Source organism: Alteromonas sp. ISO5 (assembly GCF_058105165.1).
Map to the genome: position 1 here is coordinate 1,960,007 of NZ_CM176572.1, position 57,671 is coordinate 2,017,677.

At 48.4% G+C, this 57,671-nt stretch carries 53 protein-coding genes and 1 pseudogene (2 of these 54 running past the window's edge); 21 read left to right on the forward strand and 33 right to left on the reverse strand.

Features of this window, described 5'->3' with window-relative positions:
* Positions 1–1,501, reverse strand: the 5' portion of a protein-coding gene (locus tag AC2T0J_RS08970; RefSeq protein ID WP_489809792.1) for a TonB-dependent receptor. The gene continues 569 nt to the left of window position 1, outside the view; only the first 1,501 of its 2,070 coding nucleotides appear in the window; its start codon is at positions 1,499–1,501; its stop codon lies off the left edge, out of view.
* 260 nt (positions 1,502–1,761) lie between these two features.
* Here AC2T0J_RS08970 and AC2T0J_RS08975 point away from each other — a divergent pair, with 260 nt between their 5' ends.
* On the forward strand, positions 1,762–3,129 hold the full coding sequence (locus AC2T0J_RS08975) for an MATE family efflux transporter (protein ID WP_489809793.1): 1,368 nt from the start codon (positions 1,762–1,764) through the stop codon (positions 3,127–3,129).
* On the opposite strand, the gene AC2T0J_RS08980 is transcribed toward AC2T0J_RS08975, so the two are convergent.
* The 3 genes from AC2T0J_RS08980 to AC2T0J_RS08990 are packed head-to-tail and all read right to left on the reverse strand — an operon-like array spanning position 3,130 to position 6,187.
* Positions 3,130–3,843 carry a hypothetical protein gene (locus AC2T0J_RS08980; protein WP_489809794.1) on the reverse strand — a complete coding sequence of 238 codons (714 nt, stop codon included), beginning with the start codon at positions 3,841–3,843 and terminating at the stop codon, positions 3,130–3,132.
* Positions 3,844–3,860: 17 nt separating this feature from the next.
* Positions 3,861–4,520 (reverse strand): hypothetical protein, encoded by a 660-nt coding sequence (locus AC2T0J_RS08985; RefSeq protein ID WP_489809795.1) that lies wholly within the window; start codon positions 4,518–4,520, stop codon positions 3,861–3,863.
* Entirely contained in the window at positions 4,517–6,187 is a 1,671-nt protein-coding gene (locus tag AC2T0J_RS08990) for an alpha/beta fold hydrolase (protein WP_489809796.1), read from the reverse strand. The genes AC2T0J_RS08985 and AC2T0J_RS08990 overlap by 4 nt, the downstream gene beginning before the upstream one ends.
* 129 nt (positions 6,188–6,316) lie before the next feature.
* Between AC2T0J_RS08990 and AC2T0J_RS08995 the strand changes: the two genes are divergently transcribed.
* On the forward strand, positions 6,317–7,480 hold the full coding sequence (locus tag AC2T0J_RS08995; protein WP_489809797.1) for a CaiB/BaiF CoA transferase family protein: 1,164 nt from the start codon (positions 6,317–6,319) through the stop codon (positions 7,478–7,480).
* Positions 7,481–7,989: 509 nt separating this feature from the next.
* Here the strand turns inward: AC2T0J_RS08995 and AC2T0J_RS09000 are convergent.
* The 6 genes from AC2T0J_RS09000 to AC2T0J_RS09025 form a co-directional block, all read right to left on the reverse strand.
* Positions 7,990–9,399, reverse strand: coding sequence for an amidase (locus tag AC2T0J_RS09000; protein ID WP_489809798.1), 1,410 nt, complete (start codon positions 9,397–9,399; stop codon positions 7,990–7,992).
* Positions 9,400–9,404: 5 nt separating this feature from the next.
* Positions 9,405–10,802 (reverse strand): phenylacetate--CoA ligase family protein, encoded by a 1,398-nt coding sequence (locus tag AC2T0J_RS09005; protein WP_489809799.1) that lies wholly within the window; start codon positions 10,800–10,802, stop codon positions 9,405–9,407.
* Between the two features lie 5 nt (positions 10,803–10,807).
* Positions 10,808–12,196 (reverse strand): MmgE/PrpD family protein, encoded by a 1,389-nt coding sequence (locus AC2T0J_RS09010; protein WP_489809800.1) that lies wholly within the window; start codon positions 12,194–12,196, stop codon positions 10,808–10,810.
* The gene (locus AC2T0J_RS09015) at positions 12,193–13,554 is read right to left on the reverse strand and encodes an MmgE/PrpD family protein (protein ID WP_489809801.1); all 1,362 of its coding nucleotides are present in this window, start codon (positions 13,552–13,554) and stop codon (positions 12,193–12,195) included. Before AC2T0J_RS09015 ends, AC2T0J_RS09010 begins: the two co-directional genes overlap by 4 nt.
* Before the next feature lie 185 nt (positions 13,555–13,739).
* On the reverse strand, positions 13,740–14,099 hold the full coding sequence (locus tag AC2T0J_RS09020) for a hypothetical protein (protein ID WP_489809802.1): 360 nt from the start codon (positions 14,097–14,099) through the stop codon (positions 13,740–13,742).
* On the reverse strand, positions 14,096–15,325 hold the full coding sequence (locus AC2T0J_RS09025; protein ID WP_489809803.1) for a class I SAM-dependent methyltransferase: 1,230 nt from the start codon (positions 15,323–15,325) through the stop codon (positions 14,096–14,098). The genes AC2T0J_RS09020 and AC2T0J_RS09025 overlap by 4 nt, the downstream gene beginning before the upstream one ends.
* A gap of 312 nt (positions 15,326–15,637) precedes the next feature.
* On the opposite strand from AC2T0J_RS09025, the gene AC2T0J_RS09030 reads away from it, so the two are divergent.
* Complete coding sequence (locus AC2T0J_RS09030; RefSeq protein WP_489809804.1) at positions 15,638–15,904, forward strand: hypothetical protein; 267 nt, start codon at positions 15,638–15,640, stop codon at positions 15,902–15,904.
* 510 nt (positions 15,905–16,414) lie between these two features.
* Here AC2T0J_RS09030 and AC2T0J_RS09035 read toward each other — a convergent pair.
* The 7 genes from AC2T0J_RS09035 to AC2T0J_RS09065 form a co-directional block, all read right to left on the reverse strand.
* On the reverse strand, positions 16,415–17,611 hold the full coding sequence (locus tag AC2T0J_RS09035; protein ID WP_489809805.1) for a CaiB/BaiF CoA transferase family protein: 1,197 nt from the start codon (positions 17,609–17,611) through the stop codon (positions 16,415–16,417).
* A gap of 8 nt (positions 17,612–17,619) precedes the next feature.
* Positions 17,620–18,786 (reverse strand): acyl-CoA dehydrogenase family protein, encoded by a 1,167-nt coding sequence (locus AC2T0J_RS09040; protein ID WP_489809806.1) that lies wholly within the window; start codon positions 18,784–18,786, stop codon positions 17,620–17,622.
* A gap of 63 nt (positions 18,787–18,849) precedes the next feature.
* Positions 18,850–19,368, reverse strand: a complete 519-nt coding sequence (locus AC2T0J_RS09045; protein WP_489809807.1) for a MaoC family dehydratase — start codon at positions 19,366–19,368, stop codon at positions 18,850–18,852.
* Positions 19,369–19,417: 49 nt separating this feature from the next.
* On the reverse strand, positions 19,418–20,251 hold the full coding sequence (locus AC2T0J_RS09050; RefSeq protein WP_489809808.1) for an HpcH/HpaI aldolase/citrate lyase family protein: 834 nt from the start codon (positions 20,249–20,251) through the stop codon (positions 19,418–19,420).
* Between the two features lie 2 nt (positions 20,252–20,253).
* The gene (locus AC2T0J_RS09055; RefSeq protein WP_489809809.1) at positions 20,254–21,189 is read right to left on the reverse strand and encodes a polysaccharide deacetylase family protein; all 936 of its coding nucleotides are present in this window, start codon (positions 21,187–21,189) and stop codon (positions 20,254–20,256) included.
* Positions 21,190–21,216: 27 nt separating this feature from the next.
* Positions 21,217–22,047 carry an SDR family NAD(P)-dependent oxidoreductase gene (locus AC2T0J_RS09060; protein ID WP_489809810.1) on the reverse strand — a complete coding sequence of 277 codons (831 nt, stop codon included), beginning with the start codon at positions 22,045–22,047 and terminating at the stop codon, positions 21,217–21,219.
* A gap of 12 nt (positions 22,048–22,059) precedes the next feature.
* Entirely contained in the window at positions 22,060–22,365 is a 306-nt protein-coding gene (locus tag AC2T0J_RS09065; protein WP_489809811.1) for an REDY-like protein HapK, read from the reverse strand.
* Between the two features lie 175 nt (positions 22,366–22,540).
* Between AC2T0J_RS09065 and AC2T0J_RS09070 the strand changes: the two genes are divergently transcribed.
* Genes AC2T0J_RS09070 through leuD form a run of 5 tightly spaced genes read left to right on the forward strand, consistent with a single transcriptional unit; the run spans position 22,541 to position 27,167 of the window.
* Complete coding sequence (locus AC2T0J_RS09070) at positions 22,541–23,218, forward strand: isochorismatase family protein (protein WP_489809812.1); 678 nt, start codon at positions 22,541–22,543, stop codon at positions 23,216–23,218.
* A gap of 11 nt (positions 23,219–23,229) precedes the next feature.
* Positions 23,230–24,174, forward strand: a complete 945-nt coding sequence (locus AC2T0J_RS09075) for a polysaccharide deacetylase family protein (RefSeq protein WP_489809813.1) — start codon at positions 23,230–23,232, stop codon at positions 24,172–24,174.
* The gene (locus tag AC2T0J_RS09080) at positions 24,174–25,097 is read left to right on the forward strand and encodes a polysaccharide deacetylase family protein (protein ID WP_489809814.1); all 924 of its coding nucleotides are present in this window, start codon (positions 24,174–24,176) and stop codon (positions 25,095–25,097) included. The genes AC2T0J_RS09075 and AC2T0J_RS09080 overlap by 1 nt, the downstream gene beginning before the upstream one ends.
* A gap of 43 nt (positions 25,098–25,140) precedes the next feature.
* Positions 25,141–26,553, forward strand: a complete 1,413-nt coding sequence (gene leuC / locus AC2T0J_RS09085; RefSeq protein WP_489809815.1) for a 3-isopropylmalate dehydratase large subunit — start codon at positions 25,141–25,143, stop codon at positions 26,551–26,553.
* Positions 26,553–27,167 (forward strand): 3-isopropylmalate dehydratase small subunit, encoded by a 615-nt coding sequence (gene leuD, locus AC2T0J_RS09090; RefSeq protein ID WP_489809816.1) that lies wholly within the window; start codon positions 26,553–26,555, stop codon positions 27,165–27,167. The genes leuC and leuD overlap by 1 nt, the downstream gene beginning before the upstream one ends.
* Positions 27,168–27,599: 432 nt before the next feature.
* On the opposite strand, the gene AC2T0J_RS09095 is transcribed toward leuD, so the two are convergent.
* Positions 27,600–28,886 carry an MFS transporter gene (locus tag AC2T0J_RS09095; protein WP_489809817.1) on the reverse strand — a complete coding sequence of 429 codons (1,287 nt, stop codon included), beginning with the start codon at positions 28,884–28,886 and terminating at the stop codon, positions 27,600–27,602.
* Positions 28,887–28,899: 13 nt separating this feature from the next.
* Positions 28,900–29,820: a VOC family protein gene (locus AC2T0J_RS09100; RefSeq protein WP_489809818.1), complete on the reverse strand. Its 921-nt coding sequence runs from the start codon at positions 29,818–29,820 to the stop codon at positions 28,900–28,902.
* 207 nt (positions 29,821–30,027) lie between these two features.
* On the opposite strand from AC2T0J_RS09100, the gene AC2T0J_RS09105 reads away from it, so the two are divergent.
* Both AC2T0J_RS09105 and AC2T0J_RS09110 read left to right on the forward strand, forming a co-directional pair.
* Complete coding sequence (locus AC2T0J_RS09105; protein ID WP_489809819.1) at positions 30,028–30,981, forward strand: hydroxymethylglutaryl-CoA lyase; 954 nt, start codon at positions 30,028–30,030, stop codon at positions 30,979–30,981.
* A 646-nt stretch (positions 30,982–31,627) separates the two neighbouring features.
* On the forward strand, positions 31,628–32,053 hold the full coding sequence (locus AC2T0J_RS09110; RefSeq protein ID WP_489809820.1) for a hypothetical protein: 426 nt from the start codon (positions 31,628–31,630) through the stop codon (positions 32,051–32,053).
* A gap of 23 nt (positions 32,054–32,076) precedes the next feature.
* On the opposite strand, the gene AC2T0J_RS09115 is transcribed toward AC2T0J_RS09110, so the two are convergent.
* Together AC2T0J_RS09115 and AC2T0J_RS09120 are read right to left on the reverse strand one after the other, a co-directional pair.
* Positions 32,077–33,039 carry an IS110 family RNA-guided transposase gene (locus tag AC2T0J_RS09115; protein WP_489809821.1) on the reverse strand — a complete coding sequence of 321 codons (963 nt, stop codon included), beginning with the start codon at positions 33,037–33,039 and terminating at the stop codon, positions 32,077–32,079.
* Between the two features lie 631 nt (positions 33,040–33,670).
* Positions 33,671–34,825, reverse strand: coding sequence for an IS110 family RNA-guided transposase (locus AC2T0J_RS09120; protein WP_489809822.1), 1,155 nt, complete (start codon positions 34,823–34,825; stop codon positions 33,671–33,673).
* 176 nt (positions 34,826–35,001) lie between these two features.
* On the opposite strand from AC2T0J_RS09120, the gene AC2T0J_RS09125 reads away from it, so the two are divergent.
* Positions 35,002–35,238, forward strand: coding sequence for a hypothetical protein (locus tag AC2T0J_RS09125; protein WP_489809823.1), 237 nt, complete (start codon positions 35,002–35,004; stop codon positions 35,236–35,238).
* Between the two features lie 125 nt (positions 35,239–35,363).
* On the forward strand, positions 35,364–35,984 hold the full coding sequence (locus AC2T0J_RS09130) for a TrmH family RNA methyltransferase (protein WP_489809824.1): 621 nt from the start codon (positions 35,364–35,366) through the stop codon (positions 35,982–35,984).
* 422 nt (positions 35,985–36,406) lie between these two features.
* Here the strand turns inward: AC2T0J_RS09130 and AC2T0J_RS09135 are convergent, their stop codons facing one another.
* The 4 genes and pseudogenes from AC2T0J_RS09135 to AC2T0J_RS09150 form a co-directional block, all read right to left on the reverse strand.
* Positions 36,407–37,456, reverse strand: coding sequence for an IS110 family RNA-guided transposase (locus AC2T0J_RS09135; protein ID WP_489809825.1), 1,050 nt, complete (start codon positions 37,454–37,456; stop codon positions 36,407–36,409).
* Between the two features lie 191 nt (positions 37,457–37,647).
* Positions 37,648–37,938, reverse strand: coding sequence for a type II toxin-antitoxin system RelE/ParE family toxin (locus AC2T0J_RS09140; protein ID WP_489809826.1), 291 nt, complete (start codon positions 37,936–37,938; stop codon positions 37,648–37,650).
* The gene (locus AC2T0J_RS09145; protein ID WP_013784548.1) at positions 37,931–38,152 is read right to left on the reverse strand and encodes a TA system antitoxin ParD family protein; all 222 of its coding nucleotides are present in this window, start codon (positions 38,150–38,152) and stop codon (positions 37,931–37,933) included. Before AC2T0J_RS09145 ends, AC2T0J_RS09140 begins: the two co-directional genes overlap by 8 nt.
* A gap of 519 nt (positions 38,153–38,671) precedes the next feature.
* Positions 38,672–39,497 (reverse strand): annotated as a pseudogene (locus tag AC2T0J_RS09150) (transposase).
* Between the two features lie 140 nt (positions 39,498–39,637).
* Between AC2T0J_RS09150 and AC2T0J_RS09155 the strand changes: the two are divergent.
* A complete protein-coding gene (locus AC2T0J_RS09155) occupies positions 39,638–40,000 on the forward strand; it encodes a hypothetical protein (RefSeq protein ID WP_489809827.1) in 363 nt (120 codons plus the stop codon).
* Between the two features lie 579 nt (positions 40,001–40,579).
* Here the strand turns inward: AC2T0J_RS09155 and AC2T0J_RS09160 are convergent.
* On the reverse strand, positions 40,580–41,485 hold the full coding sequence (locus AC2T0J_RS09160; RefSeq protein WP_489809828.1) for a hypothetical protein: 906 nt from the start codon (positions 41,483–41,485) through the stop codon (positions 40,580–40,582).
* A gap of 121 nt (positions 41,486–41,606) precedes the next feature.
* On the opposite strand from AC2T0J_RS09160, the gene AC2T0J_RS09165 reads away from it, so the two are divergent.
* Positions 41,607–42,389, forward strand: coding sequence for an enoyl-CoA hydratase/isomerase family protein (locus tag AC2T0J_RS09165; protein WP_489809829.1), 783 nt, complete (start codon positions 41,607–41,609; stop codon positions 42,387–42,389).
* 40 nt (positions 42,390–42,429) lie between these two features.
* Here the strand turns inward: AC2T0J_RS09165 and AC2T0J_RS09170 are convergent, their stop codons facing one another.
* From AC2T0J_RS09170 to AC2T0J_RS09190, 5 genes are all read right to left on the reverse strand, one after another.
* On the reverse strand, positions 42,430–43,053 hold the full coding sequence (locus AC2T0J_RS09170; RefSeq protein WP_489809830.1) for an isochorismatase family protein: 624 nt from the start codon (positions 43,051–43,053) through the stop codon (positions 42,430–42,432).
* Positions 43,054–43,096: 43 nt separating this feature from the next.
* The gene (locus AC2T0J_RS09175; RefSeq protein ID WP_489809831.1) at positions 43,097–43,960 is read right to left on the reverse strand and encodes an isocitrate lyase/PEP mutase family protein; all 864 of its coding nucleotides are present in this window, start codon (positions 43,958–43,960) and stop codon (positions 43,097–43,099) included.
* Positions 43,961–43,992: 32 nt separating this feature from the next.
* Positions 43,993–45,156 carry an iron-containing alcohol dehydrogenase gene (locus AC2T0J_RS09180; protein ID WP_489809832.1) on the reverse strand — a complete coding sequence of 388 codons (1,164 nt, stop codon included), beginning with the start codon at positions 45,154–45,156 and terminating at the stop codon, positions 43,993–43,995.
* Between the two features lie 16 nt (positions 45,157–45,172).
* Entirely contained in the window at positions 45,173–46,576 is a 1,404-nt protein-coding gene (locus AC2T0J_RS09185; protein ID WP_489809833.1) for an MFS transporter, read from the reverse strand.
* 61 nt (positions 46,577–46,637) lie between these two features.
* Positions 46,638–47,801 (reverse strand): FAD-dependent monooxygenase, encoded by a 1,164-nt coding sequence (locus AC2T0J_RS09190; RefSeq protein ID WP_489809834.1) that lies wholly within the window; start codon positions 47,799–47,801, stop codon positions 46,638–46,640.
* A gap of 241 nt (positions 47,802–48,042) precedes the next feature.
* Between AC2T0J_RS09190 and AC2T0J_RS09195 the strand changes: the two genes are divergently transcribed.
* Together AC2T0J_RS09195 and AC2T0J_RS09200 are read left to right on the forward strand one after the other, a co-directional pair.
* Entirely contained in the window at positions 48,043–49,653 is a 1,611-nt protein-coding gene (locus AC2T0J_RS09195; RefSeq protein WP_489809835.1) for an FAD-binding oxidoreductase, read from the forward strand.
* Positions 49,640–51,238 carry an alpha/beta fold hydrolase gene (locus tag AC2T0J_RS09200; RefSeq protein ID WP_489809836.1) on the forward strand — a complete coding sequence of 533 codons (1,599 nt, stop codon included), beginning with the start codon at positions 49,640–49,642 and terminating at the stop codon, positions 51,236–51,238. Before AC2T0J_RS09195 ends, AC2T0J_RS09200 begins: the two co-directional genes overlap by 14 nt.
* Here AC2T0J_RS09200 and AC2T0J_RS09205 read toward each other — a convergent pair.
* A complete protein-coding gene (locus AC2T0J_RS09205) occupies positions 51,165–51,926 on the reverse strand; it encodes a hypothetical protein (RefSeq protein WP_489809837.1) in 762 nt (253 codons plus the stop codon). The two genes, AC2T0J_RS09200 and AC2T0J_RS09205, sit on opposite strands and share 74 nt — an antisense overlap.
* Positions 51,923–52,462, reverse strand: a complete 540-nt coding sequence (locus AC2T0J_RS09210; RefSeq protein WP_489809838.1) for a VOC family protein — start codon at positions 52,460–52,462, stop codon at positions 51,923–51,925. The genes AC2T0J_RS09205 and AC2T0J_RS09210 overlap by 4 nt, the downstream gene beginning before the upstream one ends.
* A 250-nt stretch (positions 52,463–52,712) precedes the next feature.
* Between AC2T0J_RS09210 and AC2T0J_RS09215 the strand changes: the two genes are divergently transcribed.
* From AC2T0J_RS09215 to AC2T0J_RS09235, 5 genes are all read left to right on the forward strand, one after another.
* The gene (locus tag AC2T0J_RS09215; RefSeq protein ID WP_489809839.1) at positions 52,713–54,236 is read left to right on the forward strand and encodes an aldehyde dehydrogenase family protein; all 1,524 of its coding nucleotides are present in this window, start codon (positions 52,713–52,715) and stop codon (positions 54,234–54,236) included.
* Between the two features lie 104 nt (positions 54,237–54,340).
* Positions 54,341–55,534, forward strand: a complete 1,194-nt coding sequence (locus AC2T0J_RS09220) for an FAD-dependent oxidoreductase (RefSeq protein ID WP_489809840.1) — start codon at positions 54,341–54,343, stop codon at positions 55,532–55,534.
* 12 nt (positions 55,535–55,546) lie between these two features.
* Positions 55,547–56,293 (forward strand): maleate cis-trans isomerase family protein, encoded by a 747-nt coding sequence (locus AC2T0J_RS09225; RefSeq protein ID WP_489809841.1) that lies wholly within the window; start codon positions 55,547–55,549, stop codon positions 56,291–56,293.
* Between the two features lies 1 nt (position 56,294).
* Positions 56,295–57,206: a polysaccharide deacetylase family protein gene (locus AC2T0J_RS09230; protein WP_489809842.1), complete on the forward strand. Its 912-nt coding sequence runs from the start codon at positions 56,295–56,297 to the stop codon at positions 57,204–57,206.
* Positions 57,207–57,234: 28 nt separating this feature from the next.
* A protein-coding gene (locus AC2T0J_RS09235; protein ID WP_489809843.1) for an aldehyde dehydrogenase family protein crosses the window boundary here: on the forward strand, positions 57,235–57,671 show its beginning. It continues 1,090 nt past the right edge of the window; the window shows 437 of its 1,527 coding nt (coding positions 1–437); it begins with the start codon at positions 57,235–57,237; the stop codon falls past the right edge of the window.

The window sequence follows — 57,671 nt, forward strand, 5'->3', positions numbered from 1 at the left end:
TTTTAGTCAGATCACTTTTCATACCCACTTCATAGGTCACCACCGTTTCATCTTCTACCGCCAGGAAACTATCTACCGACCAACCACCGGATTTAAAACCTGTGGTTATCGATGCGTAAGTCATTAGATCGTCACTCACATCGTAGGAGACTGCGGCTTTCCATGATAGATCATTCCAGTTATTCGATTGATCGCCGGCGTTGGCTTTACCCAGTGCACTCCAGTAATCGTCACTGGCAATACCAGTGAATTCTTTTTCTTCCCATGTGTAGCGAAGTCCGCCAGTGATGTGTAGATCGTCTGTGGCGTTGTAGGTGTACTGACCAAACAGAGCGGCAGAGTCGGTATTGATGTAAATTTGGGTGCTGCCCAGATAGAACTCCGCATACTGATCGATGCGTTCGTTATACAGATATAGTCCCGCTACCCATTCATAACGGTCGGTATATTCTGATAAGCGAAATTCCTGAGTGCGCTGATCCTGCTTTAATTCCTGATAATAGGGTAAACTGATAATGGCATTAAACTGATTGTCTAATTTACGGTAAGAGGTTAGAGAGTCAAACTGAAGGTCACCAAAGGCACGGTGCGCACTAAAACTGGTGCCACGCTGATAGGTTTTGTTGGCAAATTCGCCCAACTGTATGTCTCCACCGATTAATCCGCTTAGGGGAAAATCTGCCTGACTGATAGTGAATAAATCGCCGTCATCGTCCATGCCCTTAGAAGGATATCCGGGCTCAGAGTTATCGGCTGAAAAATCGCCCGACCACAGTAAATCCCAGACTTCGCCGTAATATTTAACGGCTAACTTAGCGCCTTCCTTGTTAACTTTGCCCAGCTTCTCACCATTATCTTTGTTGGTCATAAAGCCATCCCGATTCTGGGTGTACAACGATACCTGGGCCGCCATTTTATCGCTTAGCGCTTTGTTAACCATCAGGTAGCCTGAGGCAAGATCGTAATTCCCCGCGCTCAGTTTAAGCTTTACTTCGTCATCCAGTGATGGTTGTCTGGTCGTTACCTTGATGGCTCCACCATTTGAGTTACGGCCATACAAGGTACCCTGTGGACCGCGTAAAACCTCAATAGACTGAATGTCGGCCAGTTCAAGTAATGCACCGGTTTGGCGGCCAATATAAACGCCATCAACGTAGATACCGATGGCCGGGTCAGCACCTGCGCGTGATTCATCCTCACCAATTCCCCGCAGAAAGACTTTCATACCAGATGCAGCACCGGTGTTTTTAGCAATGTTGATATTGGGAACCGTTTCGTTGATATCCAGCGCATTAGTCATATTGCGAAGCTCTATGTCTTCTTCACTTAGCGCTGTTATCGCAATAGGAACAGACTGTAGATCTTCCTCTTTATATTGCGCAGTAACCGTAATTTTTTCGAGCTCCTGGGCCATTGAATTATGGCAAGCCGCAGATATTGCGGTGGCAAGTAAGAGTTGTTTGAAGCAGGTTGATGTTAAAACTGAAGCGTGTTTTTTCATGACTTGGTTCCCAATGTTGTCGGTTTTTGACGGCAAGTATTATTAGAATAATTATTAATCACTTTGTTATATCTATATGACATATCTAGTGCTATTGCAATAGTCGCTTTGACATTTTTTACATTTTTATAATTAAATTTAATCAGGGTTTTTATTGAGGTTTTTCGTATGGTGGTAGATTTCTTTAGTATCTCAATGTCGCATTGACATAATGTAATAACAATGTAGTCTTTTCATAAATAAAACCAACAGGCATTGATGTGTCTATTACTTCTGAGTGTCAGACAAGTTCCCGTGACGATACGTCGTTGGTCTCTTCCAAGGTGGATATCAGTCAATTGTTTTCGCTGGTGATTTCTGCTGGAGGAGTACAGGCTATGTCAGCGGTAGTCGGGATCTTCACTATTAAGATTATCGCCCCGCTGGGCAGCCATGTGCTGGCCGCTGTGACCGGAGGCCAACGTTTATATTTTATAGTGCAAGCCATTTTACTGGGTATCAATGTGGGAACTATGGCGATGGTGTCCCGTAGTATAGGGCGTCAGGACCCTTTATTGGCAGCCGAATGGTTGCGCGCATCTTTGCTGCTGTCGGTACTGATTTCTCTGTTTATGTCAGCATTGTTCTGGCTTGCGGCTAACCCTTTATTAAGCGGACTTGGTCTGGCCGGAGAGGCGCATACGGAAAGTATTGACTATATCCATCAGCTCTGTATTTTTCTTCCTGGTATCGCTGTTTACTTAATACTCGCCAGTGCGTTAAGGGCAATGAGTATCACTACAATTCCTCTCGTTTGCGGCATATTGCTAAATATCCTCACTGTGTATCTTACCTTTACTTTTGTGCATCACGCGCCGTTTATGAATATCACTGCTTCTGGTGGCGTCGCTATGGCTGCCGGGCTGGGAAATTTTATAGGTTTGCTGTTAATGCTTGGCTTATTGTGGTCTAAGGTATCGTCCCTATTCAGCGGCGTGTGGCCAGTGTCCAAAATACTGCCAATATGGCGCGTGAGTTACCCGGCGATACTCGAACAATTGATACGTCAGGGATCGGTACTCGCTTTTTTATGGGTAGTAGCGCATTTTGGCGATGACGCTTATGCTGCCTACGGAGCAGGCATCATGTTAATGGCGGTGTCCATTGTGATTGGTTTTGGTTTTTCTATTGCCACAGCCGTTATGGTGGGTCAGGCATTGGGGCAGAACAACCCGGCACTGGCCAGAAAGGTTATTCGTACATCTTTGCTGATATCGCTGGGCTTGATGTCCCTCCTGGGAATTTTACTGGGTATCTTTGCTGATGAGCTGGCACTTTGGTTGGTGATTGAAGGTGAGGTGGTCAGCTATACGGCAAGTTTTATACTGATATTTGCCCTGATTCAGCCTGTGATGGCGGCTGATTTTGTTTACGTGGGGGCGTTGCAGGGGTCTGGCGATACCCGCTGGCCAATGGTCAGTGTCATTGTTGGACCATTGTTGGTCAGATTCAGCGTAGCTTATGCGCTGCTGGCGATAGGCGCGGATATTGAATGGATTTTTGCGACCATCCTGCTCGACTATATCGTTAAAACCGGTATCGTTGCATGGCGCGCTGAATACCGGTTTAGATATATTCTGACCGGGTAATTACTCTATCGAATATTCTACAAGCTCATAGCGGGTTTGCATGTATCCGCCAGCCTCTGCCGCAACGGCAATAAAATGGTCTTTTGTGCACCATACTTCATACGTTGGATGTTCTTCTGGCAGTCCTTCTGCCGTATCCGTGTAGCCAAAGTGATAGCACTCAAATGTACCGGCAGGAACGGTAATGGTTTTCTCGCCAAGGTATTCAATGCCATAGCGTAAACGAAACAGCATAGGTCCGGTAGCACCGCGGTGATCCGGGCTGGTCAGTGCCATGTCATTAAACAACTGTTTACCTAAACCGGCACTGCGGTCGTACACCTTACACGCAAGACCATCAGCAACGATTGGGTGCGAACCTAACCATCTGATAGGAGAGGATAGGGGAATTTTCTGACTGATGCGGCCGTCGCGCTGATTGTAGGTTTCGCATTCGGCCATATTGTTGGTAAAGCGAAACCAGCCGGTACCTTCAAATTTATGACCCACGGTAATGCGGTTAAAGCAATCCTGTGGATAGTTATCTTTATCAAAGGCCAGGGTAATGTCTCTGATAACCGCTGGCTCGTCGTCAATTTCGCAGTGAGCGTGTAGTACGCGGGTTTCGTCCTGTTGTACGGTAAGAGAGAAATATTCCCGGCCCCGCTCCTGATTCATACGCTCGGGCTTTAAACTGGTATACAGAATTTTTCCCCGAATAGTTTGATAGCTCATTGCTAATACTCCACAGATTAAATGATGAGATGAAGGCCAATTGCCGAAATCAGGAAAAGTAATCCCCAGATAACAAAGACAAATGGGCGGGCACCGCCGATACTTGAGGCAATCACCTGATTGGTCTGCGCATCAACGGTATTATTAATAATGTTGGCAAATACCGCAAAAAAGGGCTTAAGCTTGATACGAATACAGAGTCCCATCAGTACAGTGATGCCAAATAATGTGAGTTTACAGGCGGCCCAATCGGGGCTGAGTGAGGTGTGCGACACGAGGCTGGCAACACCGTAACCTAAGGTTGTTACACAAACGGCAATTCGGATTACCCAGTCACTGACGGTGAGCCATGAAGGGCTGCTATGCTTAACATGTAAGGTGATCAGGATAGCCAGCCAACTGAGGGTAACTAACCAGATGAGAGCCATTACAATAGTCGGTACAGCAAGTACGCCAAGATTGAAAGCGAGTTGCAAGCCCGTTGGCAAAATGAGTGGCATGGCGAAGCGTGGTCCTTGATCGCAAGCAATCAGAATTTTAGTTGCGACCAGGCGGGACTCGGCACTCAGTGTAGTATTTAGTAAGTAGCGGCTGGCAATAAAGGTACCCAGATCACCACCTAACCAGTACACCAGACACATCAGGTGCAGGTATTTCATTACCAATATCTCTGTCATGAGATCATCCTTTTCAGGACTGATAGCCAGTCCATGTCCTGCGTACCAAGAGGTTGCACACTGATGCCTGCTTGCTCTAACAAGGCAGTATCACAGTGTTGAGAGAGTGGTACGATATAATAGTTAAAACGCGCACCAGGTAGTTTGCATTCTAACCAGGAATACGTAGTTTCAGCAGCAACCGCCGCAGGCCACGCAGCACCGGCTTTTAGCAGTGAGCAGGCACGTTGATGGATGGCTGCGGGTTCCAGTATGTCACCGGGACGTTTTCGTCCGGCTATGGTCCGGTTATACCAGGGACTGTAAATGCGCTCCCAGCGAGCAATGCGGAACGCGCGTAACAAATGCGCACCATCCCATGCCGGAGTAAGATCACTGGCATAGTGGGTCAGCCAGTTGTTTGTATCGGTATCAGGTTGGGTGTTGATATTAAGTGCTGCACCACTCTTGGCGTAATCTTGTTCAACCAGCCAGGCGGCAATACGCCCGCCAAGGCTATGCCCAACTGCGACATAGTCACTGATTGCTAATGTATGTAAAGCAGAGTGAATCCAATCACCCAGCGCGGCAACGGTAGCAGGTGGTTGAAGCAGACTTTCAGAGTCCCCCTGACCAGGTAAATCCAGTGCGATGACATTGTGCGTCGGTGCTAGTAATGAAATGATTCGCTCATAAATGGCCTTGGATTCCCCGGCACCTGGCAAAAGCACCAATATTGGGACATTACGGGAGTGACTTAAACAGCCACTAAAAGCTAATGCTTCCCCCGACTTTCCTACCCAGCCATGGGTAACGCCAGTGTTATCGGTCATCGTTTTTGGTGCGGCACGCCGGACAGTGCCGGTACGCTGTTTCAGACAACGTCCGATAGCGGCATACAGTGAATTCATATCGTCATGCAACTCAGTGTTAAACTCTTTAAAAACCGGCCGATTATAATGATTTGCTAGCGGATCATTTTGGTGACAAACAAATAATTGAGGACAACGGACCTGTGGTAACCAGTGTTCGGTTACAAACGTAAATGCGGCATGGTAAGCCAGCCGATAACCGTCCCCTGCCTGCAATACGTCCATGGCGTTAGCATGTAACCGCGATACCGGGCTCATGTCGTACTCCATCAGGTTGCGATGTTCTGCCACATGCCAGGGGAAAAAGGCGACCTGTTCCTCTATGCGGGCCCACAGCCACGTCATGTGGCTACCGTCCCAAACAGGCGTAAAAGGTGGTAGATAGCCTTGTAAAATGGTGTTGCGCTCGTCGTTTGTCCAGGCAGTAAGACCGTCGCAGGTCAGAGCAGTTACTTCGTCAGGAGCGATGGCAGCCAGGGTACAGGAGATCGCTGCGCCGGTATGAAATCCATACAAACCATACTGTTTTAAACCTAGCGAATTAGCAAAAGCTTGCAGTGCCCTGGCATAGTCCAGTGTGGTGGGTTGCTGAGATTCATTAAGGGCGGTTGATAAGCCGTATCCAGGCGTGTCCGGCGCAATCGCACAAAACCCCTGTTGGGCTAAATACTGCACCAACGGTAACACCGCCCGAGATGATTGTGGTGAACCGTGTATAACCAGTACCGCCGGGCCGGTGCCACTAATCTGATAACGCACTTTGCGTCCCTGCACGCTGCAAAAGGCCTGATACACGGGTTGCACTGATACCGACATCGCTGATCCTATGATAAAACATGATCGATAATAAGATATATTGACATAACAATATCGTTATGGCTATCCTGTTTGCAAATTTTATTGTCGCTTTTATGCGGCTATTCACCTACGAATACAGAGAATGTTATGAAGCTATCCGGTATTAAAGTTGTTGATTTGTCTCAGTTTCTGCCAGGTCCACATCTTTCAATGATGATGGCTGATCATGGTGCGGATGTGATCATGATTGAACCTCCCACTGGTGAGCCGACCCGTCAGGTAGGCTTAAAAGCCGACGGTGAGTCCATTTGGTTTCGTAATATCGGACGTGGTAAGAAAAGCCTGTCACTCAACTTAAAGCACCCTGAAGCCAAAACCGCACTGTTGAAATTAATGGACGGCGCCGATGTGGTGATTGAAGCGTTTCGTCCAGGTGTTGTCGAGCGCTTGGGAATTGGTTACGACGTCGTTGCACAACGTAACCCTGGTGTGGTGTATTGTTCTATATCTGCTTATGGTCAAACCGGACCAAAACGCTTGAAGGCCGCTCATGATTTGTCCATCCAGGCAGACTCCGGTTTAGTGGCCGTAAATGAAGGCGCTGATGGTCAACCGGCCAGTCCTGGCGTGCCCTGTGCCGATATGGCGGCCAGCTTAATGGCCTTTTCGGGTATTATGATGGCACTGTATGCCCGCCAGACAACAGGTCAGGGTGACTATCTGGATATTTCTATGCAGGATACTTTAGTGGCCTGGACGCCAAATGTCATGGGGCCGGTATTTGCCGAAGATAGATCGCCGGTAGTAAAAGATGAGCGTTCATGGGGGGGCTCAGCCATGTATCAGGTGTATCAAACCAAAGATGGCCGTCACCTGACATTAGGCGGTAGTGAAACGAAGTTTGCCTATAACCTGCTGGTTGCACTGCAACGAGAAGATCTATATCCATTATGCAAAGCAGCGCCGGGTGAGGCACAGCGCCCGGTGGTCGCGTTTTTTAAAGAGACTTTCCTCAGTAAAACCCTGGAGGAATGGGAAGCTTGGTTTGAAACAGTGGATGTATGCTGGGCCCCGGTGCGTAATTTACATGAAGCGATTCACCAGAACCACCTGGCTGAACGGGAAATGTTAATGAAAGATACTGAGGGTAAGTACCACTTAGGTGTACCCATTAAATTCAGCAAGCAACCGGCGAAGCCCGATTTTACACGCCCTCAACAGGGAGAACATGCAGCACAGTTACTAACTGAGCTGGGCTATGATGAGGTAACTATTGCCAGATTGATTGAAGAGGGCGGGGTGGTTGCTTAACCTCGCTGGTTTACCTGAAAGCTGCACAATCCTTAGGCTGAGTAGCTCAGCTTCCTAGGCTCATTGGTGTACAGGTTTATTACAGAAGTTTCTGAGCGGTATACAAGCCAAATGAAAGCGTTGTGCTGATAGTTTCTTAGTCTGTGGTGTGCCGCTGGCTACAGGTAATTGATCCCAGTGCACCAAATTTGTCGCGGGTGTTCGAAATAAGCTTTCTTTTTCAGCAGCAACGTTCAAAGGCCGGTATGCATTGGTTAAAGAGAGCTTGCTCAGACTTAACCAACCTTGCCTGGTAGCGAATGTCGCCCGGTGCAAGCCGGCCAGCATCACAGCAAAGTCGAATATTCATATTCTATCGCTATTCTTACCAAAGGGTTTCTGCAGCAACAGGCTGGATTAACCAATGTAACGGAAATGTCTCAGGCATCGAGGGCGTTAAGGCATAATTGCTCGGTCAGCTTACGTAAACGATGGTTTGCACAGTCACTCAACGCCTGAGCCCTGGCTAATTACATTCTGTTATGTTCGTTATCGCTCCCGGGCGTTTGTTCGCTTTTGTTCATTGAGATAAGTGGCTGCAATTGCTTGGCCGCGGCCAACAGGGAGGCATCGCGACCTGGCTGTGCCAGTAATTGCATTGCCATCGGGCGACCTTTTGAGTCAAGGCCTATGGGAAGTGAAATGGCAGGCATGCCAGCAGCGTTGGCCAGCGACGTTAAATCAGCGAAACCTGGTGGAGGCATATCAGTAAGGCGCGGGACGGCTTCAGCTATGGTAGGGAGCAGTAAAACATCACAATTGCCAAGCCATGTGCGCAGCAAATTACCGACGGTTCGCAGACTGTTATGTGCCTCGGACACGATATGAGGCGGCTGGTTGGTCAACCAGTTGAGCATGGACTGTACGCCCTTGGATACATCAGACAGCGGGTTAGCGTGATACGCGGCCAATGCAGACGTTATGTCTGCTTCCACGGTAATTAAACCGGCACGGCGCAGTTTACCCGGATTGAAATCAAGTCGCTTGTTGATAACCGTATAACCTGACAGTTGTAGCTGCTCTGTTGCGTGTTGGTAGGCACATGATACATCATTACTGACCGCGGCCAATTGCGTTAAATTAGACACCACGGTAACCGATAACGATGGTGTTGATAACGGCTTAGGCTGATAGGGAACAGGATGACTTTCACTGAGATGTTGCCAGTTCGTTGCCGAGTAAAGCACGGGAAGCCAGAGTTCGAGGTCACGAAGCGAGCGGCATAAAGGCCCGATATGATCCAGGGCCTGGCTACAGGGGACGCTACCCTCATTACTTATGGCAAGATATGTGGGTTTTAAGCCAACAATGTTGTTACACGCGGCGGGAATGCGCACACTGCCCATAGTGTCAGTACCCAGTGCCATGCTGCATAATCCTGCAGCCACCGCAGCACCTGAACCGCCGCTTGAACCACCCGGCACAAGCTCAGGATATCCGGGATTATAGCACTGGCCGTGGTGAGGGTAGTTGTGCCCTGTGCCCAGCGCCAGTTCGTCCATATTGAGCTTACCGAGAATAATGACGCCTGCGGCCCGCAGCGCAGCGACGACGGGCGCATCCGTATCGGCGTGTGCTAATACGGTATTGGTTGCAGCAGTCGTGGGCATACCGGCGACATCGATATTGTCCTTCACTGCGACAATCAAGCCATCAATAGCACTGAATGGCTTGCCAGCGGCATAACGGGCATCACTTTGCGCTGCAGCATCCAACGCCGCTGCACTGTCATAATGGATAAAACAGTTAAGGGCGCTGTTTGCTTCAATGGCATTTAGCGTCAGTGCGAGTAATTCGCTGGCGGTTATCTCACCATTGGCTATTGCTGCCGACTGTGCAGTGGCATCCTGCTGTAATATGGGCGCTTCATGAGAGTTCATAAACGTTACTTTTTAAAGCGATTGTCAATTAAACGAATTGGCTTTTGACGACTATCGATTCCGGTTAACGAGGCCAGCGATCCTGGTTCCGTTAATTCAACCTGCATTTCAATTCCTAATCGCTGTTTCAGTAACGCTTTGATTTCGCGATTAATAGCTTCGCCCATCAGTTTAGCCTCGGCTTTGACTATCATTTCATCCCGGCCATTAGCATCACGTTCTACCACGCAGATGTAATCGCCGGCAAAGGCCGTGTGTGAATCCAGGATCGGGCCTATCCCGGTCGGATAAATATTAATGCCGCGAAGCTTAACCATATTGTCTGAGCGGCCCATAAAGCCGCGGGTCCGGCGGAACGGCAGATCCAGACTATTGCGGTAAGGCATGATCTCCGTGACGTCATTACTGTTGTAGCGGATAATCGGATAGATATCATCCTTAAACAAACAGGTGACGACCTGATTACCAAATACTCCTTCGCCATCCAGTACTTCGTCGGTTTCGGTATCGAGGATTTCGACAAACTGAGCATCTTCCCAAATGTATAAGCCATCGTGGTCCGGGCCCTCAGCAGAAATAGCGCCGGTATCACCGATACCGTACCAGTCGAACAGTTCAGGGCCGCCCCAGGCGTCGGCAATGACTTCTCGGCCTTCCTGGCCGAAGTGGCCGGAAATCATATCTATTTTTATGTCTTTGCCCGGTTCAATACCGTGTTCTTTAGCGACATCCGCCAACCGTTTGAGGTAATCAGCAAAACCTACCAATACGTTAACATTGAAATCACGCATCAGATTAACCTGTTGAACCGAGCGGGTTTCTATGCCGGTACCGGCCGACAGAAAAATAGCATTGGTAAAATGAATAAGCGCTTCGCGAATGTAATGGCCACCGTTGATCATGCCGTGTCCGTAGCAAGACTGTACCGTTGCTCCACCTGGCAATCCCTGAAAACGATAGGTCCTGCCCAGCAACAGATTTTGTACTTCACGGGAATATGGGCCAAACATCAGTGGTTGTGGCGTACCGGTAGTACCAGACGTGGTGTGAAATACCATCGACGGGCGCGTTTCTGCAGTATAAGAATTGATACCGCTAAAATCCCCCAATGGCGGATATTCTTCCAGGCTTTTCATCAAATCTGATTTGGAATAGGTTGGTAGTTTGGCGATATCCTCGAGGCCGCGAATGTCGCCAGCCTGAATGCCTGCTGCGCCCCAGTGCCGCTGATAAAACGGTATTTGCCAGGCGCGGGCCATGACCTTTTTAAAGCGTTCGTTCTGAATCGAGAATAGTTCGTCACGGCTCATACCCGTAAATGTTTGCCACAGTGCATCACCTATGGGGTAGTCTGCGAGCATTTTCTTGATATCAAAGGTTTCAAAGTAAGTAGGATAGGTCATGATATTTACTCCTCGGGGACGTCACCCGGCACACTCAGATGGAGCAGCAGGTCAATATTGTTCAGGGTGTCCAACGTATCTGTGGTGTCGATTAATTGTTGGACTTGGCTGTTATTAAGTGGCCGTGGTGCTGCTTTACAGCAGCGTATAAATTTATTCAGATGTTGCTCGCGACTAAGCGGACGGGCAGGGCTACCCAGTGTATTAGGGATATCGTGATTCAACACGCGGCTATCCTTCAGTACTACTTCAATGCGCTGGGGGCTCATGGCATTAGGATCGGTATTGTCATCCAGCTTCACCACGAATTTCTCAGCCAACGCAAGACGTTCTGGATTGCACAGTTTGTCGTCGTCGTAACAATCCACGGCAACATCACCATCAATAAATAAGGTTGCGGCACTGTAAGCGAAGCATAATCTCGCATAGCTCACCGCCATCCCTGGTGTAGGACGCCGACCAATTAAACGGTTAATCAACGGCGGTGCATACAGTGTGACCTGGTTGATATCGCCGGCTTTAATACCGTAATGATCAATCAGAACCTGCAATGCGTCGAGCCCACCGTGGCAGGCCCGACCGGTTGGGAATGGTTTATGAGAGACCTGATTGATACGGTGCTCGTCGAGCAGAGCTTGCATCGCAGTTGGAAAATCAGACTCCCGTTCAATCAGCGAGAAAAAGCCAAAGGGCCCATCCAGAATATCAACCGGGCCGTCAAGGCCTGCCACCGCAAGATCATATGCGTTTACAGCGCTTCTGGCTGCGACACCTATCTGCATCGCCAGCATGGATGTCCCTTCTAAATGGGCCTGCATAGTGCCGCCCAGCATACTGTAGGTAATGCCAAGAGCCTGTATGGTTTGGTTTCTGTTAAGACCATCTATCCAGGCCATGGCGCATACCGCACCGAGGGCACCGCACCAGGCCGGACGAAAAAACGTTAAGGGCGAACGGGTGGCGCTGCCTAGTGTTGTAGCAACATCAACAGCAACGCTAACAGCGGTTAAAAACTGCTTACCACTTACGCCTCCCTTGCGCTGACAAAAAGCCAGTAATACTGCCTGAATGACTGCCATTGGATGTACAACGGCGGCTTCGTGAACACAATCAAACTCCTGATTATGAATTTGCCAGGCATTGACCATGGCAGCCGAAGGCGCGGGCAGCCATTCGCCCGTATTAAACACTTGTGCATCATGGCCAGCTCCCCAACTTTGACACAACTTTTTCAGCGATGTAGCAAAAGGTACTCTGGCGCCACAGATGCCTACTCCCATTGAATCCTGAATAAACGTTTTCAGCTTGCCAATGGTGCCTGCATCCAGGTCCTCAAAGCGTTGGTTAAGCGCATAGTCCACCAGTTGATGTAAAGACTCGGTTGACTGACTCATGGTGTCACCTGATAGGGAAAAGAGCATTCCGGCGTGGCATAAGCGAATGCTGCTATCCAGCGCTCATCACTGTTATCAGACAGTACACTCATTAAATCTTGCTGACGTTCTGCAGCCACATCGGCGGCGTGAAATAAATGACTGGCTTTACCGATAATCTGTTCAGTTGTCATGGGATTGCCTGGATCGCCCAACACGTCATCAATGTTAATGACCTTGCGTTCACCATTCTTCAGGGACACGGTGAGTGTTGCGCCGTAGGCATTCGGGTAGGCGATCTGACGCATCCGACTACTGCGTACCGATATTTTATCGCGCCATTCAGCCAGTTCAGGGTGGCTGCGGCTGTCAGTGTCGAAATCTCCCAGCGTCGGCTCGCCTCTGACTATCGTGACCGCAATGGCATGCTGTAAACTAAACTTGGCCTGTAGTTCGGTTTGCGGGTCGGGGTTATCACAAAAACGTAGCGCGTCGTCGTATGTTTCTAGCGTTAGTGATTCAATGTCATCAAGTGGCGTGTCAATCTGCAATGCGGCATCAATAGCCGGGTGGGTATGCCGACAAGCAGGCCAGGGTTTAAAACTGCAATGCCATAACAGCCAAGGCGCATCAGCGTCGCATAAAATAGCCTCTGGTATACCGCCTCCGGCGGTAGCGGCAAGTAACCCTTGCTTGCCTTCAAGTAAACTGGCCGGGCCTTCTATACCAACTTGTGCGGCAATAGCAGCTTGTACACCGGTAAGTGCCGCCCAGCCATTGTGCAATTGCTTACTCTGGGTGTTCTCATGGCGCATTTGCCAAAGCCCACCGGTGCGGGTGCCGGCGTTAGCCAGCGCATGTATCCATTGAATATCGTTCAGCTTTAGTAGTTCACAAGCAGCGGCAGCGGCGCCAAATGCTCCGGCGGTAGAGGTATTGTGCCAGTACTGATAATGCGCCGGACCAAAACTACGGCCAATTCTTATCATTGCTTCATAGCCAACGATAATGGCATTAAGCAGGGCTTCCTGGGTGGCTCCAATGTGCTGCGAAACGGCAATAGCGGCGGGGATCACCACCGGACCGGGATGCAAAATTGAGGTACGGTGTACATCGTCCATTTCCAGAATGTTGCCAAGTGCCCCGTTGAATAACAGTGCAGTTTGCAAGTCTGCTTTGCCATGGCCTGCTACGCTTATATTACCGGCACTGCGTAAATTGTTCTGCCAGCTACCGAGCTTTTTGCCGGTGTCAGTAGTGGTGCCAAGCAGGGCGCATCCCAGCCAGTCGAGTACATGTAATCGAGCACGTTGACGATCCGTATCGCTAACAGGGCGTTTTAATAACGGAATAAGTTCAGTTAGCAGGGTGGTTGCCATGAGCCTTTTGTTTGACTAAAAGTATAATGTAATAACAATAATACATACTATTCAGTAAACATCAATATGGACCACGGGGATTTCATAAGAAATGCCGTGTGATGACCGGAAAAAGAAATACAAATTTAAAAAGCAAATCGCCCTCTAAAAGAGGGCGATAAGGTAAACCTAATGAACCGTTGTGGTTACTGAGATACTTGCTCAACCACGGTTTCCATATCGGCCTGACCGTTGGTTTTTTCAGTGATCTCTTCGCGGTTCTGCTGAATGATTCGCAGGATGCGCGAAATAAACTCCTGGTGCCAGATTTGACGTTGTTCAGCGGCCTGGGGATCAGGTTTATAGTTCTCGATTGCCTCACGGGTAACGCCATTACCTGCTTCGAGCAAACGTTCTATGGTATCTACGCGCTCACGGGTGACGGCCAGTTCCTGGGCAATTGCCATGGTAATATTAAGTAACTGCTCAGTCTGTTCTGCTTCCATAAAGTAAGGGCGCTGACCTTTAGCTTTACGGCCAGCATCGGCAATATAATCTACACTCATGCGACAGACTCCTGTTTTGTGGCTTCGGCGGGTTTCCATGCGCCAAATACGTTCCAGGCGGCGGCGCGACCATAGTCCTCAGACTTATCGCCGGTTTCGGTTTTCGGAAAAATTGATTCATCTACCTTGGCGGTGACCGCAGCGGAAAACTGTAAGTCAGCGGGCAGGCCAGTACTGTCTATCATGTCAACCAGATTGACATCGTGCATAGCGCCCCAGAATGGTTCGTTGTTATTCCAGGTATCCCAGTCACGAATAAACTGTTCAAACACCGGACGGTCGGCATATTGGGGTTGTTCGAGGTGCAGTGACAGTCCTCCTGGTACAAGCAGACGGCTAATTTCGCTCAAAATCTTAGGCATGGACTGGGCCGACAGCTCGTGCAGAACCATGCTGGTGGTAATTAGGTCAAAGCTTTCATCATCAAACTGGGATAAATCTTCAGCATTTACCTGCATAAAAGTAATGTTGTTCACACCCAGTGCTTTTGCGCGAGCATGTCCATAGCGCAGCACAGGGGCTGATACATCAATAGCGATGATCTCGGCGTCCGGGAAAGCCTGAGCTATGGGGACAATGTTGTGACCGATTGTACAGCCTATGTCCAGAATACGCTTGGGTTCAACGTTTGGATGATCTTTTTTCAGCCAGTCTGAAATCGCTCTGCCACCCCCATCAGTCATGGAACCAAGCTGACCAACCGTTGTGACAAATAATCCGCTGTCGTAGTTTGCGCCAGCGCTTACATCGCCTTCAACCACAGATGTATGATAACTGCCTGGCATACAGTGGGTATCTACTACGGTGACGTATTCAGGAATTTGTGCCTCTGGATTTAATACCAGGGTGTCAGCGCCATCGTTGTAACTTGCTGCAGCGGCATTGATTGCATCAATCTGGCGTAATACCAGCGAGCGTCCTGCCTGTTGACGGCATTCCATGGTGCTGCGACGCAATGCACTCCACCACTGATAGAAGGGTTGCTTCTTCATCATGTCGCGGACTTCGTGACGCGTTTGAGGTTCTCTGCCATGCTCAGCCCTGAATGCCGGTAGGGCATTTTGTTCGTAGCTTTCCTTGACACCCGGTAAAACCGAAGCAGACAAGTGCATATTTAAATTGGCAAGAAAGTTAAAGCGCGCAATTTCGTCATGTTTAGCTTCAGGGAAAAGCGCATGTTTTCCCACTTTGTCCCATGTTGGCGGGACTTTACGGTTACTACTCATAAGCAACTCCTTGTGGTTAGCTGCGACTAAAAGACGGTATTAGCATACTATAAAAGAAATAAAGATATATTGATATAGGTTAGTGTCATTTGTAGCTTTTTTGTTCTTTTTGTATTGCATTTTCTCGTTTTTTTTGCGCACACGAGGTAGTCAAAGGACTGTCACTACTATAGCGAAGTCACTGACAATTGCATAAACAACTTATCGCCGAAAAGCGCAGAATCGAGCGTTTTTAACACACAGTTTGCATGCATTAAGCAAGTTTTTACTCTGGCAGACGACATCAGGTAGCGTTAATGCCTGGCATGGTGAGTGAGCTATTCCGTTGTTTTTTCCTTTCCTGCAATAAGCACGATGCCATCGTGGTACTGCACCGGTGCTGAAGCACCCGCCTCATCATTGGTCATTGCGCCGTGGCGCATTAGCTTTGGTTTTATTACGGGTAACACCCACACCGGTATCATAAACTGGCGCAAGCCAAATCATGGAACACACGCTGTTAAAGCGTTCAATACTGTCTTCAAAAATGGCGATGGCGGTATCGTGGTCGCCGACTTTCTCGGCGGCATAGCCGTATAAACATTTGATGGGTTTAGTACTGTAAACGCAGGCTGAGGTTGATCAGCCGCGGTTGTGAAAGCCGTCAAATTAATAGAAAAGAGTAATGCAACGTTAACTAATGTCATGGTAATAGCCGGTCTTGTTGTTATTACAATGATAATGGTAAGTAATGTGAAAGATCTTACTTGGGAGTAAGACTATGCCGTGTAGTGAGATATCTGATGGACGCGATGCTAACTACCGCAAACATGGCTCAGTCTGAGGAGCTTTCATTTTATATGACTTAAACTCATGCTGACCAGGGTCTGCCAACCGTTTGTGGCGAACGAATGGATAACCCATGTATAAGGTAACCCAAAGCATAGATATAAGTGGGTATTTATCAGCGCTGATCCGGCGAAAGACTAAGTTACTCACAGTGTGCTTAATCGGGAATTCGGCACCGTTAATTAAACAGAGAATAACTACCGGTATCGTGTTGTTGAAACGCTGCCGAATTGTTTCGGCAGCGTGGCAGAAAGCACCGGACTATATCGCATCCTCGGCTTTAAGGTTTGATACCTGCTCGGCAGAATAACCCAGCGACGACAAAATATCATCGGTATCAGCACCCAGTAGTGAACAGGCTTTACCATCCGGGCGCTGACCATCCAGTTTTACCGGGCTGGCGACGACTCGCATTGTCGGTTTGTTGACGTGAGGAAGGTTTTGCAACATACCAATTTGAGCCACATAGTTATTTTGCAGGGCCTGATCCAGTTCATACACGGGGGCAATCGGAATCTTACCGCCAAACAATTGTACCCAGTAGTCGGTAGTTTGCGCCGAAAAGGCTTCATCAAGTATGCTCTGCAATTCACCACGCTGGCCCTGACGGTCCTTGATGGTTGCAAAACGCGGGTCATCACCGAGTTCCGGCTTTCCAATACCGTCGATCATCAACTGCCAGAACTTCTCGGTCATACACATCACAAACACCCAGCCGTCTTTAGAGGTATAAAGCTGACATGGCACGGTTGAGGGATGCGCAGAACGGCCAATACGTTCAGTGGTATAGCCTTCGTTTAAGTACCAGGTCGCGGGGTAAGTAAGCTGTTGCAAGGCAACATCAAATAAGCTGACATCTACATCGCGGCCGGTACCGTGTTTTAGTACACCGACCAGTGCCGCTAACAGCGCACCGGAAATTGTGGCACCAGTCATAAAGTCCACCATGGATAACCCAAAGCGGGTAGGCGGCGTTTCCGGTGCGCCGGTAAGCGCCATAAAGCCTGCTTCGGCCTGCATCAGGTAATCGTAACCCGGCCAGCCTGCACGTTCGTTATCACGGCCATACGCGGATAGGTGTGCACAAACTATCTTTGGGTTGACCGATTGCAGCGAATCATAATCAAGGCCAAGTTTAGCGGGTTGATCGCCACGCAGGTTGTTCATTACCGCATCAGCTGAGGTCACCAGTTCATGAAAAATCTTGCGGCCGGCCTCGTGTTTGAGGTTAAGACTCAGGCTTTTCTTGTTCCGGTTGAAGGTTTGAAAGAATAAACTGTCATTGTCGCCCAGGTAGAACGGCCCGGATTGACGAGCGATGTCGCCACCACTGGCCGGATTTTCGATTTTGATGACTTCAGCACCGAGGTCAGCCAGAAACATCGACGCGAAGGGACCCGCGCCGTATTGCTCCACGGTAATAATGCGAATGCCCTTAAGCGGTGCCGGCTTATTCATTCCCGTACTCATATCTTATTACGCTCAATCAGTTGCTTGGCAATGATCATGCGTTGCACTTCGTTGGTTCCCTCTCCGATACACATCAGCATGGCATCACGGTAGTAACGCTGGATAGGATATTCCATTGAATAAGAATAACCACCAAAGATACGCATGGCTTCGTTAGCACAAAACACACCGGTTTCAGTTGCGAAGTACTTCGCCATACCTGCTTCCATGTCGCAGCGCTCATGGGCATCGAATTTGTTAGCTGCTTGTTCGATTAGCAGTTTAGAGGCTTCTACCTTAGAGGCCATTTCACCAAGTTTCAGCTGAATCGCCTGATGCTGACAAATAGGTTTACCCATAGACTCTCGTTCCTGGGCGTAACGAACCGCCAGTTTCAGGGCCCCTTCGGCAATACCCGCACCACGTGCCGCCACATTAATACGGCCGAGTTCCAGTCCGCCTACGGTAATAAAGAAGCCTTCTCCTTCGCCTTTTAACAGACTGGAAGCCGGTACGCGGAAGTCTTCAAAGGTCAACTCGCAGGTATCAATCGATTTGTAGCCGAGCTTTTTCATTTTATTAATGGTTAAACCAGGCAGCGGATCCCCGTTTTCATCTTTGGTTTTGATGATAAACATACTCATGCCTTTGTAACGAGGTTGAGCATCCGGGTCGGTTTTGGCCAGTAACAGTAAGCAGTTACCGTTTAATGAGTTAGTGATCCAGGTTTTAGCACCATTGATCACATATTCATCACCGTCGCGCACCGCGCGGGTGCGGATAGCTTGTAAATCAGTACCGGCATTAGGTTCGGTAAGCGCAATACCGCCGCGCAGTTCACCAGCAACCATTTGGGGTAACCAGTCTTGTTTTTGCGCTTCGCTACCAGAGCGTTCAATGGCGGAGGCCATGATCAGGTGCGAGTTAAAAATACCCGATGGCGCCATCCAGGCGCCGGCCACTTTTACCACGATTTTGGCGTACAGTGAGGCCGATAGTCCTAGGCCGCCGTACTCTTCACCTATGGTGGCACCAAACAGGCCCAGTTCAATCATTTGCTCGACCAGCGTGTGAGGGTACTCGTCGGCCTGGTCATGCTCATCAGCAATGGGTTTTACATCGTTTTCGATCCATTTGTCGATTGTATCTAAAATGGCAATTTCGTCTTCTGCAGTCCAGCTCATGGTATTCTCCGCCTGAAATTCGTAGTTATGTTGCGACCAGCGTCATTGTTGGTCGCTTAGCAATTAATAGTTTGCTTTGCCTTCAGCATCGTTGCCTTCGCGCATCACCAGTACTTTGCGAATAAAGGAGCTTACTTTTACGCCGTCCTGGTTAAAGCCGGTAGTGCGCACGGTGACAATGCCTTGGTTAGGACGTGACTTGGATTCTCGCTTATCGATGACTTCGGATTCGCAGTACAGCGTGTCACCAACAAACAGCGGATGGGTCATTTTAATGTCATCCCAGCCTAGGTTGGCAATGGCTTTTTGAGATACATCAGTGACACTCATACCGACCATCAACGCGACGGTGAATGGGCTTGCTACAATGCACTTACCAAATTCAGAATATTTCGCGTATTCTTTGTCAAAGTGCATAGGATGCGTATTCATGGTCAGTAGGGTGAACCAGGTATTGTCGGTTTCAGTAATAGTGCGCCCCGGACGGTGCTCGTAAATATCACCGACTTTAAAGTCTTCCAGGTAGCGTCCAAAAGTTTCGCGGTAGCGGTTTTCGCCGACTTGTTTCCAGCCTTGTGACATGGTTTTTTCTCCAATTCTCAATACGGTAATTCGGATGTGCGCTACAGCGTTACAGCCCGAGTTTTTCTGCGATAGTGACGATCCGTTCGGCCGCTAATACCAGTGGCAGATCAATCATTCTGCCGTCCACCAGTAAAGCGCCACCATTGCAATTCTTATAAGCAGCAACGATTTTTCGGGCTCGTTCGATATCACTGGGTGAAGGGGTAAAACAACTATTTATGGTATCTACCTGATTAGGATGAATGGCTGACTTACAGGTATAACCTAACGCTTTCACACGCTGGCTCTCTGCGGTCAGGCCCTCATTGTTATGAATATCAAGGTAGGGGACATCGATGAGTTCTAATTGCTGACTGGCCGCGGCAATGGCCAATTGGCAGCGGGAAAAATACATGGGTTCCCAGTCAAGGGTAGTGCCTAGCTCCGCCGATAAATCGCCGCCGCCAAACATCAGCGCGACAAGACGACTGGAGGCCCTGGCAATCGACATGGCATTACCAATGCCTTCAGCCGACTCGATTAATGCAATCAGTGCAACAGAGCGTTGTGCCAGTGCCTGATCAATAATGTGGACATCTTCTTCGGTCGCAACTTTGGGTAACATTAGCGTAATCGGAGGTAAGTCATCACGCTCGATTATGGCGGCAATATCTTGGAAACCATAAGGTGTACGTGGCGAGTTTACCCGCAGAATAAGAGACCCAGGGGCAGTGGAAGTTGCGATATAATCCAACGCTGCCTGACGCGCTCCGGCTTTTTCTTCCGGTAAGCAGGCATCTTCCAGGTCGATACAAATCACATCTGCGCCACTGGCGAGCGCTTTCGCAAAACGCTCCGGGCGGGTACCGGGTACAAATAACAGGGAACGGCGTGAGCTCATGGTTATGCCTCCTTCGCCTGTTCTTGTTTATCGCGAAGCGCTAATTCCTGAGTGTCACGCAGTGACAGGGTGATTTCTTTTTGCGGATGTTGCTCAGCAAAGGTTTCGGCAATCTGTAAACGGGTGGCAAACCACACGTCAGGCTTAGACGCGACATACTCGAGGAATTTCGCCAGCGCACCAATACGTCCCGGACGACCGATAATGCGCAGGTGCAACCCTAAGCTCATCATGCGGGTTTGCTCTGCGCCTTCTTCGTACAGTACATCAAAGCTGTCTTTAGCGTACTCCAACCACTCGCCAGGCGAGTGCGCCGGATCTGTCCAGAATTTCATATCATTGCTGTCGATAGCGTAAGGCACAATCACCATGGGCTCTGTACTGCCCGGCACGCGACCCCAGTAGGGTTCATCACGGGACACATCATCCATATGATAGGTAAAGCCTTCTTCTTGTAACAGGCGGCGGGTGTTTTCGGTATGCAGGTAGCGGGATAGCCAGCCTTGCGGGCGCATACCCGTGGTAAGTAACATGCTGTCGCTGGCTTTTTGAATTTGCTCGCGTTCTTTGGCTTCATCAAGCATAAACTGATGCTTCCAGCGATAGCCATGCGAACAGACTTCGTGGCCTTCTTCGCTGATGACTTTTGCGATTTGCGGAGCACGTTCCAATGCTACAGCAGCGGCAGTAAAGGTCGCCGGAATACTGTACTTTTTCAATAAGCGATGAATACGCGGCCAGCCTTCGTTAATGCCGTACTCATAGTTCGACTCGTTCATGTGCACGCGCATTGGCTTTTTAATCGCCAGACCCAACTCATCCACCAACTCCGGTCCTTTGTCGCCATCCAGAATATTGCTCTCTGAACCTTCTTCCACGTTAATCACAATGGAAAGTGCCAGACGGGCATTATCAGGCCATAGTGTCTTTTTGCTCATGGGTTTACTCCGGTACCGCGCATTTACTTAGTGATACTCTTCGCCACCGGATACATTCATGCATTCGCCGGTAACATAAACAGATTGCTCAGAACTTAAAAAAGCGCAGGCTTTGGCGGTGTCGTCCTGTAATCCAGGGCGACCCAGTGGAATGCGCGCGCGCATGTCCGCCATGTATTTATCCATATCTCCGCCAGCAAAACGCTGGTTCTGCCAGGCACCTAAACCGGTGGTAACGTGGTTAGGGCATACGGCATTTACATTAATACCATGCGGGCCGAGTTCTTTGGCGGCAACCCGGGTTAACCCCACTACGCCATGCTTCGAGGTAGTATAGGCACCAGCTTCGGCGAAGGCTGATTTGGACGCCTGCGAACCAATATTGATAATGCGGCCACTGCCCTGTGACTGCATAATGCGTCCGGCATGTTTAATGCCTAAGAACACGCCACGCAGGTTTACGCCTAACACGGTGTCCCATTCTTCGGCTTTGGTATCAACAAGCGCTGTCATTAAATAACCTACACCGGCATTATTTACCCAGATATCCAGGCTACCAAAAGTGTCTTTGGCGGTTTTAGCGAGGGCTTCAACGTCTGATTCTTCCAGCACGTTACAGACCGCGGTTGTTACTTCAATACCGGCTTCACGCATATCGCTGGCAATGGCTTCCATTTCTGCAGATGTGCCAATCGCGTTTTCCGGCAGGTATGCATTTTTGGCTGCGCCTATATCCGCCAGCACAATTTTGCAGCCTTCTTTCCCTAAACGCCATGCGATGGCTTCGCCTAAACCTTTTCGGCGTCCCGAACCAGTAATAACTGCTACCTTGCCGACTAAATCTGGATACATACTCATGATTTGCCCTGCCTAGATTGATTCAGTCAGAATGAACTGCGGGTTATCCGCAAAGGTCACAAACTCAGCGGTGACTTTTTGCATCGCTTCGCTGGCGGCATCTTTGCCAAGTTGTTCTAAGTCGTTAATTTCCAGTACTTCAATGTACTGATACGGAGCATCGCCGCCGCCTAACAGGCCGGTGGTGCGCAGTACGTCAAACTTATCGACGGAAGATAGTTTGCTGGCGGTAGGCAAATCAGTGGTTTTCGCCCAGTTTTCGTAGGCGTCTTTATCCGCTTCCTCGCGCAGATTAAACAACACAATTATTGTGGTCATTGTCACTCTCCCGTGTAAGCTACCATCACTGGCAATTTAAGTTACGTTGGCTTTATCTTAGATTCTGAACGAATGATATGTCAATATAACAATTGCTATTTGAGTGATATTTGTCTTATAGTTATGACGTTAGTTTTTATATGCGTTTGATATCTGTCCATACCGAGGAGTCACGATGGAACTTTCTAATAAAACCGCCCGCGAACTGTATGCTGAAGTAAAAGCCAATCCGGCACGAAAGCGCTTTGGCTTTGGTAATAAAGCGATTCTGGTCAACATTGACCTGCAAAAGGCGTATACCCGGACAGATTTGTTTAAGACCGCTTACGAAACCGACCCGCGCCAGCTGGAATATGTCAATACCCTGGCGGCGAAGTTTCGTGAACTGAATTGGCCGGTGGTGTGGACCCATGTGGCTTACATGGAATCAGGCGAGGATGCGGGTATCTGGGGCACCCGCACCGATACGCCGGACAGCCTGCAAAATATTAAATTTGGTAGCGAGCGTTCGGAATTGGACGACCGTTTAGTGCTGGATCGTGAGAAAGACGTGTTCTATTGCAAAAAAATGCCATCGCCATTTTTTGAAACTCAACTGCAAAGCCTGTGCGTATGGCATCAGGTTGATACGGTTATTTTAACCGGCGGTTCTACCTCGGGCTGTATCCGTGCCGCGGCGGTAGACAGCTTATCCCGTGGTTACCGTACCATTGTGCCGGAAGAGTGTGTGGCGGATAAACACGAAAGTTATCACTTTGCCAACCTGACCGACCTGTCGCTCAAATACGCCGACGTGCTCGATGTGCAAGAAGTGTTTAGCTATTTAGATAAGAAGTTCGACGGTCAAAAGTAAGGAGCCACACTATGAAAGCCGATCCTGGTTATTACGATTACTGGCCCTATCACGACCGGCCAAAAATTACCTGGCCCAATGGCGCTAAAGTAGCTTTTTGGGTTGCGCCGAATATCGAATTTTATGAACTGGATCCACCGGCCAATTCCTATCGTAAAGCCTGGCCGGGTCCGTATCCATCCATTGCCGGTTACGGCATCCGCGATTATGGTAACCGCGTGGGTCATATGCGCCAGATGAAGCTGCTGGAAAAATACGGTATTCGTGGTTCTATCTCACTGTCTACTGCGCTGTGTGATCATCACCCGGAAATCATCGAGCTATGTAAAGAACGCGATTGGGAGTTTTTTAGCCATGGTATTTATAACACGCGTTATACCTATGGCATGAGTGCAGAGCAGGAACGCGAGATGATCCGTGACTCTATCGAAACCATTTATAAGCATACCGGCCAAAAGTGTGCGGGCTACTTAGCACCGGCGCTATCACACAGCGACGATACCATCGATTTATTTGCCGAAGCAGGTACCGAGTTATTTGGCGATGAAGCAGGTTTTTATACCTGCGACTTGTTTCACGACGATCTGCCAACGCCGATTTCTACCCGTTCTGGTAAGAAGTTTGTGTCGATTCCATATTCACTGGAAATGAACGATACCATCGCCTACGTGGTGAACAAGGTAGAACCGCGTCAGTATGGCAAAATGATTAAAGCCAACTTCGACCGTCTGTTAGAAGAAGGCGCGGAAAGCGGTACCATTATGTGTATTCCTACGCACAACTATCAGGTGAGCTGTCCGCATCGTATGAAAGCTTTTGAAGAAGCGCTGGAATACATTACCGGCCATAGCGATGTGTGGGTAACCACCGGCCGGGAAATTGCCGGTCATTTTATTGAAAACCAATACGATACGGTACTGGCTGACATCGCCGCTAAACAAGGGGGGATGAAGTAATGAGTCTGGATAAATCACATCTAGAATATCCGCATCGTAGCTATGGCATGGACCACGATTTATACGACTGGTCGATGCTCACAGAGCGCCCCGCGGTAAGTTGGCCGAAGGGCAAAAAACTGGCGTTATGGCTTAACCTGAATATTGATTTCTTCCCCCTAAATCAGCGCAGTAACCCCACTGGTGTGCCCGGCGGCATGAAAATGCCTTACCCGGATTTACGCCACTTCAGCCTGCGTGACTACGGTAACCGCATTGGTATTTACCGCTTATTTAAAGCGCTGGATAAGTTTGGGGTTAAACCCACCATTGCCATTAACGGTGCGATGGTTGAACGTGCGCCGTATCTGATGGATATGATCAAAGAACGCGGCGATGAAGTGCTTGGTCACGGCTGGCAGATGGATATGATCCATCATGGTGAAGTCGCCATTAATGAAGAACGTCAATGGGTAGCGAATAGCTTAAACACCCTGCGCGAACGCTTCGAACAACCCGTGAGCGGCTGGTTAAGCCCGGGTCGATTGCAATCCGCCAATACCCCGGCACTACTCAAAGAACACGGTGTTGAGTATATGTGCGACTGGGTAAATGATGACATGCCTTATGCCTTTAACACCTCGGTTGGCGCGATTACCGCAATGCCGCTTTCTAATGAACTGGACGATTTCTTTATCCTGAATAATAACCTGCACAGCGAAGATAGCTACGCCGAACAGGTGATGGATGCCTGCGATTACCTGCTATGTGAAGCGAGCGAACAAGGCGGACGTTTACTGGCGCTTAATGTTCATCCGTGGATGCTTGGACAGCCTCACCGTATAGGTCAACTGGAACGAGTGCTCGCGCACATTACCAGTCTGGACGGGGTATGGAGCGCAACCGCTTCAGACATCCATAAGGTGTGGTCAGCACAGCAATAGCCGCATGGTGGACAGTATTGTTCGCCACTTAAGAGTACATTATATGTCTAAAACCCTTTTTGAAAAAATTTGGGATGCGCATCTGGTTAAAGCACTGCCGGATGGTACGTTCCTTATTTACATCGACCGAGTTTTCTTACACGAACGTACCGGTTCAATCGCGTTGCAAAGTCTCGCGGAAGCGGGGCGCAAAGTACGCCATCCTGACCGGGTATTTTGTACCATGGATCATATTGTGGATACCTTTCCCGGTCGTGGTGATGATACCGTAATGCCATCGGGGAAAAACTTTATTCAGGCAACGCGTAAGGAAGCGAAAGCCGCAGGCATTACCTTGTTTGATATTGGCGATGATAGACAGGGCATTGCCCACGTAATCAGCCCGGAAATGGGCATTGTGCAGCCTGGCATTACGCTTGTTTGCCCTGACAGTCACACCTGTACACAAGGCGCGATTGGCGCGGCCGCCTGGGGCATTGGCTCATCAGAGGCCGAGCATGCCATGGCCACCCAAACCTTGCGGATAAACAAACCCAAGCTTATGCGTGTGATGTTTGAAGGCGAACTGGGTGCAGGCGTGACCGCTAAAGATATGATTTTGCATTTGATAGGCCAGTATGGTGCTAATGGCGGTGCTGGCTTTGCCATCGAATTTGCCGGTAGTGCGGTTGAACGCCTATCTATTGAAGGGCGTTTAACCCTGTGTAATATGGCGGTAGAATTTGCGGCGTTTACCGGTTTGGTTGCGCCGGATCAGAAAACCTATGATTATCTGGAAGGGCGTACTTATTCGCCAACAGGCAAGGAATGGGACGCAGCGTTATGTTATTGGCGGTCACTGGTCACAGATGCCGATGCAACGTTTGATAAAGAAATCGTTATTAACGCTGCCGACATTGAACCTACTGTTACCTGGGGAACTAGCCCTCAGCATGCGGCAGGTATCAGCCAGTGTATTCCTGAGTTGGACAGTTTTGCGTCGGATGATGCGAGAACCGCTGCCCAACGCGCGTTGGATTACCAGGGGTTACAGAGTGGCGATGCACTGGCAGGGTTAAAAATCGACAATGCCTTTATTGGCTCTTGTACGAATGCGCGTATCGAAGATTTGCGCAGTGCTGGCAGTATTTTAAAGGGGCGTAAAGTCGCGGCAGGTATCAAAGCCATTTGCGTACCAGGCTCGCAGCAGGTTAAAGCCGCCGCTGAGCGTGAAGGGCTGGATAAGATTTTTAAAGCAGCCGGTTTTGAATGGCGGGAGAGCGGATGTTCTATGTGCTTCTTTGCCGGCGGCGAGCATTTTGGCGCGCAAGAACGCGTGTTGTCGACCAGTAACCGCAACTTTGAATCCCGTCAGGGGCCGGGTACGCGCACACATCTGGCGAGCCCCGCGACCGTTGCCGCCAGCGCCATTAATGGGGTTATAACTGATCCACGAACCTTTGCGGAGGCGAACTAATGGAGCCATTTATTTGTCATACAGGTGTTACCGCGCCATTACTGCGCATTAATATTGATACGGATGCAATTATCCCCAGTCGTGAAATGCGTTTGGTGTCTAAAAAAGGCCTGGGAGAAGGTTTATTTGCCAGCTGGCGTTATGTGCTGCCTGACTCGCGTGAGCCTGATCCCGATTTTGTGCTGAACAGACCGGAGTACGCCAATACCACGATAATTCTGGGTGGCAATAACTTTGGTTGCGGATCCTCACGGGAACACGCAGTATGGGCGCTCGCTGAATACGGCATTCGTGCGATTATTGCCCCGGGCTTTGGCGCAATTTTTTACCAGAACTGTATACGTAATGGCATATTGCCCGTGGTGCTGAACAATAAAACAATTCAGGTGCTTGCTGCCGAAGTCTCTGAAAACCCACAAGTACACCAACTCACTATCGATTTAGCGCAGCAAAATGTGACCAGTTTCTGTGGCACACAAGCCGGATTTGAAATAGAAGCCGGCCACAAGGAAATGCTGCTTAAAGGCCTCGACAGTATTGGGTTAACCCTCACTTTTGAAGAGGATATCAGACGATTCGAACAAATCGATGGTGAAAAGCGCCACTGGTTGTAATTGATAAAGGGCTGGCGCTAAACGTGGCGCCGAGCCTGCTTTTTAAACGACGCTTCCTCTACTTTTTAGTCCTGGTACCAGTCCCAACCTCAATCCCGACCAGGGATGTGACGTTACGTGAATCTGTTTGTACCGTCTGTGCAGGCTTTATTCAACAGTATGCGTTACATCGCGATTTTCGCCCCCTGGACGTTGGGGAATTATGCTTTTTTACAGGCTTTTTGCTTTTAGGATTAAACCTTTATTGAGAGCATGTTCACAACAAAAAGCTACTAAAGCGAGTGGCTGATATTGGCAACTAGTCTGCGTATCTGGGCGGGCATGCCAGTATTACTCAGCTTCATTGCAGATTATTATCACCTCATTGTTTATATTCGCTAAGCTAAACAAAAAGCCCCGTCGGGCTAACCGCCGGGGCTTTTTTGACGGTGATTATTTCACGTTGTCTGGCTTGTTAGGGGCAAAGCCTAAAGATTCCTCAACATGAGCCGGATCGTCGCGGGTAAACACCCTGTACTGGCCAAGTGTAAGTAATAAAGAGGCTCCCACCAGTAGGATCACCAGAGAGAACAGCAAAATGCTGTTATAGCTCTGGGTTTTATCGTAAATGATGCCGAATACCATTGGACCCACACCGGCACCAAGCGCAAAGGTGGCGTAGATAAACCCGTAGATAGTTGAGTAGGATTTCATGCCAAAATAACGAGCAATCAGGAAGGCCAGTAAATCGTATTCAACACCCGAGGCAAAGCCAATAAGGAATATGGCAAACAGGGCGGTGAGTGTACTTAATTCATCGGCAGTGAGCATCCAGCATGCCATTGCGGGTAATGACAGCAGGATAAAAGCAATACCTGGTGCCCAAAAGTGGTCGATTAACCAGCCGCCTAAGGCACGACCAGTTAGTACTGATATACCGATCATTGGCACGATACCGGCCACTGCTGCTTTATCGAACCCTTTGCTTAACAGCAGGTTTTCCATATTGGGAACCGGGCCACCAAGAGCAAAGGATATTGGTATAATTGCCAGGCAGATAGTCCAGAACCGACGATCACGAAATACTTGTGCCATAGTCATACCGGCTTCATTACTCGCTTGTTTAACCACGACCGTTTGTTGTTTGTGATCCGGTGACTCGTAAAAGAAGAAGTAGGCGATGGGGAATGCAATAACCAGTGGTAATGCCGCTATCACGGCATAGGCGCCACGCCAGCCAAGTTCCGCGATTAAATAAGCGGTAAGCGGTTTAATCAGTGAGCCGAATATACCGGTTCCAATCAATGCCAGGCCCAGCGCCAGACCTTTTTTCTTCTCGAACCAGAGATTTACCCCACGGGTCCAGGTAATTGGCAGTGTTCCGGCCCCAACAGCAGCGATCAACCCCCAGCTAAAATAAAACAACAGTAATGAGCCATTACCCAGTGCAAAGGTACCAAAGCCTAAGGAAAAAAGCACAATTGACGTCAGGATAACCGGACGCACACCGAAGCGGTCTGCCAGGCCGCCAATCATTGGGCTGGACAACAATACGGTTAGTGTCATCACGGTAATGCCGATCATGATGTCCCCAAAGCCCCAGCCAAATTCAGCAGCGAGCTCTGGTGCAAACATGCCTATTGTATAGAACGGTACCGGCGACAAGCCCAGCCCAATACCAATGGAGGAGGCAAACACAATTTGCCAGCCTCGTTTAAATTCTTGTTTACCTGTTTGCATGATACGTAACCTTTTATTCTTTGCAGAGTATCACTGTTGCGCCGGCAGGAGTTTGCAGGCGTGCCATCTGCTGTGTAGTATTCCAAACTGTGACCGTTTTAAATTCAGCGTCACAATCTGTTGGATGCGCGGGCGTTAAAGCTCCACTGGCAATATGTGCGAATAACGCGCCGGTATGTGGAAGGCGGGCGCGCGCATAATGCGATGTCATGGGGACACCATAGCTCACTAACTCAATCCGCGAATGGGTTGTCCCCGGACCAAATAATTGCATATGTAGACTGCCACCAGGAGGCAGTCCAACGAGTTTTTCGATAGCCTGGCCGGAAAAGTGCTCATCCAGCACCTTCTCGCCACCAAGCTTAAGGTAGAAGTCAGCCTCTGCAACCATATTTTTAACAGTGCTGGTGAACGATGCGGGTTCGCCAATCCCCAGTTCATTTACCGGGTAGTCTTCGTCCAGGACTTCCAATAATCCTATGCCGGTACTATCCGGACCAACAATATGTGCATCCCGGTATCGTTTGCCGTGCTGTTGGTATTCTACCCAGTCCGTTTTCATGACAACGCCTGCGTTAGCGAGGTGCTGCCAAACTCTGGGTAAATCTCTCACCAGTAGGTTCAGGGTTTTCGGCAGCGCATCAAGATTACTGACGTTTTGCTTCAACGGAGTGGCGGGGCGCAATACTTCAACAAGGTGGATTGTGGTATGAGCGTTGGGTACGCCTAGTTTGGCCCGGCATCCGATATCCTGTTCTGATACCTGCCAGAGGTCTAGCAGACTGCGGTCAGTAGTACTGACCTGTTGTTGTATTTGGTACCCCAATTGATCACACCAGAATGCTTTTGCCGCTGGAAAATCTGCAGTTGCTAAAACGACCTCTTGTACATAAAGAGTGTCGTTTAGTGCAGCCTCAGAGTGTGGATTTGTCATCTGTATCAATCACCGGTTCACCTGCTCATTAATATAAGCAATGATGTCTTTCTGTAAAGATATATAGTTATAACAATAAATGCAACAGTGTAAGCTGAAATAGCCATGATGAGGAGTAGAGGAGGATGAATTTAATATCTTTATCGTTTTCTTTGATATAATAAAAAATATAATGTTATGACAATAAATCAATTAGGAGTATGCCCTATGAAAGCGACGAATAGTATTGATATCGAAATCAGCGAAGTTGGCCCTCGTGATGGCCTGCAAAGCATCACACCAATTATGGCCACCGAGGATAAAAAACGTTGGATTAAGGCGCTCGCGGAAGCCGGGATGCCAGAAATTGAAGTGGGTTCGTTTGTGCCAGCCAAAATATTACCGCAGTTAGCCGATACCGCAGAGTTGGTTACATTTGCCAGAACGATCCCAAATCTCACGGTAGCCGTGTTGGTACCAAACTACCGTGGCGCCGAAGGTGCAGTAACCGCAGGCGCACATAAAATTACTATTCCTCTGTCGGTGTCTGAAACTCACAGCCTCAAAAATGTGCGCCGTACCCACGAGCAAATGTTTGATGAAGTGCGCAAGATACGCGAATTGATTAACACCCTACCGGTTAATGAACGCCCGGTTTTTGAAGGCGGATTATCAACGGCATTTGGATGCACCCTGGAGGGTAACGTTCCAGAGTCGAAAGTGATTAGTATAGCCGAGCAGCTTATCGAAGCGGGTTGTGACGAAGTCGGAATATCTGATACTACCGGGTTTGGAACGCCTAATCAGGTTACGTCAATGACCAAAGGAATCTGGGCAGCGGTAGGGCGGGAGAAACTTACCGGTATTCATTTGCACAACACCCGTGGCCAGGGACTGGCGAATGTAATGGCAGCACTGGATGTGGGCTTAACTACCATTGATGCGTCGATGGCGGGTATCGGCGGGTGTCCTTTTGCCCCCGGGGCGTCGGGTAACATAGTCACGGAAGACTTGATTTTTCTGTTGGAAGGTATGGGACTTAAAACCGGTATTCAGTTCGAAAAACTGATGGCTGCACGGCAAATACTTCGTGATAGTTTACCCGCTGAAGTCGAACTTTACGGTTTCACACCGGATGCTGGCTTACCCAAAGGATTTAATATGGCTACGCCGCAGGTGTAAACACTCAGTTATAAGAGCTTACAGGGGTATTGCTTGTTTACAGCGTAACGAGCTTTGCTCCTGATAATACTATTTCTGTCATTGCCAAATAATCGACCGACGCTACTTTTTAGATTGTCGCTTTGCGCGATATATCGGCTTGTTTCAGGCAATAAACCCACGGCCATTTTTTGCTAACCACATTTGTGATGTCAGCTTCCGGACCATTTGTAGCCTTGCAAGCGATTGGTTATGTCTCAAATAAGAATAACAGTTTTCAATAATAGTCTTTATTAACGAGGCTGTACTCGCAGGAGGGGCGTTTATCTCAAAGCTGAGAGATGCGCATAAACTCCTTTTTTCTGAAATTTACCATGCCGTAAAACTCTACCTAACTGAACCTATGACAGGTTCTGTACTTTAAAAGCTTACCATCTAAACAATATTTCACTGACAGGGGCTATTTTTGGACACAAAATATTATTGCCCATTGTGGTGTAGTTGCTCATATTTAGTAAGAACTGCACTAGGATTGAGCAAATTAAAGAATTATATTAGAAGGAGTTATAGCTTTAGTATGATTGAGTTATATACACCAAAATGGTGTAATTTTTTACACCACTTTGTAATCTATTAAATTGTTAGGTGCCAAAGGAAATTTGAACTCATGGATATGAAATTAGCTGTAGGGTTACTTGCGTTTTCTGGCGTAATTATCGGTGCCATACTTCAATACTTTTTTACTCGCCATATTGAAAATCAGCGTCATTCCCGAGAATTAAAATCAAAAGCTTACATGGACTATTTAAAGTGTGTTTGTGATCAGGCGCAACTTAGACCCAAAATGGGAAGTCAGGAGCAAAAGGATATTTTTGCCCGCACTGGAGATGCAAAAGCCAGAATTTGTCTTTATGGTTCTAATGAAGCAATCGAGGCCTTCTCTGCTTTTGAAGTACTTGGTGCCGCTATGGCTACTAGCGAGCAAAGGAAGGCATTTACAAAAATGGTTTCAATCATGCGTACCGATTCTGGTAGTACTTTGGTCAGTAATATTAATGACATTCAAAATGTACTTCTAGGGGCTCGGGAGTAGGCACCTAACAAACGACTATGGCGTCAACCCTGAATTTTAGTTGTTTTTTCTTCCCACATGACGCCATCTCTTACCATCGAATTGAGGATGACAACCATCTTCCTGACGCGGGCAATAATGGCGACTTTCTTGGGTTTACCTGCCCCGACTAATCGGTTGTAAGTGCGCTTGAAAACCGAATTACATTGCATCGCCGACATCATCGCCATGAACAATACAGTACGAACCTGGTGACGTCCGCCCTGAATAACCTGCTTACCTTTATATCGGCCACTTTCTTTGCTCATAGGAGCTACACCAACCAATGCAGCGACTTCTTTATTGTTCATTAACCCAAGTTCTGGTAGGTAACTAATAAGTGCAGCGGCGGAGACTTTGCCTATTCCTGGCATACTTTGAACGAGGTCACTTTTCGCTTTAAATTCCGGACAGCTTTCAATGAGTTGAGCCAGTTCATCGTCCATTTTTTGAATTTGCTTCTTCAACACTACGAGCAGGGCTTTGATGCTGGGATGAACGTTTGTAGGCATAATTTGAAGCCGGTTTTTCTCACGAGTCTGCATCTCAAGAAGCTGACTCCTGCGTGCCACTACATCAGCCATTTGCTGCATATTCTCTGGCTTCAGCGCAGATAGGGGAGGTTGTATTACTTCACTAAAATGAGCAATCAATGCTGCATCTAATCTGTCTGTTTTGGCTTTCCGGCCAATGGCACCTGCAAAGCGTTTTATATGTACGGGGTTTACCACGCTAAAAGGTATACCTGCTTTTGCACAAGCGGTAATAAATGCGACTTCGTAACGACCTGTTGCCTCAATAACCAGACGTTCAAGAGCCAATTTTTTCAATCGCTTGATAGCAGCTGAAATACCTTTTTTATCGTTGGTAACTTTAAAGTATTCATCGCACGGGCGAATATGGATATCAAGGAAATCTTTACCGGTATCAACGCCGGCGTTAATGTTTTGCGCTTCGGTTTTATTCATAATAAGCTAACTCTGGTTTGCTAAATGCGAGCTCGGGGCCCAGTCGACTATTCGAGTATGTTGCTTGGAGCACTGCGTGGCGTTCATGTTTGTTATCGGTCTCTCAATTGAGGAGCCTGCAAGTCATCGAACTACCACACAGCCAACTTTGGTTGCAGCCAAAGTCTGGGCCTCACTTTACCCATCTTTGAAAAAGTTGTGGGGAATTTAGGGATTAATTATCCATACAAACCAAGTCAGTGGGACAATAACACGTAGGCTCCCGTCACTTCGTTCCTATTTTAGCCTACGTGTTATTGCCCCTGCTTGGGGCGTTGGTATGACTCCCTTTGTCAACCCTGAACGAGTGCTTCCCTGACACTCTTTCAGTCCATAATTAGTTATCTTTTTCACTCAAATAAATGAGCTAACGCACCGGATGAGGCAGTAATGTCGTCGGTTGTTATGCTGGTATTCGTAGGTTACTTATTCGATGAATAAGCAGAGCTGACCTTACTCAATCCGCCGTGGCACCTTCTCATCAGTCTATGCTCGTGGGTCAATCACGGTTAAGTGATTGCCATCATAACGCCCTCGTAGGTTGTGCCACCTTCAGCGGCCTGATCCGAATGCGTTAGCTCAAACTCGTTTATCATGCAGGTACTCGACTTAACCGTAGCTTTGGATTAACCGGTGTGAGTACCACTTCTTTCGCGATTGCCCAGATGTAGGCTGCCATTTCCTTGGCATTGGCGGTAATGATGAGGTTGTAGTGTTTTCCTCTCTTGCTCATCCGCTGATAGCGTTTGCACAGGCGAAGCTGTGCTTTCCAGGCAATATCGACGATGTCTTTGGGTAAGCCTTCCTGCCTTAATTGTAATTCGGTAGAGACATTTGCCGGATAACGATAGCTGTGTGCGCCTTCAATCAGTAGACGCCTGGCCCTTCCATTACCTGCTTTGGTAATAGCCCCTAAGTGCCGTTTGCCTCCGGAGGATTGTTCACTTGGGACTAAGCCCAAGTACGCCATCAACTTTCTGGGGTGGTCGAAGCGGTGTAAATCGCCAAGTTCTGCCACGACACCAACAGCCACTAGCAAGCGAACGCCCCGCATAGCCTGAATCGCTTTCACCACAGGATAATAACGCCATTGATGAACATGATGAGTGAGTTCATTATCCAACCGTTCTAATCGCCGGATACGTTCGTCAATGGTCTGAAGTTGTTCCTGCAAAACAATTTGCTGCGCCGGATGGGGCAATATCAATTCAGTGAGCCAGCGCAGATGTTTCTTCGACCAGTTGGCTGTGCCTTCATAACGAATATTGTTTCGAAGCAGTAAGGCCTTAAGCTGATACTTCGCTTCTTTTAAATCCTTCATGGCCGCTTCACGAGCGCGGGATAAATCGCGAACCGCTTCATCTTCGGGCTCCGGGACATAGATTGGCGTGAGGTCTTCTGACTTCAATGACCTCACCAATTTAAGCGCATCCCGACGGTCGGTTTTAATTCGCTCCCCAGGCTTTTTCGGAATAAGAGAAGGGGCGACCACATAACAGCAATGACCTAAACTTGTTATCAGTCGATAAATCCAGTAGCCACAAGGTCCAGCTTCATAAACCACGTGCAGAGTCGCGCCAGGATATTTAGATTCAAACTGGCGAAGTAACTTTTTAACGCTGACTTTGGAAGAAGGGATGCGCCCGTAATGAACAGGTACAGCACCACGCTGTTCTTCACAATACGCCACTTCATGAAATTCTTTGTGCGTATCCAATCCGATAAAAATCATGCTATGTTTGTTCATGCTAGCCTCCAAATTGATTTAGTATTGAACAAACTAATTATGGCAATGGCTTTCAGCTAACCCACGAAAATGCGGAGGCTAGCACTTTCACCGGGAGTCATTGTGTCTATACGACTAATTGGAAAAATTTCAAATCGCTGGTAATCTCAGCTAATCAAATGAAATAAGGAAATTTTATGAAAAATCAAACGAAATTGACCTTCTCAATAATCGCTTTCGCAGCAATTGTCAGCCTTCAGTCATTCATATTGTATCAACAAAATAAGACTAATCTTGCTCTCCATGGAAAGATTGATCAGTTGCAAATCCAGTTGAATGAAACGAGTAAAACAAATAGCGCACTTTTATCCAAAATTAAAAGTATAGAAAGTAATCTAGCGCTAGAACCTCGCCAGTTACTTTCAATGAACTAATCGACAATTCGTATAACAATCAAATGTTGGGGACACAAACATGCGGGCTCTGCTTCGCAGTATAGCCCACGCGTTTGTGCCGCCAAATTAGGGCGTTATGCTCTCAAAGGAATATTTAAATATCTATGGATGAAATGAAATCTGAAATCAGGCAAAGAGCTGATACGATAAAACCTTATCGTTGTAAAAATCTAATAGCAGTTATGGAGTATCCCACTGACATTAAAAATATCGGTACAGTAATTCGTAACGTAAATGCTCTAGGTGTCGAGAAAACATATATTGTCGATCCCAAAGGGACGCTTCCAGATGACTGGCAAGACATGAGAGAAAGGAAGTCGCTCTCAAAGCCATCGGTTTCAGCCATTAAATGGAGTTTTGTTAAACGGTTCAATAGCACCGAAGAATGCTTTGATCATTTAGAGTCAAACCGTTATACATCAATAGTTACTTCTCCTCATGTAAAAGGAAAAGACAATTTCATACTTCACGAAGCGGATTACACACAACCTAGACTTGCAGTGTGGTTCGGCAATGAGTCTCGGGGCATAAGTGATTTAGCAGTAGAAAGAAGTAATTTCTGTGTTTCTATACCAATGTTCGGAATGATCGAAAGCTTAAACCTCGGTACGACATCAGGTATCGTGTTGTATGAAATCACAAAACAGCGTCGTGCATATCAAGAGAAATATAAAAGGGCTAATCGAGGCGGGCATAACACATATGAGCCTCCGGGCTGTCAATGAAAAAAGATAGCCCCTTGACCACTATTTCAAGATCAATACATAGCCCCTGATAGAATCCGTTTACTTCGTCTGTCATGGTCGATGTTAGGCGTATTGCCTACGTCAAACACATATAGAGGCTCTTAAAGTTGCACTTATCAATTCCATCTGACTGGCAACGGCACTAGACATTCATCGGTTAACCTTCCTCTGTCCTATTCAAAGCTAAGTGGCTGCTTTACGCCAGTTAGTAGCGGGCTCAGTGAAGGTGTAAGCAAATTCTGAAAAAGGGAATAATGCGCAACAGTGGCATGTCTAATCAAACGCAACGGGTTATGAGCTGTTGGTATACTTATCGAAGCTGCTGAGTGCAGAGTATTGTGCGATAAGACGATACTCGTCGTTTAACCAGTTATACGCTAAAGCTCATGCCACTGTGCGACTTACCCGTTTAAAAAACGTTCTTCATCAAACACCTGTTGGTTTTTCAGCATAAAGTATATACATCGCCCGATTTTATGAGCTAAAGCCGATAAGGCTTTAGCTTTGCTCATGCGCTTTTGCAGATTAGCCAGGTAGCGCTTGGCGTTGTCATTGCCTTTCAGGTACAACACAGCCGCTTCACTGAAGGCCCATTTCAAATGTGCATTGCCGATTTTATTCCCCTGGGTACCGTATGATTTTCCTGCGGACTCTGCTTTGCATTTTACTAACCGCGAATAGGATGCGAATTTCTGAACAGAAGGGAAGCGTTGAATATTGCCGACCTCATATAAAATAGTCAGAGCAAGGATTTTACCAATGCCTGGAAACGACTTAAGAATATGCAGGTCACGAGCGTTATGCGTTTGCGCCTGAATTTTTACATAATGTTCAATTTTATACAGCTCATGCACCATGGTGCTAATGATATTGAGATTTAAATCCATACTTTTCTGCACAGCTTCGTCAGGGAAAAAGTGATGCATTTTCTGGCGGTCGGGTGAGTTTTGCAGGTTTAACCGGGCTTCGAGAGCGGGTAGGTTATATTGGCTAATCGTACTGGCTACATGAGCTTTCAGTTGTGCACTCATTCTCATAATATGCGTTCGACGGCGCAACGCATCACGGATAGAGCGGTGCTCTTTTGAATAGGCGTGAGCTAACGGAAAGTTGCCACCGCGGATAAGCTTAGCAATCTTCAGTGCATCAATTTTATCATTCTTGGTTTTACCTGCATGAATAGCCTTCATGTAAAGAGCGTGGCCGAGAATAAAATCAATATTGTACTCTTCACAGAAGTCGGAGACCCAATACCAGCAGTGCATACATTCCACTCCTACCACGATATTGCCCAAATAGGGGGTTAGCAGTTCGAGTAACTTCTCTGGTGAATCGTCGATTTTTTCGTGGACTAAGATATTGTTTTCATTATCGATGATACAGACATACAGTAATCGTGTATGAAGATCGATTCCACAATAGTAAAGATGTGTATTAGTATAAAAGTTCATTGAGTTTTCTCCCTCGGTTTGGTCGCCTATTAGGATAAACTCTGTTTATGCTGATAGGGAGGAGGCTCAATGAGTATCAAACGCAAGCAGGCGGACACCAAAAGCTGTGCGCCTTTGTGCATTTGCTGCGCAAATTATTGCACAAAGCCACCCATTTTTTGGCGCCGCTGTTGCGGGCGATACGCAAATGGTCAGAATAACTTTTTAACATCGCGGTAAAAGTTTTCATGAGAGCAAAGTGCTATCAATTCAAGTATTACAGTGCCATCCTCGTAGCTGTAACCGAGTAAAGTTAACTGCTTAACCATCTTGAACTTGTACACATGAAGAAAGGCTAGGTCGCCCTTTTTCTGCTCTCCTAGAAGAGGATCGTCCATCAGTTCTTTTACAGCTTTATCCAAGTCTTTTTTCTGATTCTGATGTAACTTCTTTACTGCTCTCTTAAAATTAGTTGTCTGTAAAACACTGGTAATCTTAGCCAAAATCGTAAGGTTCCAACTTTCCTGCCTCTTTCTCAGCTTTGGAAATAATTGCCTGTTTCACGAATTCGTATGGTAAATCAGGATTATCTTCCATCATTTCGCCTATCTTTGCCCAATGCTCAATCTGTTTTGGCATAGTTCGGTTTAGTGCTTTGCCCATAATGGTCGCCTTCTCAACTAAATTCTGGTCTAGTCTTACGCTCGCTGTTGCCATAACATGTCTCCTAATAGTTCATTATTACATTGTAGCAATGCGCTACAATTGTGGCAATCTGCGTGTAGCAAACGCATTAACACTCGCTGCGCTCGCTAGGGACAAAACCACGTAGGCTCCCTGCGCTTCGCTTGGTATTTTAGCCTACGTGTTATTGCCCCTTCTTGGGGTGTTGGTATGACTCCCTTTGTCAACCCTGAACGAGTGCTTCCCTGACACTCTTTCAGTCCATAATTAGTTATCTTTTTCACTCAAATAAATGAGCTAACGCACCGGATGAGGCAGTAATGTCGTCGGTTGTTATGGCGAGTGTCGCCCCAGTGGTACTCGTAGGTTACTTATTCGATGAATAAGCAGAGCTGACCTTACTTAATCCGCTGTGCCCCGGTGACCGCTCAGCCATTCTCATCAGTCTATGCTCGTGGGTCAATCACGGTTAAGTGATTGCCATCATAACGCCCTCGTAGGTTGTGTCACCTTTCGTGGCCTGATCCGAATGCGTTAGCTCAAGCTCGTTTATCATGCAGGTACTCGACTTAACCTTAGTTTTGGATTAACAGGCGTGAGTACCACTTCTTTAACGATAGCCCAGATGTAAGCGGCCATTTCTCTGGCAATCGCCGTAATGATGAGGTTGTAATGTTTGCCATTTTAACTCATACGCTGATAGCGTTTGCACAGGCGAAGCTGTGCTTTCCAGGCTATATCGACAATGTCTTTGGGTAAGCCTTCTTGCCCTAATTGTAATTCGGTAGAGACATTTGCCGGATAACGATAGCTGTGTGCCCCTTCAATGAGTAAACGCCTTGCTCGGCCGTTACCGGATTTGGTAATTGCTCCCAAATGCCGTTTACCACAAGAGGATTGTTCACTGGGCACTAAACCCAGATAAGCCATGAGTTTTCTGGGATGGTCGAAACGATGTAAGTCGTCCAATTCCGCTACCACGCCGACAGCCACCAACAACCTGACACCCCGCATGGCCTGAATGGCTTTCACTACCGGATAATATCGCCATTGGTGAACATGATGAGTGAGTTATCCAGCCTCTCTAGTCGACGGATACGTTCTTCAATGGTTTGCAATTGTTCCTGACAGCAATGACCTAAACTTGTTATCAGTCGATAAATCAATAGCCACACGGGCCCGCTTCATAGACAACGTGCAGAGTCGCGCCAGGATATTTTGATTCAAACTGGCGAAGCAGCTTTTTAACACTGACTTTTGAAGAGGGAATGCGGGCATAGTGAACAGGACTCGCCCCGAGTTGTTCTTCACAATACGCCACTTCATGAAATTCTTTGTGCGTATCCAATCCGATAAAAATCATGCTATGTTTATTCATGCTAGCCTCCAAATGATTTAGTCTTAAGCAAACTAATTATGGTTCCGGCCGACGCTCCGGTGGCTTTCAGCTAACCCACGAAAATGCGGAGGCTAGCATTTCACAGGGAGTCATTGTGTCTATGTACTAAAAGGATTTACATGAAAAATTGGGAAGATTTAACATTCACTCAAAAGGCCGTAATAGGCATTTGTATTTTAGCTATTGCGGTATTCGCACCTGAAATTGCACTGCTTTTACAGTTCGGTGGTATCGAGGTAGCATTTGCTTTTCTTTTACTGACCTTTCAGCCTTTAGGGGCTTGGTTTCAGCGATCCTACACTCAAATAAAAAACATCACCAATCTAGCCATAATTTCCCTAAGGCATAGCAACTCTGCCAGTCCCAGAGTATTCGCATTGCAGGCCACATTTTGCTGTTTGGCATTTGCACTGACCGGTTCCGGTGTTTTTGCATTTAGCTTTTTCATGCCAGGCATGTTACTAAACGGGGCAATGGCGTGAACGCACATAATAATGCGCTATTGTCACTCACTTCGTTCGCTGGGACAAAAACACAGCGCCGCTTCGCGATTATAGCGCTGTGTTTTGCCCTTTGAGTAAAAGTTAGGCGATAAGGGAACATCATGACATCTGTCAAAAGGATCGTGGCAGGTCAATATTCTGTTTCAAATGGTCGTTTCATTGTTAAAGACGGCTATAGCTGGTACGTACTTAAATCGGATGGCACATCAGAATTTGGTCGATTACCGACACTAGCCAGGGCAAAATAGTATGTAACTGAAGGTACTACATCATTAGGCAATCATAACCTTGCGTCCAGACATGGGCGCAGGCAGAGTAAAAAAGAACTTAATACTTACTTAGCGTCTGAGGCCAAAAATGGTAATTCAGGCCCTCTCATTATTTACGTTCTACTAATGGTCGCTATCTGCATTTTCTTTTTAGTTGTAAGGGGTTACTAATGCGGTCTAATTGGGCAAATCGCCTAACAACAACTATGGCGTCAGACTAAGGAGGTCAATTGAGAATTAGCGTCATTGATATCCGCTTCATATCCAAGAACGACTCAGTCCTGGCTGGTCAACTTTGTACCTGCTGTTCTATACATTCTACCCATTCACCCTCCGGACCCTTTAATAAAACAGCGCGCCTGCCTTGGTAGAAGTCATCTTCAATACGGTATATTTGCTGATAGTTGAGGTCAGCAATCAGATTCAGATCGCATACATTACATGTCAGCATGCCAACCCCGGATGGCAATGCCTTTGTGGATAGCGGCCTGGGGGAGAGTGCTTTGAGTTCATTGATTTCCAGAATGCTGCAGTTCCCAAAAGGAATGCTTGCTACCGGGTACGTGCTGTCAATAGACTTGTTTAATGCTCGGCTCACAACGGTTAAACGACTATTACGATAGCGTGGGGCCGTCGATGACAGAAGCGCGTAGAAATCGGCACTGTGTTGTCGGTTTGACGTGGCTAGCACTGGCATTACTAAATTGTTATGCCGATACACACTGCTGCTCAATACCTCACATAGTTGCTGGTTATCTCCCAGATATAACACTTCTCCTGCCGGTCCTATGCACTGATAAATGGAGAGCTGTTGGCCGAGATCCTGAAATACAGGTTCACCAATAACGTGGAAATCATATCTGGCCAGTTCAGTCAAAACAGAGGGCAGATTATTGATCCCTAATTGAAGTGCCATCCAGCCAAAGTAGTTAACCGGAATAGGCGTAGTACAATCAGGTACTTCGATAATTCTTAACCAAGGGTTACCGGCGGGGTTTCTGAGTACCGTATAACGTTTATTGGCGAGTGCAGGTTTGTTCCACGCTTCGGTAATGCGTGTGGAAAGGGTGTTTATAGCGTCTGGTTTGAGCTGAAACACACGTTGATAGGCGGTTAGTACCGGCTCAAGTTGTTGGCAGATAAGCGTAGCGGTAAAACCGCAACGTTGTTGGAGTTTTGCTGATTTGTGAGGCATGGAAGGTAGCATTTAAAATTATAATGATATATAAACATATCATATCTCGCGGCACGTACTAACTTTTTCTAAAGGCAAGTCGACGTCGTTATATGTATTCAGTTAAAGGGCAAACGAGGCTATGACAGATTCTGCCATTACACTTACCAAACAAGGTAACATTGCTACACTTTATATTAATCGCCCAGAGCGTAAAAACGCTATGAGCCAGGCTATGTGGCTGCATCTGTATCAGTTGCTGTGTGAAGTGGAGCTCGATCCCGATGTTAGAGTCGTCGTACTTACCGGTCGTGGCGGAAGCTTTAGCGCCGGGGCAGATATCAAAGAGTTTGCAGGATTTGCTAATGATACTGAGGCACTTAAAGCCAACAACGCACAAATAATGCAAACCCAGTTAAAACTTGAAATGCTCGACCGACCGACGATTGCAATGGTAGAGGGGGCCTGTGTTGGCGGCGGCTGCGGACTGGCCCTTGCGTGTGATATGAGGGTTGCGGCAGAGACGGCGTTTTTTGCGATTACACCGGCCAAACTTGGGTTACTTTACAGCCATCGGGATACCCGCAGACTGCTGGCACTGGTGGGTCCCTCGAAGACGAAAGAGCTGCTTTTTACTGGTCAGCGTTTAACCGCACATGAAGCACTGGCATGCGGCTTTATCAATAAGCTGACTGCAGCTAATGATGTAGAGGCTGTTACTGCAGCACTGGCCGCTACCATTGCGGCTAACTCGCAGTCGGCAATACGGGGCATAAAAGCAATGCTGGCAGGTCTAGAAGGGATAACGCAATTAAATGAGAATGCGTATGCATCAATGTTTGATAACGCCTTTAGCAGTGAAGATTGCCAGGAAGGGCTGGCGGCGTTTGTAGCGAAACGCCCGGCTAAATTTACCTGGGGCTAGGTGGTCACAACGGTAACCCGACCCCAGGTGGATAAACCGGTTAGAGCGCTCTTAAATAGTCTGAAACTTCTTGCTCAGAAACAACATCCGCGTATTTAGCGTTCATATCGAACAGGTTGGCATTGTGCGGCGCTTCATGACGGTCGCCGCAGGCATCGGACACGACAATCGGAATAAACCCGTATGAACAGGCATCCACGCAGCTGGCGCGTACACAACCGCTGGTCGTCAGACCAGTCAGGATCACGCTATCGATACCAGCAGCTGTCAGGGTCGACGACAGTGACGTGCCAAAAAAGGCACTGGGATACTGTTTGGAAATCACTAGTTCGTTTTCCAGCGGTAGTAACCCTTTTGCCCACGCGCCAAGTGGTGAGCCTTCCACCATATGACGCAAGGGTTTGGCTTTTTGGAAAAAGCGGCCACCGTTAAAGCCGGACTTGTTGTAGACTACATTGGTATAAATCACCGGGATACCTTTGGTCCGGGCGATATCAACCAGTCGAATGGCACAAGCCAGTTCATTTTCTACGTCGGCGTAGAGATCACATTCGGGATCAAAATAGGCTTCCACGAAGTCAATCAGAACAAGAGCCGGGTTTTTGCCATAGCCGATACGGTTGTTATACACCTCAGCATAGTTTGCATCTAAATTTTCACTCATAACACGTTTGCCCGCTGGTTGCAGTTCACGTTAAGCGTTTCGCTTAACGTGCCCATTTTTTGTCGAAAGCCCATACATCTTCAAAACCGATCAGAGAACAGAATTCTTTGAAGTTGTTAATAGGTACGCCGTCTGGCTCCGGGCTACCTTGTTCTTTCATAGCAATCAGGGCCTTTTCCACCGCGTTGGCTGCAGCCAACGCAGGTAAGGAGGGTGCAATCGCAACACTAAAACCTATATCCTGCATCTTTTCGGCGCTAAACATGGGCGTTAAACCACCGTTAGACATATTGGCCATCATAGGAGCGTCTATGGCTTCACAAGCCCGGCGCATTTCTTCCTCGTTGGTCATTGCCTCAAGGAAGATAATGTCGGCACCTGCCGCGCGATACGCTTTACAACGGGCGATTGATGCTTCCAGCCCCTCGGCCTGCAGGGCGTCGGTACGGGCAATAATCATCATGTCTTCGTCAGTACGTGCATCTATTGCCACTTTAATTTTTTCTACCATTTCGGCGGTTGGTACAACGCGGCGCCCCGGGGTGTGGCCACACTTTTTAGGAAATTCCTGATCCTCAATCTGGATCGCAGCTACCCCCGCTTCCTGATATCCTTTTACCGTGTGATGTACATTTAATAAACCACCAAAACCGGTATCCGCATCTGCCATCACGGCCGCATTACTGGTTTTCACCAGGGTCGCCATGCGGTCAAGCATCTGGGTGTAGCTCACCAGGCCAGCATCGGGCAGACCATAAGCAGATGCTGTCAGCCAGTAACCGGTGCCATACACAACATCGAAACCAACCTTGTTGGCCATCACCGCCGTGATCATATCCTGAATACCCGGGGCGAATACAAATTCACCCTTCTCAATTTTCTCGCGTAAAATGCTTCTGGACATCATGTAATTCCTAACTTAAAGTTTGGCGGCGCTAATTAGCTGTAGGCCGCTTGATAAATGGCTAAAGCGTCGGTTTCGGTTACCGGGCGCGGGTTGTTGATCAGTAATCGTTGCTGTAGCATGGCTTCTTTGGCCAGCTTAGCCAGATCGTCTTCGTCAATGTTCATCGCTGCCAGATTGCGCGGTAGTTCCGTGTCACGCAGCAGTGCTTCGAGAGTTTCAATAAACGTCAGGCAATCGATCTGGTTGTCGCCACTAGTGGCGTTGTCACAGATGCATGGTAATAGTTCGCCGTAGAGTGCGGCGGCTGCAGGTTCTTCGGCGTTAAATCGTAAAACTGCGGGCAATACCAACGCGTTACTTAAACCATGCGGGATGTGGTAGTTGCCGCCAAGCGGATAAGCCAGTGCGTGCACGGCGGCTACCGGTGCATTAGCAAATGCCTGCCCGGCAAGCATGGCACCCAGCAATACTTTGCTGCGAGCTGCCAGGTTATTACCCTCTTTAACACAGGTCAGCAGGTTTTGGCTAAGTAACCGCAACGCCTCCTTGGCCAGCATGTCAGAATACGGATTCTTCTTCACTTTACTGGTAAAGGCTTCAATGGCATGCACCATCGCATCAATACCTGTTGCAGCGGTAATGTGGCCGGGTAGCCCCAGAGTGAGAGTGGCATCCAGAATGGCAATGTCGGGTAATAATTGAGCCGAAACCACACCGGATTTTGTGGTTTCTCCGGTAGTGATAATGGAAATCGGTGTCACTTCTGAACCCGTACCGGCAGTAGTGGGGACAAGCACTAGCGGTAAGCGACTCCCGCTCACCTTGTCAATGCCGTACATATCGGTTATGGGTTGATCACCAGTACATAAGATTGCAATAAGCTTGGCCACATCCATACTGCTGCCACCGCCTAACCCAATCACGCCATCCACTGCCAGTGATTTAGCGTTGTCCACGGCTGTTTCCACCAGAGACTGCGGTGGATCGGCTACAATGTCGCTGTAGATTACGGGTTCAAAACCACTGGCTTTAAGACCCGTCAGTACGGGTTCAATAATACCTGCCTGAATCAATCCCTTATCGGTTACCAACAGTGGTTTTTTAATGTTCAGCGCTGCACAGTGTTCTGCTAGTTTTGATGCTGCGCCATTTTCGCAAACAATTTTATGTGCTGAAGTATAAACAAAGCTTTGCATAATCAGATTCCCTGGCTTAATTCATATTGCGCATGGCGCGGGTATAGCGGGTGAATATCACCAAACTGATGGCCATTATGATGGCCGGAATAACCGAGTACACCAAGATCATTCCGCGCACAGCAGACGCATCCTGCGCTACGGCGCCACCGGTTGATGACTCAAAGCCTGTCATACTTAAAATGAATCCGGCCAGCACCGGGCCCAGTGCGAAGGCAAGTTTTTCGGTGGCCGAGAAGAAGCCGGAAAACAAGCCTTCATCAACGGTGCCTTTTAAGCGACGTTGTTTGTCGATGGTGTCGGTGAGTAACGAGAAAACCAGCACCGCAAAACCCGCATTTGTACAGCCAATTAAAATTGCACGACACATCACTAAAAAGTGCTGCGTAGCCATATCACCCCAAAACGGGAGTGTAAACAGCACATCGCTGCTCGGTTCGACCCACAACCAGGTAATAGTGACAAGCGCCCAGCCAATACAAGCAACCCAGAAAGCTTTTTCCTTGCCCCATTTACTCGATAGTTTAACCCACATTGGTTGGCTTAAAATTGAGCCTGTACACATCACAATAACGAAAGGCAGCAGAATACTGATATCACCGACAGCATATAGAAATATGAATCCCACCACCGTATAACCGCAGGCTTGTGCAATGGTTTGTACAAAGTAGGTTGAAGTCAGTACAACAAATGGCTTGTTATCTAATACTGAGGAAAAACGACTGAATAGTTTGCGTGGATCGTCAGCCTGGGCCTGACCAAAACTACGCGGTACACCATACGCTGTTGCCAGCATAGCTACTATGCAAATTACGCCGAAAATAATTGCCATGGTTTGCCATGCGGCAGCATCTCCCCCCAACTTGAAAACCAATGGCTGCGCTAATCCCACGCCCATAATGACACCAACCACGACAAATATCATGCGTACCGAGAGTACCTTGGTTCGCTCATGCGCATTGGTTGAAAGCTCAGACGCCACGGCGAGGTAGGGCACCGAAAACGCGCTAAAAGCCGTCGAAGCGATTAAAAATATAATACCGATAGTCACAGCTGCCATGGTGGGAGAGCTAAACTCACTGAAACTGAACAGTGCTATAAAGCCAATTCCGGTTAACAACCCTCCAACTGCCAGAAAAGGACGACGGGCATACCGCGGTTTGAGTTTATCCGACCAAACACCCATCATCGGGTCGCATACAATTACCCATAACTTAGGGATCAGTACAACGATACCCGCCACCCAGGCAGATACACCGAGCATTGTTGTCATAAACAGTGGCAGTAACGCGGCCGGTGCGTCGCGAAATAGCTGAGCGCCAATCTGGCCCGAACCAAATAGTAGTTTGATACTAATCGGCACCCGATCGTTGTCGGTCTCCTGTACAGGTGTTGCAGGTACATCGGTAACTTGTGTCATAGCGCTTTTTCTCCGCGGAGCTGTTGACCTTTGCTGCGCACTGTTGCAGCGGTCTGTCTGGTTATACTTCTTCGGTCACACAGTCATAGCTGAATAATCCCAGCGTTTCTTCGTTACGAAGATTGCCAAGACCATACATTTCAGATTCTTCACCCTGTAAACGATCGGCGTTTTCGTTAGATTCTTGCTGAATAAAACTGGTGCGCTCGAAGCGGGCAGCTTCATACCTTTCCAGCGCTTCTTTTAGTGAGTCAGCGTCAGTAATAACGCGGCTCAGCATCACAGCATCTTCGATTCCGGTTGCGGCCCCCTGGCCTAAAAACGGGGTCATGGCGTGTGCCGCATCACCAATCAGTGTCACGTTGGCGTCTTTCGACCAGCCGCCTTGCAGTGGTTTGTGGGCGTTAATAGCCCATTTGAATACCGAGCCGGGTTTCACTTCATTTAGCAGCGTCTTAATGGCCGGGCACCAGCCTTCAAAATGACCTTTCAGTTCTTCAATGTCAGCCGTGATGGCCCAGCCATCTTCTTCCCAGCCATCCTGACGAGTGAAGAAGACAAGGTTTAAAATATCCCCTTTGCGCAGTGGGTAACGCACTACCATTTTGCCAGGGCCGATATGCATACCCGGTTGTTCGATAAGCGCCTGAATTGCCGGGCTGGCCGGTGCCAGCGCACGATAAGCGATATGGCCGGTAAAGTGTGGTGGCTGGGTTTTAAACAACTTACGTGTATTAGACTTCAGTCCGTCAGCACCAATTACCAGATCCGCGGAGAATGATTCACCATTGGCAAACTGGATAGAGGCTTGTTCACCCTCAGTTGTTACCGTTTCAAGCTGTTTATTAAGATGAATGGTAACCCCGTTTTGCTCCGCCGCATTAACCAGAATTTTGTGCAGGTCGGCACGGTGTATGTATACATATGCTGAGCCGTATTGTTCTCTCGTATTGCTGCGAACAACCTTTAAAAGGGTTTCACCACTTTGCCAGTGGCTGATGTGCTGGCTGGTGGGCTCAACGCCGGTCTGAGCGACCTCAGCACCAACGCCAATATAGTCAAGTCCGCGCATCGCATTGGGCGCCAGGGTGATACCCGCGCCCACATCACCCCATGCTGGGGCTGCTTCGAACAAGTGTACATTATGCCCGGCTTTGGCCAGTGCATTCACCGCCGTTAAGCCAGCTATACCGGCACCTACCACAGCAATTGTTAAATTTTGCATCGTAACTGTCCTTTTTGATCCGCGACGACGTGCCACAGGGAAAACATGTTATTACTAAGTCTCCATATCCAAGGCCCGGCAGCCATGACAATTGTCAAAGACTTTGCGGGATGCAAAGTAGTATGTTTGCTGACATCGCGGAGTCGGTGCGACGGAATGTGTTCTGCATCAGATTGACTGACTACCACACAGCAAGCGCGCAGAGAGTCGTGCAAAAACACAAATGAAGATAGGTTAAGCTATGACGAAGAACGTGGCCGTTTCGCAAGCAGTCGATACTGATAACAGTAGCGATCACCATGCCGCCCTACAGGCGTTGCTAGGCAAAGATCGAGTCCTATTATCCGGTGAATCGCAACATTTACACACCGATGTTTATCGCCAGCTCAGTGTGCCGGTTGTAGTTATTCAACCCATTAGCGTGGAACAGGTTCAGGCAGCCGTAAAGTATTGTCATGACTCGGGTCTGGCTATATCAGTACGTGGCGGCGGAGCGTCATATACAGATGGTTATCTGCCACTGACAGGTAATCACGTGTTGCTGGATATGAGCCACATGAATCGAATCACCGAAATCAATGAAGAAGACGCTTATGTAACCGTTGAAGCAGGTGTCACCTGGGCACAACTGAAAGAAAAATTGGATGCCAAGGGGTGGCGCACCCCATTCTGGGGACCTTTCTCCGGTTTACATGCCACCGTAGGTGGATCGGTTTCACAAAATACTATTTCGCACGGCTCCGGAGCTCACGGTATCTCGGCACAAAGTGTGCAGTCAGTGACCGTGGTGCTGGGTAACGGCGAGGTGTTAAGTACGGGATCAGCAGCGGCCGGCAGTTCCCCCTTTTGTCGTTTCTTCGGGCCGGATTTAACCGGATTGTTTACCGGTGATTGCAGCGTAATGGGTGTTAAAGTATCGATTACCCTGCCGCTTATCCGGCAGCGCCCGAGTCATCAGACTATCTCATTTGCCTTTAATGATTTTAATGCGATGCATGAGTCAATGCGTCTTATTTCTCAGGAACGCCTGGAAGATACGCATTTGGCACTGGATGGAGCGCTATCACAGGGCCAGATAGCCCGTCAGGATAAAGCGGGTCAAACGATAAAAATGGCACTTTCGATTCTTAAAAGCTCGCCGTCATTCCTGTCGGGTATAAAGCAGTTACTCACCTCAGCAGTCTCGGCACGTCGTGTGATCAGCGAATCTCCCTATATGACACATTACATCGTGGAAGGGGTAACGGATACCGAAGCAAAAGGCCGTTTACAACGTATTCGCGAAATAAACCAGCCACTAGGACAGGAAATTCCGGCAACGGTGCCTTCGGTGGTGCGTGGAATGCCGTTTGCGCCATTTTATAATACTCTGGGGCCTTCTGGCGAACGCTGGGTGCCAATGCATGGGATTCTGGCTCACTCACAGGTGAAAGCATTTCACGCCGCACTCGAACGGTTCTATGCCGAGCGAAAAGCAGATTTAGACAAGTATGGTGTGTGGTATGGCGGTATGTTTGCTACGGTGGGGTCTTCTGGTTTCCTCTATGAGATTGCCATTTACTGGCCGGATGAAATCACTGCTTACCACAAAAAAGTAGTCCCGGCTGATTACCTGGCCAAGTTGCCGCGTTACGAAGCAAATCAGGCGGCCCGTCATTATGTTCACCAACTCAAGGACGACATGGCTGCCCTGTTCGAAAAATTCGGGGCAATAAACTTCCAGTTAGGTAAAGCGTACCCCTATTTGTCAAGACTCAATGATACAGGTACAGCGGTGTTGCAGCATATTAAGCAAGCCACTGATACCGAAGGGTTAATTGCGCCGGGTAATCTAGGCTTTGACACCAAATAGTCCTCAATGTAACGCTGTACCCAATAAACTCACGGTGCAGCGTCGTTTTGTGCAGGTCGGTTGCCGTTTGGTGCATTATCGCACTGCAGGCAGCGGACCGCCCATTGTTCTGATTCATCAGTCGCCCAAAAGTTCGGCCGAGTTGATAGGTATGATAGGTCAACTGGCCAGCGATTTTACGGTTATTGCCCCGGACACACCTGGCTATGGCTACTCTGATCCACTACCCGATAACCACGCAACAATAGATGACTTTACCGACGCGTTGGACGGGTTATTGGATGCCCTCGGTATGATTAAGCCTGCCATATTTGGCAGTCATTCCGGGGCGATATTTGGCGTGCGCTTTGCGGCGCGTTATCCCGAAAAACTATCGGCGTTAATTGCCAATGGTATTTTAATTAATGACCAGCTTACCCGCGATCAGTTGGTAGCCAATTATTTTCCTGATTTTGAACCGGACTGGGAAGGTTCGCACCTGCCCAGGGTATGGTCGCGGATTCGCGACCAGCATTGCTTCTACCCTTGGTATCATCGTGTCCCTGAAACGCGAATTCACTGGCCTGCCAGTACTGATGACATGCATGAAAGCGCAATGGAAATACTGCGTGCCGGAGAGCACTATAAAACCGGTTATCGAGCCGTACTTGATTATGATATTACGCCGGATCTCACCCGATTAACCGTGCCGACATTGCTTGTGGTTGCCGAATGCGATGCGTTGGTTCAATACGTACCGGATTACCCGCCATTAACTAATACCACCCAAGTGCAGGTAGTCGCTCAATTTTCTGATGTTACGCCGGCCACTGCAGCTTTTGCATTGGAGTTTGTGGCAGCCAGCACTATTGATATACCGCCAGAATGTACATCGTGTGACAGCCGTAAACGACAACTTCTGAATTACGGGAGCTTTGCCATGCATTATGTGCAGAGCGGCTGTAAATCATCGCCAACGATATTGTTTCTCCATGATTTAGGGCAGAGCATTGTCCGCTATGCCGAATTGATTGACCTGCTGGCTGAGCGTCATTGTGTTCTTGCGCCTGATCTATCCGGGCATGGGCAGTCTGATTATATTGGTGCTGACTGCGAACTTATCGTCAGGATTCTGGGTGGCCTACTGGCAACTCATGATGTAACGCAATGCACTATTATTGCCATGGGTTTAAGTAAAAACTATGCGGCGTTGCTGGCAGCGCATTCGGATATTAACGTCACTAAAATTGTCTGCTGCGAAGCAGCCCAAGCGCCTAATGATGCTGGTTTTACTCCGGATCTCACGCCAGATTTTGCCGGTAGTCAGTTGCTTAAAGCCTGGTATGCAGAGCGTGACAGTGCTTTGCTCGCACCCTGGAATTTAGGCAATGAACAGCCCCAACAACGAGACGCCATTGTGTCTATCCCGGCCAGGTTGCAACAGCGTATGCTGGACAGATTAATCAGTGCGCCGGTGATAGCTGAACTGCTTGCTGAGTTAAAGCCAGCTACAGTAGACTTGCCGGCTCATACTAGCCTGCAAGTTGTTGAGGAAGATGAGTCGGTAAGTAACTGGCATTGGCTGCTTGAGGCTGTGCAGGCTTAGCCTTCTCAAATTCAAGTAGTTCGTACCAATAGGGAACCTGAGACCAAATCATTTTTAGGAACACAGGTTCATCTACCATGGTCCAGAGGTAAGCAGGGGGCCACTTGGGGTGCCAGCATAATTTATAACGACGGGCCATGAACTGTCCCGCCGATACGTTAACCGGCTCAATCCCGCTATACGCGACAGCAATGTTAAGTATGCTGGCCTGCTTATCATCTACTCCATTTTCCGACACCGAGTTGGTTACCGCTGGTATTGAATAGAATTTGTTGGCCCGCAGGACTTTCGGTAGTTGCCTGGTAATTAACGCATCGCCCTGCAGCGGGTGCAGGCCCAGGTGTTTGATCCCGAGCGTGTTAGGTAAAGCCTGAACAATACACTGTTCACCGGCACGTTGGTTATGGACGTTAATCTTCTCGCTGCTTACATCAAATTCACTGTTAAGCAGGAACTTACGATGATGTTTAAGATTTAAGTCACCAAGGATTGGCTGCCAGCGCTCGTTCATGACGATGTTAACGTGGCGCTGTAAGAACAATTCCTGTAAGTCACATTGAGCGTCCAGCGTGATGCCTGTATCACGGTAACTGATGGCGAACTGCTCTGTGCCTACCAGTATGTCGCGGTGATTTCGGTAGCCAATAGTGCCGCGGGTTACGCGATCTGAACGGTGTGCTGTTGTCATGGTGATATCAATCCGTCAAGGGGAGTAAAGGGTATCTCGGGGCCGCTTAAGCGTTGAGCCAGTGGATTACGCTCAATTAAATTCACTAAAAAACCATCCGGATCGCGCAGACATATTTCACGATGTTGTAAATGCCCCAGTTCAAACATTACCGGCTCCGGAAGCCAACTGGCACCTGCCGCTGCCAGTTTTGGTATTACGCTATCTAAATCAGCAACATAATAAATCTGAGCTGACTCACCAATACACGCCGCACCGGTGCCTATTGCCACTTGTTCTGCGCTTGTGGGTAGTTCAAACAAGCCCAGCATGCCCATGTTTGGTCCCGGTACTTTAAGAATCGAAATGGGATAGGGTGTGATTTCATCAAAACCTAACACCTGGCTGGCAGAGGGATGCTCAAGCACGCCTTCAAAATAGATTTCGTTAAATCCTAATGCAGCGTAAAAGGCTTTTGCTTGTTGTCTGTTACGGACAAACAACGTCGTGCGAATGAGAGCTGATAAACCAGTTTGCATGGTGGGTCGTTGTGTCATCGGGGGCTCGACGTTAGTTGACTGTTGGGTGATATTTATGCGGAAAGACGAATCATCGGGCCATGATAATTATCAACTGATGTAAGGTTTTATCTGGTTAATTTGCCGCAAAGCACAGGATGCTATACATCCGCGATGTGATTGACTTTTGTCATAGAGGCATAACTTTATTGCTTATATGGTTCTCCAATGAACGTGTGTCTGCGCAGATGTTGTATCGCTAGCGCAGATCAGATTACCGGAGAGTCGAATGCAAGTTAATCCCATTGAATCAGGTTGGTCGTCACTGGCACATGTCAGTGAGGCGACCCGTGATTACCTGGCTAAGGAACACCTGCTGTTAATAAATGGAGAGTGGGTAGCCGGGGAAAAAGGCGATTCTATTGACTCCTTCGATCCGGCTACCGGCGAGAAAATTGCCACAGTCGCCATCGGTCATCAGGCCGATATTGACAAAGCCGTTGCGGCTGCCAATGCGGCGTTTAGTGGCCCCTGGTCAAAGCTTTCCCATTTTGAGCGCGCAAAATACTTATCTAAACTGGCACGGTTGATTGAAGACCACGTAGATACCTTTACCGAGCTGGAAATTCTTGATAACGGAATGCCGCGGTTTATCTCGGCACTGACTATTCAGAATATTTCAGAAATGTTCGATTATTACGCGGGCGCAGCCCAGCGTATTGAAGGTACAACAACCAACCCGCCACGCCACATTACCGAAGTAGCTGAAGCCTTAACTTATACAGTCAAAGAGCCGGTAGGAGTCGCCGGGCAAATCGTCCCCTGGAATGTACCCATTTCTACCGCCGTGCTTAAGTTAGCGCCAGCGCTGGCCGCCGGTTGTACGGTCGTGGTTAAGCCGTCAGAAGAAACGCCACTGTCTATTTTATTGCTCGGCGAACTGATTATCGAAGCCGGCTTTCCGCCGGGCGTAGTGAACATCGTTAATGGCTACGGTTACGACGCCGGACAGCATTTAGCTGAGCATCCACAGGTCGACAAAATCTCCTTTACCGGCTCTACCGCAACGGGTCGTAAAGTCATTGCTGCGGCCATGGGCAACCTGAAAAAAGTCTCACTGGAATTGGGTGGTAAATCGCCGGTGGTGATCATGCCCGATGCTGACCTGTCGCTGGTGGTGCCCGGTGTGGCCATGGCAACGTTCTTCCTGCAAGGCCAGAACTGCATGGCCGGTACCCGTATTTTTATTCATGACAGCATTCACGATGAATGCATTGAGCAGATAGCTGCTTTTGCGCGCCAGTTTGTCATTGGTCATGGCCTTAAGCCAGAGACCTTTATCGGCCCGCTGATTTCCAAAGCCCATCGCGACAAGGTGTACGGCTATATCCAAAAAGGCATTGAAGAGGGTGCAACGTTGGTGTGCGGCGGCGAAATGCTAGAGGGCGAGGGTAACTTTATCGAGCCGACCATCTTTACTCACTGCACGCCGGATATGGCGATTGTTAAAGAAGAAATCTTTGGTCCGGTGATGGCCGTTCAGCGCTTTAGCACCACCGATTTAGATGAGATTGCCGCTATGGCCAATAACACCGAGTACGGGTTATCGGGCAGTGTGTGGACCACTAACTTATCCACCGCACATTCCCTGGTTGCACGCATTCGTGCGGGACAGGTGTCGATTAATTGCCATGGTGCCATTGGTACCAACATTCCGTTTGGTGGCTACGGTCAGTCCGGATGGGGACGAGAATTTGGTCAGGAAGGCCTCGATGCCTACCTGGAAACCAAAGCCGTTACAGCACGCCTGTAACGGTGTAGGTGAGATAACAAAAAGCCAGCGCGTATTGCATACGCAGACAGGCGGGTGAAAACGCAAGGGATACCATGCGTACTACAAACAAAGGTGAAAATACTATGAAATCAACACAGGTCATCGTTGCCGGCGCAGGGCCGGTAGGAACGGTAGCTGCTTACCGTCTGGCCACTATGGGGTTTGATGTAATGCTTTGTGAAGCAGGCCCTAACTGTGCAATCGATCTTCGCGCCTCGACGTTCCATCCGCCAACGCTGGAAATGCTCGATGAGTTGGGCATTGCTGAAACGCTTATTGCGCGCGGGTTAAAAGCGCCAAAATATCACTTTCGCGAGCGTTCATCGGGCGAAGTAGTGGAGTTTGATTTATCGGAGCTGGAAGGCGAAGAAAAATTCCCCTACCGACTGCAGTGTGAGCAACACGTGCTGGCCAACATGTTGGCAGAAAAACTCGAAGCACACCCTAAAGCCGAAGTGAAATTCAGCCACCGGGTGGTGCATTTCGAACAAACCGACGATGGCGTTGAAGTTGCGCTTGAAGGCCCGTTTGAAATTGAAAAAGTAAGAGCAAAATACCTGGTTGCAGCCGATGGCGGTAACTCGATTATTCGTAAATGGCTGGGTGTTGAATTTGAAGGTTTCACATACCCTGAAAAATTCCTCACGCTATCGACCAAAACCGAGCTGAAAGACTACATCCCGGATCTGGAATATGTGAACTACGTGTCAGATCCGAAAGAGTGGATGGTACTGCTTCGCGTACCCAGCGTATGGCGTATTCTGGTGCCAGCACCCGCTGATCAGCCGGATGAATACATTTTGTCTGATGAGAAGAAAAATCAGGTCTTCCGTGACCTGATTGGCCGCGAAGACATCGAAACCGAACACCGCACTATTTACCGCGTACACCAGCGTGTAGCGAAGCAATTTAACCATGGCCGCGTTTGTCTGGTAGGCGATGCCTGCCACATGAACAACCCGCTGGGTGGTTTTGGTATGAACAGTGGTATCCACGATGCCTGGAACCTGTGCGACAAGATTTACAAAAACCTGACTGAAGGTCACGACGACGAAAACTTTGCGTTGTACGACCGTCAGCGTCGCCCGGTTACCCATAGCTTTATCCAGGCACAAACCATTCAGAACAAGAAGTTACTTGAACACAGTCCAGAAGAAAATCACGACATGCGTCTGCAGGAAATGCGCGACACCCGTGATGATCCGGTTAAGCGCAAAGCATTCCTGCGCCGTCAGGCCATGTACGCCAGCTTAGATCAAGAACGTTCAATTAAGTAAGGAGATACTGTAATGACTGATGTACTTGGATATCGCGCAAAATTTGGTGTGTTAGGACCGTCTACAAACACCACAGTACAACCTGAAATGGAAGCCATGCGTCCGGCCGGGGTGACCAACCACTACAGCCGTATTATTGTTGACAATGCCAAAGCGTTGTCCGATGAAACCTTTTTAAAGGGAACTCAACTTATCGATCAAGGCACTGTAGATGCTGTGAAGGGCGTCATGACGTGCGCGCCGGATTACCTGGTAATGGGGATGTCGGCTATAACCTTCTACGGCGGTGCTAAAGGCGCCGAAACCTGGCAGAAAAACATCAATGAAGTCTCTGGCGTGCAATCTTCGATTGGTTCCGTGTCAGTGGTTGAAGCCATGAAAGCCATTGGCGGTATAAAGAAAGTTGCGTTTCTGTCGCCGTACTATCCGGTGGCGAATAACGAAGTTCGCAACTTTTTAAGCGACTACGGTATTGAAACGGTTGCCGACCATCCTTTTCGAGCCCCGACCTGGACTGCCATTGCTGAAATCAGCAACCACCGCGTACGGGAAGTAGTGAAGCAAATGGACAACGACAGCGTGGATGCCATTTTGCAGGTAGGTACTAACCTGTCAATGGCCAAACTGGCCTCTACGCTGGAACTTGAATTGGGTAAACCGGTAATTGCGATCAATACCGCAACTTACTGGCACGCTCTGCGTAGTTTCGGCATTACCGACAAAATTAACGGCTATGGCCGACTGCTGGAGGAGTATTAATATGCAATACGATTATGTACCCATTAGTCAGCGTGGTCAGCTTAAATGGCCTGACGATAAGCGTGTTGCGCTGATTCTGACCTTCAATCTGGAAACCTGGGATCTGATTAAAGATACCGATGCTCCCTATTACGCAGGTGGCCCGGCGGTACTGCCGGACACGCTGCCGGGGAATATTCCTGATTACCCAAACTTTACCTGGCGTGAATACGGCCAGCGTGTCGGTATCTGGCGTTTGTATGACCTGTTTGATGAGCTGGGTATTAAAGCCAGCTGCACGACTAATGCGGTCACCTTCGAGCGTCGTAATGCCATGGTGCAGGCGTGTCTGGATCGTGGTTGGGAACTGATTACCCACAACTACGAGCAGGGCGAACTGCTAACTAATTTTGCGAAAGACGAAGCCAGGGAGCGTGAAGTGATTTCGCGTTCTATTGAGATGTTCGAGCAACACGTAGGGCGTCGCCCTAAAGGCTGGTTGTCTTCGTCACTGCGCGGCACGCTGAATACGCCCAAAATTCTGGCCGAAGAAGGCTATAAGTTCTACTGCGACATTATGAACGACGACCAGCCGTTTATGATCAGAACTGAGGCTGGTCCGATTGTATCTGTACCGTACAGCAACGAAATTAATGACTTCACCATTATTACCCGTCGTGGTCACACAACTGACGAGTATCGAGATATCCTGATTGAAGAGTTGAACCAGTTGTACAAAGAAGGTGAAACCCAGGCGCGCATCATGAACATCGGTTTACACCCGCATGTAACGGGTCGTGCTTATCGTATCCGTGCGATTCGTGAATTTATCGAATACGCCAAAACGCTGCCTGGCGTGTGGTGGGCAACCCGTGAAGAAATCGCCGACTGGTATTTAACCCAGCAGGAAAGTCATATTCCGGGTCAGATCTAATCTGACCGGTTAACCCAAGGAGCATTTTATGTCTTATTCCATCGTGAACGACGGCGCAACGCCTGTCCCGCAAACCGAGGCAGCCAAAGCGTTACTGGCTTCAGTTGAAGACAAACAGTTGTACATTAATGGCGCGTTTCAGGCACCTTTAAGTGGCACTTATCTGGACACTACCGATCCTGCTACAGGTAAAGTCCTGGCGCGCATCGCGAATGCGGGTAGCGAGGATGTTGACCAGGCTGTGGCTGCGGCACGCGAAGCCTTAAAAGGTCCTTGGGCAACCCTGACTCCGCTAGAGCGTAGTCAGATCCTAAACCGTATTGCTGATTTGATAGATGCGAATATGGATGAACTGTGCGAGCTGGAAGTACTGGATCAGGGTAAACCTTACTATGTTGCACGCTGGGCCGAAATTCCGGCCACCGCGAATCAGTTCCGCTTTTTTGCCGCTCAGGCATTATCGCT

What these genes read in the sequence shown, in the direction of transcription:
- AC2T0J_RS09000 (WP_489809798.1), bottom strand. Translation starts at nt 9,399, where the DNA reads ATGAACTCTCATGAAGCGCCCATATTACAGCAGGATGCCACTGCACAG.
- AC2T0J_RS09125 (WP_489809823.1), top strand. Translation starts at nt 35,002, where the DNA reads ATGAAAAATCAAACGAAATTGACCTTCTCAATAATCGCTTTCGCAGCA.
- AC2T0J_RS09045 (WP_489809807.1), bottom strand. Translation starts at nt 19,368, where the DNA reads ATGTCACAAGGCTGGAAACAAGTCGGCGAAAACCGCTACCGCGAAACT.
- AC2T0J_RS09065 (WP_489809811.1), bottom strand. Translation starts at nt 22,365, where the DNA reads ATGACCACAATAATTGTGTTGTTTAATCTGCGCGAGGAAGCGGATAAA.
- AC2T0J_RS09230 (WP_489809842.1), top strand. Translation starts at nt 56,295, where the DNA reads ATGCAATACGATTATGTACCCATTAGTCAGCGTGGTCAGCTTAAATGG.
- AC2T0J_RS09070 (WP_489809812.1), top strand. Translation starts at nt 22,541, where the DNA reads ATGGAACTTTCTAATAAAACCGCCCGCGAACTGTATGCTGAAGTAAAA.
- AC2T0J_RS09005 (WP_489809799.1), bottom strand. Translation starts at nt 10,802, where the DNA reads ATGACCTATCCTACTTACTTTGAAACCTTTGATATCAAGAAAATGCTC.
- AC2T0J_RS09035 (WP_489809805.1), bottom strand. Translation starts at nt 17,611, where the DNA reads ATGAATAAGCCGGCACCGCTTAAGGGCATTCGCATTATTACCGTGGAG.
- AC2T0J_RS09020 (WP_489809802.1), bottom strand. Translation starts at nt 14,099, where the DNA reads ATGAGTGTAGATTATATTGCCGATGCTGGCCGTAAAGCTAAAGGTCAG.
- AC2T0J_RS09205 (WP_489809837.1), bottom strand. Translation starts at nt 51,926, where the DNA reads ATGACAACAGCACACCGTTCAGATCGCGTAACCCGCGGCACTATTGGC.
- AC2T0J_RS09110 (WP_489809820.1), top strand. Translation starts at nt 31,628, where the DNA reads ATGGATATGAAATTAGCTGTAGGGTTACTTGCGTTTTCTGGCGTAATT.
- AC2T0J_RS08985 (WP_489809795.1), bottom strand. Translation starts at nt 4,520, where the DNA reads ATGACAGAGATATTGGTAATGAAATACCTGCACCTGATGTGTCTGGTG.
- AC2T0J_RS09190 (WP_489809834.1), bottom strand. Translation starts at nt 47,801, where the DNA reads ATGCAAAATTTAACAATTGCTGTGGTAGGTGCCGGTATAGCTGGCTTA.
- AC2T0J_RS09220 (WP_489809840.1), top strand. Translation starts at nt 54,341, where the DNA reads ATGAAATCAACACAGGTCATCGTTGCCGGCGCAGGGCCGGTAGGAACG.
- AC2T0J_RS09080 (WP_489809814.1), top strand. Translation starts at nt 24,174, where the DNA reads ATGAGTCTGGATAAATCACATCTAGAATATCCGCATCGTAGCTATGGC.
- AC2T0J_RS09165 (WP_489809829.1), top strand. Translation starts at nt 41,607, where the DNA reads ATGACAGATTCTGCCATTACACTTACCAAACAAGGTAACATTGCTACA.
- AC2T0J_RS09215 (WP_489809839.1), top strand. Translation starts at nt 52,713, where the DNA reads ATGCAAGTTAATCCCATTGAATCAGGTTGGTCGTCACTGGCACATGTC.
- leuC (WP_489809815.1), top strand. Translation starts at nt 25,141, where the DNA reads ATGTCTAAAACCCTTTTTGAAAAAATTTGGGATGCGCATCTGGTTAAA.
- AC2T0J_RS09175 (WP_489809831.1), bottom strand. Translation starts at nt 43,960, where the DNA reads ATGATGTCCAGAAGCATTTTACGCGAGAAAATTGAGAAGGGTGAATTT.
- AC2T0J_RS08980 (WP_489809794.1), bottom strand. Translation starts at nt 3,843, where the DNA reads ATGAGCTATCAAACTATTCGGGGAAAAATTCTGTATACCAGTTTAAAG.
- AC2T0J_RS09130 (WP_489809824.1), top strand. Translation starts at nt 35,364, where the DNA reads ATGGATGAAATGAAATCTGAAATCAGGCAAAGAGCTGATACGATAAAA.
- AC2T0J_RS09115 (WP_489809821.1), bottom strand. Translation starts at nt 33,039, where the DNA reads ATGAATAAAACCGAAGCGCAAAACATTAACGCCGGCGTTGATACCGGT.
- AC2T0J_RS09225 (WP_489809841.1), top strand. Translation starts at nt 55,547, where the DNA reads ATGACTGATGTACTTGGATATCGCGCAAAATTTGGTGTGTTAGGACCG.
- AC2T0J_RS09180 (WP_489809832.1), bottom strand. Translation starts at nt 45,156, where the DNA reads ATGCAAAGCTTTGTTTATACTTCAGCACATAAAATTGTTTGCGAAAAT.
- AC2T0J_RS09025 (WP_489809803.1), bottom strand. Translation starts at nt 15,325, where the DNA reads ATGAGTAGTAACCGTAAAGTCCCGCCAACATGGGACAAAGTGGGAAAA.
- AC2T0J_RS08990 (WP_489809796.1), bottom strand. Translation starts at nt 6,187, where the DNA reads ATGTCGGTATCAGTGCAACCCGTGTATCAGGCCTTTTGCAGCGTGCAG.
- AC2T0J_RS09075 (WP_489809813.1), top strand. Translation starts at nt 23,230, where the DNA reads ATGAAAGCCGATCCTGGTTATTACGATTACTGGCCCTATCACGACCGG.
- AC2T0J_RS09095 (WP_489809817.1), bottom strand. Translation starts at nt 28,886, where the DNA reads ATGCAAACAGGTAAACAAGAATTTAAACGAGGCTGGCAAATTGTGTTT.
- AC2T0J_RS09100 (WP_489809818.1), bottom strand. Translation starts at nt 29,820, where the DNA reads ATGACAAATCCACACTCTGAGGCTGCACTAAACGACACTCTTTATGTA.
- AC2T0J_RS09135 (WP_489809825.1), bottom strand. Translation starts at nt 37,456, where the DNA reads ATGAACTTTTATACTAATACACATCTTTACTATTGTGGAATCGATCTT.
- leuD (WP_489809816.1), top strand. Translation starts at nt 26,553, where the DNA reads ATGGAGCCATTTATTTGTCATACAGGTGTTACCGCGCCATTACTGCGC.
- AC2T0J_RS09160 (WP_489809828.1), bottom strand. Translation starts at nt 41,485, where the DNA reads ATGCCTCACAAATCAGCAAAACTCCAACAACGTTGCGGTTTTACCGCT.
- AC2T0J_RS09145 (WP_013784548.1), bottom strand. Translation starts at nt 38,152, where the DNA reads ATGGCAACAGCGAGCGTAAGACTAGACCAGAATTTAGTTGAGAAGGCG.
- AC2T0J_RS08995 (WP_489809797.1), top strand. Translation starts at nt 6,317, where the DNA reads ATGAAGCTATCCGGTATTAAAGTTGTTGATTTGTCTCAGTTTCTGCCA.
- AC2T0J_RS09040 (WP_489809806.1), bottom strand. Translation starts at nt 18,786, where the DNA reads ATGAGCTGGACTGCAGAAGACGAAATTGCCATTTTAGATACAATCGAC.
- AC2T0J_RS09060 (WP_489809810.1), bottom strand. Translation starts at nt 22,047, where the DNA reads ATGAGTATGTATCCAGATTTAGTCGGCAAGGTAGCAGTTATTACTGGT.
- AC2T0J_RS09185 (WP_489809833.1), bottom strand. Translation starts at nt 46,576, where the DNA reads ATGACACAAGTTACCGATGTACCTGCAACACCTGTACAGGAGACCGAC.
- AC2T0J_RS09120 (WP_489809822.1), bottom strand. Translation starts at nt 34,825, where the DNA reads ATGAACAAACATAGCATGATTTTTATCGGATTGGATACGCACAAAGAA.
- AC2T0J_RS09055 (WP_489809809.1), bottom strand. Translation starts at nt 21,189, where the DNA reads ATGAGCAAAAAGACACTATGGCCTGATAATGCCCGTCTGGCACTTTCC.
- AC2T0J_RS09050 (WP_489809808.1), bottom strand. Translation starts at nt 20,251, where the DNA reads ATGAGCTCACGCCGTTCCCTGTTATTTGTACCCGGTACCCGCCCGGAG.
- AC2T0J_RS09210 (WP_489809838.1), bottom strand. Translation starts at nt 52,462, where the DNA reads ATGACACAACGACCCACCATGCAAACTGGTTTATCAGCTCTCATTCGC.
- AC2T0J_RS09170 (WP_489809830.1), bottom strand. Translation starts at nt 43,053, where the DNA reads ATGAGTGAAAATTTAGATGCAAACTATGCTGAGGTGTATAACAACCGT.
- AC2T0J_RS09105 (WP_489809819.1), top strand. Translation starts at nt 30,028, where the DNA reads ATGAAAGCGACGAATAGTATTGATATCGAAATCAGCGAAGTTGGCCCT.
- AC2T0J_RS09015 (WP_489809801.1), bottom strand. Translation starts at nt 13,554, where the DNA reads ATGGCAACCACCCTGCTAACTGAACTTATTCCGTTATTAAAACGCCCT.
- AC2T0J_RS09010 (WP_489809800.1), bottom strand. Translation starts at nt 12,196, where the DNA reads ATGAGTCAGTCAACCGAGTCTTTACATCAACTGGTGGACTATGCGCTT.
- AC2T0J_RS09195 (WP_489809835.1), top strand. Translation starts at nt 48,043, where the DNA reads ATGACGAAGAACGTGGCCGTTTCGCAAGCAGTCGATACTGATAACAGT.
- AC2T0J_RS09155 (WP_489809827.1), top strand. Translation starts at nt 39,638, where the DNA reads ATGAAAAATTGGGAAGATTTAACATTCACTCAAAAGGCCGTAATAGGC.